Annotated in this window: 60 protein-coding genes and 3 pseudogenes (2 of these 63 only partly in view); 25 read left to right on the top strand and 38 right to left on the bottom strand. The window is 66.7% G+C overall.

Going from position 1 to position 56,284, the window contains the following annotated elements; translation table 11 throughout:
• Positions 1-550 carry the 3' end of a tetratricopeptide repeat protein gene (locus DL991_RS10575; protein ID WP_233598778.1) on the top strand. 1,724 nt of this gene lie to the left of the window's left edge, so the window shows 550 of its 2,274 coding nt (coding positions 1,725-2,274); the start codon falls outside the window, past its left edge; it ends in the stop codon at positions 548-550.
• A 328-nt stretch (positions 551-878) separates the two neighbouring features.
• On the opposite strand, the gene DL991_RS10570 is transcribed toward DL991_RS10575, so the two are convergent.
• The gene (locus DL991_RS10570) at positions 879-2,099 is read right to left on the bottom strand and encodes a hypothetical protein (protein WP_125783603.1); all 1,221 of its coding nucleotides are present in this window, start codon (positions 2,097-2,099) and stop codon (positions 879-881) included.
• Between the two features lie 227 nt (positions 2,100-2,326).
• Here DL991_RS10570 and DL991_RS10565 point away from each other — a divergent pair, with 227 nt between their 5' ends.
• On the top strand, positions 2,327-3,361 hold the full coding sequence (locus DL991_RS10565) for a BTAD domain-containing putative transcriptional regulator (protein ID WP_125783471.1): 1,035 nt from the start codon (positions 2,327-2,329) through the stop codon (positions 3,359-3,361).
• 660 nt (positions 3,362-4,021) lie between these two features.
• On the opposite strand, the gene DL991_RS42605 is transcribed toward DL991_RS10565, so the two are convergent.
• Positions 4,022-4,183 (bottom strand): hypothetical protein, encoded by a 162-nt coding sequence (locus DL991_RS42605; protein ID WP_158634418.1) that lies wholly within the window; start codon positions 4,181-4,183, stop codon positions 4,022-4,024.
• Between the two features lie 423 nt (positions 4,184-4,606).
• On the opposite strand from DL991_RS42605, the gene DL991_RS42600 reads away from it, so the two are divergent.
• On the top strand, positions 4,607-4,774 hold the full coding sequence (locus tag DL991_RS42600) for a hypothetical protein (protein ID WP_158634417.1): 168 nt from the start codon (positions 4,607-4,609) through the stop codon (positions 4,772-4,774).
• A gap of 1,288 nt (positions 4,775-6,062) precedes the next feature.
• Here the strand turns inward: DL991_RS42600 and DL991_RS10560 are convergent.
• The 4 genes from DL991_RS10560 to DL991_RS10545 form a co-directional block, all read right to left on the bottom strand.
• On the bottom strand, positions 6,063-6,371 hold the full coding sequence (locus DL991_RS10560) for a hypothetical protein (RefSeq protein ID WP_125783469.1): 309 nt from the start codon (positions 6,369-6,371) through the stop codon (positions 6,063-6,065).
• A gap of 137 nt (positions 6,372-6,508) precedes the next feature.
• Positions 6,509-7,828, bottom strand: a complete 1,320-nt coding sequence (locus tag DL991_RS10555) for a hypothetical protein (protein ID WP_125783467.1) — start codon at positions 7,826-7,828, stop codon at positions 6,509-6,511.
• 287 nt (positions 7,829-8,115) lie between these two features.
• Positions 8,116-8,436, bottom strand: coding sequence for a helix-turn-helix transcriptional regulator (locus DL991_RS10550; protein ID WP_125783465.1), 321 nt, complete (start codon positions 8,434-8,436; stop codon positions 8,116-8,118).
• Entirely contained in the window at positions 8,433-9,509 is a 1,077-nt protein-coding gene (locus tag DL991_RS10545; protein WP_125783464.1) for a tyrosine-type recombinase/integrase, read from the bottom strand. The genes DL991_RS10550 and DL991_RS10545 overlap by 4 nt, the downstream gene beginning before the upstream one ends.
• A 381-nt stretch (positions 9,510-9,890) precedes the next feature.
• Here DL991_RS10545 and DL991_RS10540 point away from each other — a divergent pair, with 381 nt between their 5' ends.
• From DL991_RS10540 to DL991_RS10530, 3 genes are all read left to right on the top strand, one after another.
• Positions 9,891-10,469 (top strand): hypothetical protein, encoded by a 579-nt coding sequence (locus DL991_RS10540; protein WP_125783462.1) that lies wholly within the window; start codon positions 9,891-9,893, stop codon positions 10,467-10,469.
• 34 nt (positions 10,470-10,503) lie between these two features.
• Complete coding sequence (locus DL991_RS42595; RefSeq protein WP_158634416.1) at positions 10,504-10,842, top strand: hypothetical protein; 339 nt, start codon at positions 10,504-10,506, stop codon at positions 10,840-10,842.
• 982 nt (positions 10,843-11,824) lie between these two features.
• On the top strand, positions 11,825-12,415 hold the full coding sequence (locus tag DL991_RS10530) for a GNAT family N-acetyltransferase (protein WP_125783460.1): 591 nt from the start codon (positions 11,825-11,827) through the stop codon (positions 12,413-12,415).
• A gap of 211 nt (positions 12,416-12,626) precedes the next feature.
• Here the strand turns inward: DL991_RS10530 and DL991_RS10525 are convergent, their stop codons facing one another.
• Positions 12,627-12,866 carry a hypothetical protein gene (locus DL991_RS10525; protein ID WP_125783458.1) on the bottom strand — a complete coding sequence of 80 codons (240 nt, stop codon included), beginning with the start codon at positions 12,864-12,866 and terminating at the stop codon, positions 12,627-12,629.
• 119 nt (positions 12,867-12,985) lie between these two features.
• A complete protein-coding gene (locus tag DL991_RS10520; RefSeq protein WP_158634415.1) occupies positions 12,986-13,753 on the bottom strand; it encodes a GntR family transcriptional regulator in 768 nt (255 codons plus the stop codon).
• A gap of 159 nt (positions 13,754-13,912) precedes the next feature.
• On the opposite strand from DL991_RS10520, the gene DL991_RS10515 reads away from it, so the two are divergent.
• The 3 genes from DL991_RS10515 (at position 13,913) to DL991_RS10505 (ending at position 15,753) form a co-directional block, all read left to right on the top strand.
• Entirely contained in the window at positions 13,913-14,794 is an 882-nt protein-coding gene (locus DL991_RS10515) for an RNA polymerase sigma factor (protein ID WP_125783455.1), read from the top strand.
• Positions 14,795-14,918: 124 nt separating this feature from the next.
• The gene (locus DL991_RS10510) at positions 14,919-15,392 is read left to right on the top strand and encodes a hypothetical protein (RefSeq protein ID WP_125783453.1); all 474 of its coding nucleotides are present in this window, start codon (positions 14,919-14,921) and stop codon (positions 15,390-15,392) included.
• A 4-nt stretch (positions 15,393-15,396) separates the two neighbouring features.
• The gene (locus DL991_RS10505) at positions 15,397-15,753 is read left to right on the top strand and encodes a hypothetical protein (RefSeq protein WP_125783451.1); all 357 of its coding nucleotides are present in this window, start codon (positions 15,397-15,399) and stop codon (positions 15,751-15,753) included.
• Between the two features lie 152 nt (positions 15,754-15,905).
• On the opposite strand, the gene DL991_RS10500 is transcribed toward DL991_RS10505, so the two are convergent.
• The 18 genes from DL991_RS10500 to DL991_RS10415 form a co-directional block, all read right to left on the bottom strand.
• Positions 15,906-16,370 (bottom strand): HIT family protein, encoded by a 465-nt coding sequence (locus DL991_RS10500; protein ID WP_233598777.1) that lies wholly within the window; start codon positions 16,368-16,370, stop codon positions 15,906-15,908.
• A gap of 77 nt (positions 16,371-16,447) precedes the next feature.
• Positions 16,448-17,197 (bottom strand): (d)CMP kinase, encoded by a 750-nt coding sequence (gene cmk / locus DL991_RS10495; protein ID WP_125783448.1) that lies wholly within the window; start codon positions 17,195-17,197, stop codon positions 16,448-16,450.
• 561 nt (positions 17,198-17,758) lie between these two features.
• Positions 17,759-18,736 carry an ABC transporter substrate-binding protein gene (locus DL991_RS10490; RefSeq protein ID WP_125783446.1) on the bottom strand — a complete coding sequence of 326 codons (978 nt, stop codon included), beginning with the start codon at positions 18,734-18,736 and terminating at the stop codon, positions 17,759-17,761.
• 2 nt (positions 18,737-18,738) lie between these two features.
• Entirely contained in the window at positions 18,739-19,023 is a 285-nt protein-coding gene (locus tag DL991_RS10485) for a hypothetical protein (RefSeq protein ID WP_158634414.1), read from the bottom strand.
• Positions 19,020-19,685: a hypothetical protein gene (locus DL991_RS10480; protein WP_233598776.1), complete on the bottom strand. Its 666-nt coding sequence runs from the start codon at positions 19,683-19,685 to the stop codon at positions 19,020-19,022. Before DL991_RS10480 ends, DL991_RS10485 begins: the two co-directional genes overlap by 4 nt.
• Positions 19,686-19,735: 50 nt before the next feature.
• Positions 19,736-20,002 carry a hypothetical protein gene (locus DL991_RS10475; RefSeq protein ID WP_125783442.1) on the bottom strand — a complete coding sequence of 89 codons (267 nt, stop codon included), beginning with the start codon at positions 20,000-20,002 and terminating at the stop codon, positions 19,736-19,738.
• 3 nt (positions 20,003-20,005) lie between these two features.
• Positions 20,006-20,983: a hypothetical protein gene (locus DL991_RS10470; RefSeq protein ID WP_125783441.1), complete on the bottom strand. Its 978-nt coding sequence runs from the start codon at positions 20,981-20,983 to the stop codon at positions 20,006-20,008.
• Complete coding sequence (locus DL991_RS10465) at positions 20,984-21,553, bottom strand: hypothetical protein (protein WP_125783439.1); 570 nt, start codon at positions 21,551-21,553, stop codon at positions 20,984-20,986.
• A 126-nt stretch (positions 21,554-21,679) separates the two neighbouring features.
• On the bottom strand, positions 21,680-21,994 hold the full coding sequence (locus DL991_RS10460; RefSeq protein ID WP_158634413.1) for a helix-turn-helix domain-containing protein: 315 nt from the start codon (positions 21,992-21,994) through the stop codon (positions 21,680-21,682).
• A gap of 109 nt (positions 21,995-22,103) precedes the next feature.
• Positions 22,104-22,751: an HAD hydrolase-like protein gene (locus DL991_RS10455; RefSeq protein ID WP_158634412.1), complete on the bottom strand. Its 648-nt coding sequence runs from the start codon at positions 22,749-22,751 to the stop codon at positions 22,104-22,106.
• Positions 22,745-23,566, bottom strand: a complete 822-nt coding sequence (locus DL991_RS10450; RefSeq protein WP_125783433.1) for a trypsin-like serine protease — start codon at positions 23,564-23,566, stop codon at positions 22,745-22,747. Before DL991_RS10450 ends, DL991_RS10455 begins: the two co-directional genes overlap by 7 nt.
• Positions 23,567-23,722: 156 nt before the next feature.
• Positions 23,723-24,787, bottom strand: coding sequence for a trypsin-like serine protease (locus DL991_RS10445; protein WP_158634411.1), 1,065 nt, complete (start codon positions 24,785-24,787; stop codon positions 23,723-23,725).
• Between the two features lie 242 nt (positions 24,788-25,029).
• Positions 25,030-25,512: a hypothetical protein gene (locus DL991_RS10440; RefSeq protein WP_125783429.1), complete on the bottom strand. Its 483-nt coding sequence runs from the start codon at positions 25,510-25,512 to the stop codon at positions 25,030-25,032.
• Positions 25,509-26,405: an SAM-dependent methyltransferase gene (locus DL991_RS10435; protein ID WP_125783427.1), complete on the bottom strand. Its 897-nt coding sequence runs from the start codon at positions 26,403-26,405 to the stop codon at positions 25,509-25,511. Before DL991_RS10435 ends, DL991_RS10440 begins: the two co-directional genes overlap by 4 nt.
• A complete protein-coding gene (locus DL991_RS10430; protein WP_125783425.1) occupies positions 26,402-27,292 on the bottom strand; it encodes a hypothetical protein in 891 nt (296 codons plus the stop codon). Before DL991_RS10430 ends, DL991_RS10435 begins: the two co-directional genes overlap by 4 nt.
• An 84-nt stretch (positions 27,293-27,376) precedes the next feature.
• Positions 27,377-28,285 carry an ABC transporter substrate-binding protein gene (locus tag DL991_RS10425; protein WP_158634410.1) on the bottom strand — a complete coding sequence of 303 codons (909 nt, stop codon included), beginning with the start codon at positions 28,283-28,285 and terminating at the stop codon, positions 27,377-27,379.
• Positions 28,286-28,461: 176 nt separating this feature from the next.
• Entirely contained in the window at positions 28,462-29,073 is a 612-nt protein-coding gene (locus tag DL991_RS10420; RefSeq protein WP_125783421.1) for a hypothetical protein, read from the bottom strand.
• 90 nt (positions 29,074-29,163) lie between these two features.
• The gene (locus DL991_RS10415) at positions 29,164-30,045 is read right to left on the bottom strand and encodes an SAM-dependent methyltransferase (protein ID WP_255433248.1); all 882 of its coding nucleotides are present in this window, start codon (positions 30,043-30,045) and stop codon (positions 29,164-29,166) included.
• A gap of 783 nt (positions 30,046-30,828) precedes the next feature.
• On the opposite strand from DL991_RS10415, the gene DL991_RS10410 reads away from it, so the two are divergent.
• Both DL991_RS10410 and DL991_RS10405 read left to right on the top strand, forming a co-directional pair.
• On the top strand, positions 30,829-31,320 hold the full coding sequence (locus DL991_RS10410; protein ID WP_125783417.1) for an NUDIX hydrolase: 492 nt from the start codon (positions 30,829-30,831) through the stop codon (positions 31,318-31,320).
• Between the two features lie 27 nt (positions 31,321-31,347).
• On the top strand, positions 31,348-32,571 hold the full coding sequence (locus DL991_RS10405; protein ID WP_125783415.1) for a helix-turn-helix domain-containing protein: 1,224 nt from the start codon (positions 31,348-31,350) through the stop codon (positions 32,569-32,571).
• Positions 32,572-32,795: 224 nt separating this feature from the next.
• Here the strand turns inward: DL991_RS10405 and cutA are convergent, their stop codons facing one another.
• The gene (cutA, locus tag DL991_RS10400) at positions 32,796-33,119 is read right to left on the bottom strand and encodes a divalent-cation tolerance protein CutA (RefSeq protein WP_125783413.1); all 324 of its coding nucleotides are present in this window, start codon (positions 33,117-33,119) and stop codon (positions 32,796-32,798) included.
• 242 nt (positions 33,120-33,361) lie between these two features.
• Between cutA and DL991_RS10395 the strand changes: the two genes are divergently transcribed.
• Positions 33,362-34,003 (top strand): HAD family hydrolase, encoded by a 642-nt coding sequence (locus DL991_RS10395; RefSeq protein WP_125783601.1) that lies wholly within the window; start codon positions 33,362-33,364, stop codon positions 34,001-34,003.
• Here the strand turns inward: DL991_RS10395 and DL991_RS10390 are convergent, their stop codons facing one another.
• The gene (locus DL991_RS10390) at positions 34,004-35,407 is read right to left on the bottom strand and encodes a helix-turn-helix transcriptional regulator (protein ID WP_125783411.1); all 1,404 of its coding nucleotides are present in this window, start codon (positions 35,405-35,407) and stop codon (positions 34,004-34,006) included.
• A gap of 1,540 nt (positions 35,408-36,947) precedes the next feature.
• Between DL991_RS10390 and DL991_RS10385 the strand changes: the two genes are divergently transcribed.
• Positions 36,948-37,328, top strand: coding sequence for a hypothetical protein (locus tag DL991_RS10385; protein ID WP_125783409.1), 381 nt, complete (start codon positions 36,948-36,950; stop codon positions 37,326-37,328).
• Positions 37,329-37,407: 79 nt separating this feature from the next.
• On the opposite strand, the gene DL991_RS10380 is transcribed toward DL991_RS10385, so the two are convergent.
• The gene (locus DL991_RS10380) at positions 37,408-37,677 is read right to left on the bottom strand and encodes a hypothetical protein (RefSeq protein WP_125783407.1); all 270 of its coding nucleotides are present in this window, start codon (positions 37,675-37,677) and stop codon (positions 37,408-37,410) included.
• Positions 37,678-37,689: 12 nt separating this feature from the next.
• Between DL991_RS10380 and DL991_RS10375 the strand changes: the two genes are divergently transcribed.
• From DL991_RS10375 to DL991_RS10365, 3 genes are read left to right on the top strand one after another with little or no spacing between them, the layout of a single operon-like run.
• The gene (locus DL991_RS10375) at positions 37,690-38,070 is read left to right on the top strand and encodes a DUF3558 family protein (RefSeq protein ID WP_125783405.1); all 381 of its coding nucleotides are present in this window, start codon (positions 37,690-37,692) and stop codon (positions 38,068-38,070) included.
• On the top strand, positions 38,067-38,996 hold the full coding sequence (locus DL991_RS10370) for a hypothetical protein (protein ID WP_158634408.1): 930 nt from the start codon (positions 38,067-38,069) through the stop codon (positions 38,994-38,996). Before DL991_RS10375 ends, DL991_RS10370 begins: the two co-directional genes overlap by 4 nt.
• A complete protein-coding gene (locus DL991_RS10365) occupies positions 38,993-39,676 on the top strand; it encodes a Scr1 family TA system antitoxin-like transcriptional regulator (RefSeq protein WP_370306010.1) in 684 nt (227 codons plus the stop codon). The genes DL991_RS10370 and DL991_RS10365 overlap by 4 nt, the downstream gene beginning before the upstream one ends.
• A gap of 38 nt (positions 39,677-39,714) precedes the next feature.
• On the opposite strand, the gene DL991_RS10360 is transcribed toward DL991_RS10365, so the two are convergent.
• Both DL991_RS10360 and DL991_RS10355 read right to left on the bottom strand, forming a co-directional pair.
• Positions 39,715-40,029: a hypothetical protein gene (locus DL991_RS10360; protein WP_125783399.1), complete on the bottom strand. Its 315-nt coding sequence runs from the start codon at positions 40,027-40,029 to the stop codon at positions 39,715-39,717.
• 1,464 nt (positions 40,030-41,493) lie between these two features.
• Positions 41,494-41,958 (bottom strand): hypothetical protein, encoded by a 465-nt coding sequence (locus tag DL991_RS10355; protein ID WP_125783397.1) that lies wholly within the window; start codon positions 41,956-41,958, stop codon positions 41,494-41,496.
• Positions 41,959-42,234: 276 nt separating this feature from the next.
• Between DL991_RS10355 and DL991_RS10350 the strand changes: the two genes are divergently transcribed.
• Positions 42,235-43,497, top strand: coding sequence for a hypothetical protein (locus DL991_RS10350; RefSeq protein WP_125783395.1), 1,263 nt, complete (start codon positions 42,235-42,237; stop codon positions 43,495-43,497).
• A complete protein-coding gene (locus DL991_RS10345) occupies positions 43,490-44,374 on the top strand; it encodes a phosphotransferase (protein WP_125783393.1) in 885 nt (294 codons plus the stop codon). The genes DL991_RS10350 and DL991_RS10345 overlap by 8 nt, the downstream gene beginning before the upstream one ends.
• Before the next feature lie 150 nt (positions 44,375-44,524).
• Here DL991_RS10345 and DL991_RS10340 read toward each other — a convergent pair whose 3' ends face one another.
• A complete protein-coding gene (locus DL991_RS10340; protein WP_125783391.1) occupies positions 44,525-44,842 on the bottom strand; it encodes a hypothetical protein in 318 nt (105 codons plus the stop codon).
• Positions 44,843-44,985: 143 nt separating this feature from the next.
• On the opposite strand from DL991_RS10340, the gene DL991_RS10335 reads away from it, so the two are divergent.
• Positions 44,986-45,186: a hypothetical protein gene (locus DL991_RS10335; RefSeq protein WP_125783389.1), complete on the top strand. Its 201-nt coding sequence runs from the start codon at positions 44,986-44,988 to the stop codon at positions 45,184-45,186.
• Positions 45,187-45,219: 33 nt separating this feature from the next.
• Here DL991_RS10335 and DL991_RS43965 read toward each other — a convergent pair.
• The 4 genes and pseudogenes from DL991_RS43965 to DL991_RS10315 all read right to left on the bottom strand — a co-directional run.
• A pseudogene (locus DL991_RS43965) lies at positions 45,220-45,426 on the bottom strand (hypothetical protein); the annotation flags it as partial.
• A 125-nt stretch (positions 45,427-45,551) separates the two neighbouring features.
• Positions 45,552-46,160: an SMI1/KNR4 family protein gene (locus DL991_RS10325; RefSeq protein WP_125783388.1), complete on the bottom strand. Its 609-nt coding sequence runs from the start codon at positions 46,158-46,160 to the stop codon at positions 45,552-45,554.
• A 99-nt stretch (positions 46,161-46,259) separates the two neighbouring features.
• On the bottom strand, positions 46,260-47,603 hold the full coding sequence (locus DL991_RS10320; protein WP_125783386.1) for a hypothetical protein: 1,344 nt from the start codon (positions 47,601-47,603) through the stop codon (positions 46,260-46,262).
• A gap of 646 nt (positions 47,604-48,249) precedes the next feature.
• Complete coding sequence (locus DL991_RS10315) at positions 48,250-49,497, bottom strand: hypothetical protein (RefSeq protein ID WP_148106360.1); 1,248 nt, start codon at positions 49,495-49,497, stop codon at positions 48,250-48,252.
• A 494-nt stretch (positions 49,498-49,991) separates the two neighbouring features.
• Here DL991_RS10315 and DL991_RS43960 point away from each other — a divergent pair.
• The 3 genes and pseudogenes from DL991_RS43960 to DL991_RS10305 form a co-directional block, all read left to right on the top strand.
• A pseudogene (locus tag DL991_RS43960) lies at positions 49,992-50,285 on the top strand (transposase); the annotation flags it as partial.
• 73 nt (positions 50,286-50,358) lie between these two features.
• Positions 50,359-50,940: a hypothetical protein gene (locus DL991_RS43280; RefSeq protein ID WP_233598773.1), complete on the top strand. Its 582-nt coding sequence runs from the start codon at positions 50,359-50,361 to the stop codon at positions 50,938-50,940.
• Positions 50,941-51,181: 241 nt separating this feature from the next.
• The gene (locus DL991_RS10305) at positions 51,182-51,619 is read left to right on the top strand and encodes an Lsr2 family protein (RefSeq protein WP_125783380.1); all 438 of its coding nucleotides are present in this window, start codon (positions 51,182-51,184) and stop codon (positions 51,617-51,619) included.
• A gap of 338 nt (positions 51,620-51,957) precedes the next feature.
• On the opposite strand, the gene DL991_RS10300 is transcribed toward DL991_RS10305, so the two are convergent.
• Positions 51,958-53,142: a hypothetical protein gene (locus tag DL991_RS10300; RefSeq protein ID WP_125783378.1), complete on the bottom strand. Its 1,185-nt coding sequence runs from the start codon at positions 53,140-53,142 to the stop codon at positions 51,958-51,960.
• Positions 53,143-53,166: 24 nt separating this feature from the next.
• Between DL991_RS10300 and DL991_RS10295 the strand changes: the two genes are divergently transcribed.
• Together DL991_RS10295 and DL991_RS10290 are read left to right on the top strand one after the other, a co-directional pair.
• Positions 53,167-53,361 carry an ATP-binding protein gene (locus DL991_RS10295; RefSeq protein WP_199753906.1) on the top strand — a complete coding sequence of 65 codons (195 nt, stop codon included), beginning with the start codon at positions 53,167-53,169 and terminating at the stop codon, positions 53,359-53,361.
• 344 nt (positions 53,362-53,705) lie between these two features.
• A pseudogene (locus DL991_RS10290) lies at positions 53,706-53,949 on the top strand (transposase); the annotation flags it as partial.
• An 81-nt stretch (positions 53,950-54,030) separates the two neighbouring features.
• Here the strand turns inward: DL991_RS10290 and DL991_RS42905 are convergent.
• Complete coding sequence (locus DL991_RS42905; protein WP_199753916.1) at positions 54,031-54,759, bottom strand: hypothetical protein; 729 nt, start codon at positions 54,757-54,759, stop codon at positions 54,031-54,033.
• 386 nt (positions 54,760-55,145) lie between these two features.
• On the opposite strand from DL991_RS42905, the gene eccCb reads away from it, so the two are divergent.
• Positions 55,146-56,284: the start of a type VII secretion protein EccCb gene (eccCb, locus tag DL991_RS10285; protein ID WP_233598771.1), read on the top strand. The gene runs 2,485 nt beyond the window's last position; 1,139 of the gene's 3,624 nt are visible here — the first part of the coding sequence; its start codon is at positions 55,146-55,148; the stop codon falls past the right edge of the window.

Below are 56,284 nucleotides of genomic sequence, written 5' to 3'. Positions count from 1 at the left end.
CCCGCGCCCCGAAGCAACGGCTCTGGAGCACCTCGGACTGGTGGCACGCACCACCGGCAACCTTGACGGGGCTCTGGACAACTTCGAGCGTGCTCTGGCGATCTGCGAGGACCTCCACGATCCGCGCAGCATTGTTCTGCATACCCGTCGAATCGGTGAAACTCTGTATGACCTCGGCCGACTGGGCGTGGGTATCGGCTACTTGCAGCGCTCGGAAAGGGGCGCAGCCGAAATCGGAGACGTGGTGCTGCGTGCGCGAGCCTTGACACGCCTCACAATTGCTCACCTCGACTTCGGGGACGCCGTCGCGGCGGAGGCATCGGCAGGTGCCGCCATCGAGATACTAAGCGCCGCAGGCTCAGATCATTACCTTGCCGAGGCTTTGCAGGCACGCGCGGAGGTCGCTGCGCATGCAGGCGACCTCCGCCGCGCCGTTCAAGACCTGCGACGGGCACACGAACTCTATGAACGCTCGGGCAGTCCACAGACGCGGCAAATCGAGGCCCAGCTGGACAGTTTGCGAGAATCTCCCCCTATCGAGCCAGACTGAGACCCGGTGCGTGTGCGCTCCGAGAAGGACCACAACATCGCGGCGGGGTGATCGCCAGCGGTAGCGATGACCATGCCGAATCCGCGCACCCACACGATCCACCGCCCTCTGGAGCGCACTGCGGCCGCGCCACAGCCCGGCCATTTACGCAAGGCGTCCCAGCCACGGGCTCGGGCTTTGAGCCGCGACCATGTCGGCGGACAGATCACCAAGTCGACCAGCTCCAGCCACTGGTCGGTGTCTTGCCCGATTCGACCGACCAGGAGGCGATCGCTCAGGCCGCGGCCGCGCGGTCCAGTCGCGGGCGGCCCGCCGGTGGCCACCGTAGTCATGGCTTTCCCAGTCGAGAGAACTGGCTCTCCTCGAGAATAGGAAGGGGCACGGGAGACACAGGAAGGCCCCGGGCCGGTTCGGGGAGCCCGAGGAGTCGGTACATCACGCTACGGAACCGTGCTCCAGCCTCACCCGGACACGAGGTGATCTTTTCTCGGATCAAGGCATACGGGTCCGGGGTGTGGCCGTGCAGCGCATTCTCAATCTGTGGTTCCAGTCGTCGATCCAACAGCAGCGTGTCCGACAAGGAACGGAGAAGATCGGGGATACTACCTGGCGGAACGTCCGGCTCCGAGGCCGCATTCATTAGCACAGGTACATCCATCGCCGCCGCGTACTGAGTCACCGAGCCGTGATCTCCGATCACGACGTCGGCGGCCACCAGGGCAGCACGCCAACCGTCCTCGGGCGGCAGCAGACCCAGCCCACCCTTACGCAGGTCGGCCAACCAGGCGCGCACCTGCCAGCTGCCGTGCACGGACCAGATGTTCGGGTGGAGTGCCGCCACAACCCGGTACCGGGATGCAGGCAGCTCCCACAAGACCCTGGCGAACAGGTCGGGCTCCGCTCCGAACAGCGAGTACTGCGACCAGGTCGAGGACAACACCACCAACGTCCGCCCATCCTCGACGCCTAACGCGTTCCGATACTTGTCTCGGAACGAGACGCTCGCGCACATCCGGTCGTAGCAGGGGTCTCCGGTCACCACCGCCCGACCTGCGGCCTCCGGGCAAGCCTCGCCCAGTCTGCGGGCATCGTCGTCGTGTGAGCAGGCGACCGCTGCTGGTACAACTCGACCATCCCGCATCAGCTTGTCGCGCATCTGCGCGTCCTTGGCCCACGGGTGATACTTCGACCTGCCTCCACCGACGCCGTGCGAGACCACCATTACCTGACCGTTGATTTTGTCGACCTCGGCGTAGCTCGAGGCCAGCACCAAGTCGTATCGGGACCGGAGCACTTGAGACCAGGGCACTACCACACCGCCGAGACCGCGCACATAGTCGCGCACGCCAGGCCACTCGTCCGCGCTGTCTGGGACAGTGAAATGGACCTGTACCCGGTGATCGGACTCCAACAACGGCAGCAGATCCACCAATCGTGTACCGGCGGTCATATGCGGTACAACCACCAGCACTGTCCGAGCCCCGGAAACGGTCACCCACTTATCCGCAGCAGGATTGCCCGCTGCTTTCACCCAACTGGGAGCCTCCATCACAGCCACTTTCCTTTCGCAACGTCGTGTCCATCCGCGTCTCCCGCAACCGGAGACCGTTCACCGGAGACACCACGACTGTGGGGCTGACCAGTGGAAACTCAGCTGGACACAGCACACGCAACTTGGGTGGAAACCGCGGTTGAAGTGGCGCGAAGGAGCTGGTAACCCGACTGCATAGGACTGCCCGACCAGGCAGAATGCTCTGAAGAACGAAGGGGGCGCATGTGGAGTTTCGAATCCTTGGCCCGGTGGAAATGCGCGACGACGCAGGCGAGCTGGTGAAGCTTCAGCCCAAGGTCGCTGCTGCGCTGGTGCTGCTCCTACTCAACCTCGGGCGGCCCGTTCGCAACGCGACACTGACGAACTGGTTGTGGGACGACGACCGCAGCTTGGCCACTCGAAGCCGATACGTCGGTGAGCTACGCAAAGCCCTGCACGCGAACGGCTCCGGCGACGCTGACCTGATCAGCCGCGAAGGAGCCTTGACCCTCACCCTCTCGGACGCTAATCAGGTCGACTACCACCGGTTTACCGTCCGGCACACAGCAGGCGTCGCCGCAGTGAGCCGCGGCGACCACCACACTGCGCTCACTGAGCTCGACGCCGCGCTCATGGAGTGGCGCGACGACCCACTCACAGGACTCAGCCACGCCACCATCGACAAACCACAGCGCCTCCAGGACCAGCAGACAAAGCTCAGTAACATCTGGCGCGACGCACGCGTCCTGCACACCTCCAGCCGTCTCGCACTCCGGCAATATCCCCAGGCTTTGGCCGAGCTCGACGGCCATCTCGAACGGTGGCCTGACTTCGAGCGCTTTCACGTGCAGCGGATAGAAGCCCTCGCCGGCTGCGGCTTCTATAACGACCTTGAGCGTTATCGCGACCAGTTGCGCGCCCGCGGACATCTCACAGGCCATGCCCGAACCTACGCCGAGCGCCTCCTTACCGATCGCGCCGATCCCGTCCCTTCGGCCCCACGCTTCGAAGCTGACTCGACCGATCGCGACGACACCGCCACACAGGCTCACGGTCATGCCGTAATCAGCAAACAGCCTGCAGGCTCGGACCTGACCGGCGACGATCGTAAACGGAGTGCCGTGGCTGGCGGAAATCAGGTCATCATTGGTGGGAAGGCCTCGATCCGTGGCAGCACCGTCGCAGGCGGCGACATCGATCAGTCCGAGACCAGGAATCACGGCAGCCTCTCCGCGATTATTGCTGTCGCTATACGGGCTTGGCGACGTTGGACCCGCTAAGGTCTCGCGAAGTGCGGCGCGGTGGCGACAACGTGTTTGTTGTGGCCAGGCAGAATGATGTTGTGGACGGTGTCGCTGGTGCGCTCGCCGGGCCCCGTGCCGGCTGAGCCGGACATCCGCCAATGGAATCCGGTACAGGTCGGCAGCGTCCGGCCAGGCGTGCAACGGTACAGGCCATAGCCGCCGTCCACGGTCCGCTGCCGGACTGCGCGGTCTATCCCTGCCCGGCCGGTGGCCTCGTGCCAGTCCGTCGTTGCGGAGGTGAAGCAGCGGCGCAGCCCGCCTCGTACCCTGTAGCAGGTGTCGAGGTAGGGCGATAGGTCAGAATGGACAATTCTGTTGGGCAACGACAAACAACCGCAGTTGGCAGAGTCGATGTTGTTGGGTTGCCACCGTGACGAACCTGGCCCACTTGTTGAGTTCTGCCGCAATTCGGTCAAGTGTGACGCCTCATGCGCAGTTTCGTCATGCCGCCCTTTCGGCGTGTGGAGGCCGGAGCAGGTGGCACCTGTGGTCGGGTTGCTGTCCGCTCTCGGCAAAGATCCTGCTGCTGGCACGACCGGCAGCACAGAACCAAGCGTTCAAACGCCCGCCGATGGGCTCGCCGGGCCCGCGACCGTTCTGACCGGCTCCGGTTTCCGTCCCAATGGCTGATCGCGATCAGACGACCGGCCAAGGGAGGCCGTGGCCGGTGATGATCTGGCCGGCGAGGTCGTGGAAGGCGTCGCGGGCGTGTTCGCCAGTGACGCGGCGGCCGAGGAGGCGTTCGGCGAGTTCGTCGACGGGCCAGGTGACCAGTTGGCCGTGGCGGCCGAGCAGCAAACCACGTGTGCCATGCCCAGAGCAACGTTCATGCCCACCGTTTATCACGCCGGTCCGACATTCGGGGGAACACGAAACATCTCGGCGTTGCTGTCCGATGGGTGCGAGCCGGGCGGCGGACGCCTCCAGTGGGCAATTGCGCTTCGCTCTGGTGACAGTCAGATCGTGGACGACCGGGCTCGGCGCTGGTCGATGAGTTCGCCCCGCACTGCCGCTGAGCGATGCTCAGGAATAGTACAGCGAGCCTGGTGACGACCTCGATCTCGCGTCGGTCCTGGCGAACGGTGTGGCCGCCCTCGGCCCCGGCCGCTACGAGACCCTGCTGCGCGCCGGCAGTCTCGACGGGTATCCCGTTCTGACCTTCAGCGCCCGTGGGCCGCCGACGAGGTCGCCCCTGTCGCGCCGTCCGCAGCATACCTGCGGATGCTCGCCACCGGCCTGTGCGACGCCCACGGCTGGACCGTGGCCCGGGCAGTCGTATACCTCGCCGAGCTCTCCGGCGTGCACGGTACCTGGACCCCGCAGGCACTTCTGGCTGCGCTCGGTCAGCACGACACACCGGCGGCAACGCCGACCAACCTGCCGAGCTGAGCGCCAGGCGCGCGCCGGTAGCTCCGTCACGGACCTGGCGCAGAAAACGACCGCACGCGATGTATCGCCAACTGGATCTCGCAGATCGCATTCACCTGCATGGCCGTGTTTGCAAGTAGCGGCATCAACTGTCGACGGGGCAGGCCACCTGGTCGCGCGAGGCCCTCCTCGCGGATCGCGAACGCATTGGGCCAAACCGGCAGTGGCGTCCCTGTAACGCAGGCATCTCCAGCGACGCCTCCGGTGGTGGACCCCGCACCTGCACTCCGATCCGTGTACCGCCCTGACCGGGGACGACGTGAGTCGAGTCGATCGCGGAATCCGCCGATACGCGATAGCGCAGAATCGACACCTCTGATACGTGATCCGGACACGCTGCGGCCGGATCGTCGGCATCACGCAAACGGTGATACTGCGGAATGGGACAGTCTGCTGAAGCAGTACTTGCATGCAGACGCATTGAATTGCGCGGGCGCAACGCGCTTTCGCCAAGATGGCTAATTCGGTATGATTGCGTCTGCGCAACTGAACGGCCGCCGAGTGCTGCAGACACTCGTGCGGCCGCCCAGTCGCACCGACGAGGGCTACCGGTTACCTTCGCGCCCACCTGGCGACTACCCGGAGTCCGATTGCCGCGAGCCTGGCAGCCTTGGCTACCAGGCTCGCGCCGTCGTGCAGGAGCTCCACCGAAGTAGCTCCTACCTCCAAAAACGTCGCCAGAGCCTCGCAGCTCCGCGCGTACCGCTTCTGGACCCGACGGTCCTCGTCGTCGGCACCTCGACTGCCCATCCATCACTCCCGGTTCCCGACCGGACAGGGCCGCCCCGCAGGCTGCGGAGCTAGTCACCCCGCACCGGCGCCGCGCACGGGAATCGCCCGGAGCGGGTCGGCAGAGATGGTCAAGCAGATGGTGCCTGCGGGAAGAATACCGCAAAACTCGACGACCGGACCATTCTGCCGATAGATGCGCGACACTTGTAAATGTCCATTTTGATCGGCCATTTTCCTGTTCTACCCTGCGCAAATGTCACCGAAAGGCCGATTGTTACCAGCTGGTAGGCGTCGGGGCTCCGAGGTGTGGGGACGGTCTCCCTAGCCGGGGCTGGCCACCGCGCGGACATCCGCCGTCGTCGCGACGTCGGTCTCGGCGACCGTCGCTGGCGCTGTACCCACGTGGACGAGTGCGTGCGGTACCGGCCGAGACGTGTGCAGGCCTCTCATGTGAGGGCGGCGGGAACGGAACGCCCACGGGCTGCTTCGTGGGCAGTCGGATCCGCGCACGCAGAACTCAAGCGGCGCTGGGCGGAGGCGAGGTGAAGAACTCGCCGAGATCGTGCTGACGACATCGGGTGCGCCGCTGATAGTTCCGCGGCCAGATCTCGTCTGGCAGCCACGCTGGTGTGCTGGGCGAGCAGGCGGTGGCGTTCTCGCACGCGATCGCCGCCTCCAGTGCGCGCCGGCGGTGCTGCCACACCTCGACGAGAGTCTCCAGGGACACCGCGTCGGAGTACTCCGCGGAGACGATCTGCGCTGCCCAGGCATGGAGAAGAGACTGCACCACGTCGGATGCGGGCTCCGGTGCGGAAGGCCTGGTCATACCTGAGACATCGCTGAACTGACGCGGAGCGCAACAAAGGTGTAAAGCTTCCGTGAGTTCAGCAAAAGTGAGGGTTCCTCGCCGTGAACCCAAGGGTCCGATCCACCCAGGACCAGTGCTCGATCCGTGGGTTCGGTTCAACCCGGCCCGCCGCGTTCGATCTCGGCTTCTAGCAGTTGCCGGGCCGAATTGGCGTAGTGGATGGCGGTCTGCTCGGCGAGGTCGAACACCACCGCGAGGTGAAGTGGGTCAGCGCCGTGGACGATGGCTTCTTCGAGTTGCCGGTCGACGCGGAGGCGGTCAAGGGTGACTTCCTGGCCCCGGAATCCGGCAATGAGCCAGAAGCGGCTGACCTGCCCGAGCGTGAACGCTGTCCTCTGATTGATCAGGACGTGGGGGTTTGCGGTGTTCGGCCAGCGTGTGCGGCGGTAGTCCAACCACTCGACTAAAAGTCGGTGGGTGAGCTCATCGAGAGGCCTGGATCGTCCAGCGATGACCAAGCGACGATCACCGAGGTCGATGTCCTCGAGTTGCAGGGCCCGGATCGCAGAGCTGCGGGCGGCGTGAATCGCGGCGAGGGCGACGAGCAGCCGGTCCGCGGGCCGGCCAGCGCCAGCGACAGACCGCTGGACCTGGTCATCACGCAAGGGCTGGATGACCTTGGCTTGCTGGTTACTGCCCCGGATCCGAGCGGTCGGGTTGCGGAACACGATTCCGTTGTTCTTGCAGAACTGGAACAACGACCGCAACGCAACCAAGGTCAGGTCGCGATCACTCCCATGAAGCGGCTCCAGCACTTCCAGTACGTCCTGGCGAGTCACCTCACGCAGGTGACCGTAACCCGCTGACCAGGCAAGCAGGATCGGGCGGGCGAGCCTGCCGTATTGCCAGACGGTGTAGATCCCGCGAGGCCGACTGCGGGGGCCACCGTCGTGCAGCGTGCGAAGCCAGCGTTCTGTCCCGCAGGCGATTCCCGGTGCGATGTCCTCCAGTTTCCAGCGCAGCCAGTCCTCGAACGCCGGGCGGCGATCGTCATCAAGGATGCCCATCTCGTTCAGGACGTCGGTGGCGCGATCGCAGCTAAGTCTGAGCGGCTGCAAGGCGGAGGACATTGCGGTGTAGGCGATCTTGTCGCCGTCGACGTGTGTGGAGAGCAGGATCGCCAGCGATCGGTCGACCTCGTGGCGGACGCGCTGGGACCAGCCGCGTCGTTCCGCGATCTGGTATGTGAGATGCCGCGCCCAGCGCAGCCAGGGGTTGCTCAGGTCGACGTCCGTGGCCTCGTTGAATCGGGTGTAGTCCCGCTGGAGACCGGTCAGCAGTGCCTGTTGCCCCCAGGTGGGGCGGGTGGCCGGAGCTGGAGTCGGCTTGCCCTGGAGCCCTCTCTTCCGCTGCCCCGGCTGAGGAGAGGCGGCAGCGCCGCGGTTTCTCTTGCTGCGCGTGTACCACTTCTGCATGTCGGTGAAAGACAGTTGATGATGCCGAACCTGATGGACGAAACGGGCGTCCGTCGCGCAGTGCCGAGGGAGGTCGCTTGCCCGGGCCAGGAGACGGGCTTGAGCCCAGCACAATCGGCAATACTGGTCGCGTAACGGCTCGTGGCGACCACATCCGCCGCATATGCCGGGTGCGTGACTGCCGGCGAACAAATAGCAGGCGACGCAAAGACCGTGACGCCAGATCCGGCCCCAGGCCAGGCAGCTCACGCATGTGCTCGCCATCCCCTTGAAGCGACGCTGCTCGATCACAGCGGTGGCAAAGATCGGCCGTCGGGGCGTTTGGGCGTCACCGGCGACGCTCCAGCGGCGGCGGCCTTGGGAGCTTCCTGAAGGCCAGGCTTGCGGACCGTGTCCGGCTCGGGGATCAGCAGCTCGCCGATCTCACAGCCCAGCGCGACGCAGATGACGTCGAGGTCGGAGAGCTTGATACTGGCCGGGTTCCCTGACCACAGACCGGACATCTTCCCGGCTGAGATGACCAGGCCGTGCTCGGCCAGTGTGTTTTGCAGCTCGCTGGCCTTCCAGATCCCGCGGTTCGCGGCGGCCAGCCGCAGGTTCCACTTCATGACAACAGTCCTTCCAAACGTCCAGCCGCACGCTTGTGGCCTGCGGCCCAAGCGTCCTCGATCCGGGTCCGGTGAACGTGGACGTAATTCAGAGTCGACGCTATCCAACTGTGCCCCAGCAGCTCCTGGATGGAGATCAAGTCCAATCCGGACAGATAGAGCTCGCTGGCGCAAAAGTGCCGTAGGACATGCGGAGTGAGCTTGTCCGTCCAGCCCGGCAGGTGCAGGGCCGTGGCTTGTGCCAACCCGGCTCGCAGCGCGTCGTCCCCGACTCGTCTGCAGGTGCCGTCGGCGTGCTTGCGTTCCGAGGGCAGCAGCGGGGCACCCGGCCGGGTGTGGTCGTCGTCGAAGTGCCCCCACACGTCCTCGATGAACCAGCGCAGCGTGCGGTCGGCGCCGTTGATCAGCGGCACCATTCTTTCTCGTGGACCGCTGCCCCGAGAACCCTTGCCGATGCGGACGTGCAGCTTGCCAAACCGGCCCAGGTCCCACTTCACGTCGGCCAGGTCCAGGCAGCACGTCTCGTTCATACGAAGGCCGACCTGCGACATCAACTTGGCGGCGACGAAGTTGCGGGCGGTTGGGGCGAACTTGCGGCAGGTCACCAGCTCCTGGCGCCACCCTGCGAACAGCGTATCGATCTCGGAGTTGGACGGCGGGATCCGCAGCGCGGCCTGCTTGCCACCGCGGGGCTTGTTCATCTCGTCGATCGGGCATTGCACGACCGTGCCGGTCAACGTGTGGATCTCCACCTGGTGCCGTAGCTCCAGAAACGAGAAGTACGTCGTCAACGCCTGAGCCCGTGCTTGCCGGGTGCCCTTCGCCGCGGTGCGCAGGATCTTTCCGAAGTAGGTGTCGGCGTCAGCCGGTTCCATGTCCCACAGGGGTTTTCCGAACCAGGCCCGTACCTGTTCCAGATGGCCGATGTCGGAACTGATTGTGCCGTCGGCGAGCCCGGCTGAGGCGCGGGCGAGCACGAACCCGGCGAGCACATCGGTCTCGAAATCCGCGATCTCGTCCGGGCTGGCCGGCAATCGCCGCTCGCGTAGGTCGCGCACCACCGCCAGCCTCAACCCTTGCCCCTACCTTCAGCTTGAACCACACATCCTCGACATGTTCGAGATCGGCTCACAATTTCTGAAGTTGAGTCAAAACAGGAGGAGACCACCTGAAGGAGTGAGAACGCCCTGGTCCTGGGTGGATCGGACCCTCGGGCTCACAGCGAGGAACCCCGGAACTCGCGGGTTATCCCCTAACCTCGCGTCGGCGCAGGGCATGCTCGGCCCCGTGTTCCGTGACTATGTGTGCGGCGGTCGAACGTCAGGCCGCCTGTCGCAGCGGCTGGTGAAGTCGCGGGCGACACGTCGCTGATCGTGCCAACCTCTAACGGACGGCGATGGCACGATCAGGGGGACGTTGCCGGTCCAGTTCACAGGAAGGCACGCGCCCGTCCGATGAGTCAGCCAGTCGCCGAACGCAGCCCGGTTCCGGGCATCATCGCCGCCGAGTTGCAGACCACCGCGCGTGGCCACGGCGGGGGATGGTCGGGTCAGATCCGGACATGGCCGGGCAAGGTCGTGCCGGGCAACGACCGGCAGGTCACCGCGGCGGTCCTGACGTTGATCGGGAACGCTCGCTGGCCCCGAGATCAGGCACGGGAGCTGACCGCGCTGTTCGCTCCGCTGTATCGGGCGGGCTGGTGCAATGAGGCGATCGTGCGGATGCTGGATTCCGATCCGGACGGAACCCGGCGGCCGCCGTGGCTGGTCGATCACGAGACCCCGACGATCGGGCCGCTGACGATCTATCTCAACCGGCGGCTGCACGCGTGGATCCCGGCCGATCCCGCCGATCCGGACGACACACGCGATATCACCCGCGCACCGGCCGTCCTCCGACCCGCCGGTTGCGGGCACCACGTTCCAGGCGTGGGCCGAACGCATGCACCTCGTCTATGGCGACGCCGAGCGCCGCGCACCGGCCACACTCGCATCTGGGAATGCAGGACCTGTCAGGCGGCGCGGCCGCGGTAAACAGCCGACGCCACTGGAGCGGCGTCGGGAAGCGGTGCGACGACGACAACACGTACTCGGCGCACTGTGGGAGCGAGGCGAACGCGAACGGTACGAGAACGATCCCGCCATCACCGCGGACACCGCGCTCTTACTTGACCCCGGCGTCTACGACGCAGTGCGGATCGCGGCACGCACCGGCCACCGTGCGCATCTCGCGCGGCTTCGCCGTGCGGTCCGGCTCGCTCGTCTCGACGCCGCCGCCCAGCCGGGGCAGAACGTCGACGCGGGCAGGGCCGCGGAGATCCGTCAGCTGGCCGAGACGATCACCCGGCGCGACGGGTCACCCATCCCGCTGGGAAGCCTGGCACTGCTCCTGGCCGACATGGCCTAGCCGCCCGGATCTCGACGGCACGAGCTGCTCCGTCGTGTCCTGGCCGGCTGAAGGTGACGAAGTCCAATCCTGCTCGGCGTGGGTCATGTACTGCTCGGTCACGCTGGGGGCGGCAATCCTGTTCGGTGCCGGGTGTGCGGCCCGATAAGGGGCGAGTCCGCAGGTCAGATCCAGGCGCAACGAGCCGCTGTGCTTTCGCGGGTCAGGGAGCGGCACTTCTGAGGTCGTGGCGTTCACTTGCACAGCAAATGGGTCACGCTGCGTCTTTCACGCACGGAGGCCAGCGACCAAGTGGGTAAATTTGGTGCGGAGATCCCCATTTCGGCGAATATGCCGCGCTATCGTGGGGTCAGCCTCTCGGTCGAGGGGTCTATCGAGGTCGTCAGCTGCTCATTCAGGTGACCTCGGGTCGTGACAGAATCCCAGAAAGGGGACTCGTATGCCCAGGCATTCCCGTAAGAACAGGCCTGACCCGGTCGAGCGGTTCAGCTGGGTCAGGCCTGTCCTGCAGTGCGGAACCATCGTCATGTTCATCGTCCATGAGCTGCGACGCTGGTTCATCTGACCAGGTAGACGCGGGTTTAAGGCCCTGGTCGGGGCTGCGAACCCTGTCCGCTGGTCTCTCGGAACGTCGAGCGTGATCGACTGTCGCGAGTTTTGCGGAAACTAGTTTCTGGTTTAAAACCTGCTCTAGTTTCTAGCGCTAATACTAGCAGACGTGATGAAGAAGACCTCGACGGAAACTATGACTAGTTTCCGTCGAGTTTAATAATCCGGGGTCATAGTTTCACGTATTACTGTGAAACTATGACCCCGGTTCGTCTCAAACGTCACGAGCCGGAAGTCTCCGCGGTCCGGTCCGACGCAACGTGCGTGGCGGTTACCCGTGGAGCTGGCGGACGAAGCGGCTCGACGGCCGGCGCGCCCGCCTTCACCTGACGTCGTTCAGACGTAGGGGCAGGAGCAAGCGCATACTCCGGTCATGCCCGCGCCACGTCGATGCCTACCTGAGGGCGATGGTTTCGCCGTCCGGCCCGCGCTGCGGCACGCGAGATGCCTCAACGGGCACGACCTGGACCTCGCGGGCCGGAGCCGTGGCTGGGACACCATCCGGCGCCTGGCGACCGGTTGCTGCGCGCTGTGCCGTCAGCTGGGCTGGCCGAGGGCGACGTGGGTCGAGGTCGATCTCCGGTTCGCCGACGAAACACCGATGCCGGCGCCTTCGGTGATCCTGGCCGCTGAGCCGCCGACGGTGCCCGGTGGGGTCGAACAGATCATGCTGCGAATGGAGGGCACGACCGTGGCCGATTTGGACGTGCAGGTCTGCCAGACGGACCGCATCGGCGTCATCGAGCAAGTCCGAGTCGACGACCGGTACCTGCGACAAGGGTTCGGGACCGTGCTGGTGACCGCCGCGCTGGCGCGCGGACGGGACTACCGATGGTCGACCACGGCAATCACCGACACCGCGGCGGCGGAAGCGTTCTGGGCAGCACAGCAACTGCCGGACGGCATGACGCTCGGAGATCCAGAACGGTGCACTCACATGCTCGAAGCATCAGAATTCGCTTGATCGAGCACCGTTGCCAACCGGCGCTAACGACAGGCGGAACCGACAACGCTGAGGGTATTGCGCGCCGTGGGAGCCACAGCGGACGTGGGAAGCCAACACGATGGAACCGGCGAGACCGGCCTACGCGCAGTCCCTGCGCCAGCGCCCGCAGTCGACATCCAGATCGGTTGTCGACGTGGACAGCGAGTCGAGGTGTGGATGGCTGCCGTGATCAGCGGGGCACAGGCAGCTGCGCGAGCGCTTTGGTGATTTCGGTGACGAGGTGCTCGGGGTGCACCCCCAGCGCCACCTGCGCGGTCAGCAAGTCCCTCACTTGCAAGGTGTACCGCGGATCCTCCCGGACCACTCCGAGCAGGAACTGCACGGCCGTGACCTGGGTCGCGAGTGGCTGCCCGGGTTCGATCCGCGCGGACGCCCCCGCGAACAGTTCGGCAAGTTCAGCCTCAGTCATGCGGGGAGCCCTTCTGTCACCGTACGGGCAGCCATTGTCACCGCTCCCATATCGCTTACCTGACTGGCAGGGCACGTGTCGGCCCACGACGTCGTCGCGTTCTTGCGCTCTCGACGAGTTCACCGGTCGGGCGTGTCCGTGCGCTCGAGGGCGTACCCGATCTCGTAAAGGTGGCCTGGCAACGCGGTCTCGTTGACCTCGCAGATCCGTCCGTCCGGGCTGCGGGCGATCCGCCGCAGTCGCAGCATCGGTGCACTGGGAGGTAAGGCCCACAGTTCGCGCTCCCGCGCGGACGGCTGGCGGGCGCCGATTCGCTCATCCATCTCAAGCTGTGCCTGCAGATGCTCCTCCATCCGGTAGAGGATCCCGCCCGGCCCGGTCTCGGCTTCCGCGATGACAGGAAGCTCGTCAACCAGCCACGGCGGCAGGTAGCTGAGGGAAACGTGGTGCACCTGGCGGGTGTCGGGGTCGCCCATCACGCGATCGCGGATGACCACCGGCTGACCCGGTGCGGTCCCCAGCAGTACGGCAATATCAGCAGGAGCCGGCGCTGTCCGGACCAACGGATCCCTGACAGCGACCCAGGATTGTGCCGCCAGGTCGAAGAAGTATCCCCGCTCATCCCGGAAGATCTTGCGCTCCCGCACGATCACCTCGCGCACGGGCGCGGCTGTCACCACCGTGCCGCCGCCAACCCCGCGCCTCGTCTCGACCAGGCCCTCCGCGATCAACTCCCGCACCGCGCGCTGGACTGTCTCTTTCGACGCGTCGAACTGGTGGGTGAGCTGGCTGAGCGGCGGCAGCATGTCACCCGGCTGGTACGTGCCGTCGACAATCGAGTCCCGCAGCTCCGCCGCGATCACCTCGTACGTCGGCTTCTTGACCACCACACCAGCCTCTCGACGCCGCCGGAACCAAAGTCCTAGGACTATTGCGCATCCAGGCCCGGCATGCAATTCTCAAAGTCCTAGGACTTTACGTTTGCGCTGGTATCCGGCCGGTACCTCGCACCACGTCGTGTACCACGTCCAGCGGGGGAGTCAGTCGTGTCCACCATCGTGTTGCCCAGCAAGCGGCCGGCCACTGCCCTCCGCGTTCAGCGAACCGCCGGTCGGCGCACGAACCCCCAGAACCACCACCAGGCCGCGGCATCAGTCGTCACGCCCGATGTTCCCGCCGAGGAGCGGAGCGACGCCGACCTGCTGCAGATCGTGCGTCACGGAGATCCCGCCACGAGCGCGGCCGCCTACGGCGCCCTGTACATGCGGCATCGCGCCTCGGCGCACCATCTGGCCGGACAGCTGGCCTGTCCGGACCACGAGGCCCACGACCTGGTCTCCGAGGCGTTCCTACGAGTACTTGACATCATGCAGGGCGGGGACCGTGGCCCGGTGGACGCGAGGTTCCGCGCGTACCTGCTCACCACCCTGCGGCACATCGCCTACGACAGAACACGCCGGGAACGCAGGATCACCTTCACCGCGGACGTCGAGACCACCGCGATCGACACAGGCAACCCGGGCGCGATCACCGAGCCGTTCCAGGACGCCGCACTCGCTGGCCTGGAGCGCCTGCTGGCGGCGCGCGCGTTCGCCCGACTCACCGAGCGGCATCAGGAAGTGCTGTGGCACCTCGACGTCGAGGAACTGACTCCCCTCCAGGTCGCTCCGATGATGGGGCTGACCCCGAACGGAGTATCCGCCCTGGCTTACCGGGCTCGTGAACGCCTGAGGCAGGAATACCTTCAGGCGCACGTGCCCGAGCCTGACGAACGCTCGCAGGGCTGTCTGCAGACGGCGGCAAAGCTGGGCGCATGGGTTCGGGGCGGGCTGCAGAAGCGGGACAGCACGCGGGTCGGTCATCACGTGAGTGCATGCGGAGTCTGCCAGGCGGTGGTCACCGAGCTGTACCAGGAGATTCCCGCTTGAAAGAGGTGGAAAGCACGCCGACCGGGCGCCTGTTCGCGGCAACACGGCGACGCTTGTCCACGACCGGCGCCTTAACGGATGGCGCCACAGGGCGACGCCACGATCACCGGGCAACCATCTGCACGTGCCCGAGACCCTCCCGGCGACCGCCATCGCGCCGCGCGCGGTCGAGAAGCTACGACAAACGGTCAGGGCTCTGGCCATCTCTGTCGATGTCTCACCCGGCGACCCGAGCGGGCGCCGCACCGGCTATCCGACCTCACCGCTATGGCGTTGGCGGGGTTCATCGAGGCCAGCACCGAGTCGTTCCGGCTGCGCACCACCAAATAGCGAGGTCGTCGGCCATTTCCGGCTGGCTGGCATCATGACGGGCACGAATGTGGGAGACCAGGCCGTGTTCCTCGATGACGAACCGGCTCTCAACCTGTCGGAAGGCACGCCGGTCAGGGTGATTGCCGTTCACGGGCCCGACGCCATCGAATTCGAGCATGCTGACGGCCGCGTCCTTACAACACTGTCGTCATCGCTCGGACCTCGCACCGACCACATCACCACGCTGTCAGCCCCAGTGGTTCCTGCAATGAACGCCGGAGTGTGACCACGTGCTGAGCCCGACCCACGTCCTGGCGATTATCAAGGGCGCCGCACGCCCCGATAGGGACATCACGGCGTACTTCGGGAGCGTGCGCGGCATCGCGGGACACCTCGAGGCTGCCCAGAGGCTTGGTCTGGTCGCCGAGCGGGCCGACGATCCGGCCGACCCGGAGGCACCGACGGTGTTCCTTACCGATGCGGGCGAGGAGTTCTTCGTGCAGTTCCGGCTGGCCGAGTTGTCCCAACGCCGGGCCAACTACTGGAACCTGTCGGGCGACGACGAGATCGCCGACCCTGCACGGCACGAGCTGGAGCGACGGTGGCGCGAGCTGCCGACTCCTGCCTCGGGAGAACCTGCGCGCTAGGCAGTCGGAGCAACGCCCGGACAACGCGGTCGCACCGCGGTCAGCGCAGCCTCCGTCCTGCGGTCCGGGGCTGTCCGGAAGCTCGGCCGACGTGCTTGTCCTTCTGCCACAACGATGAGTAGGGGATGTGTGCGCGTCGCAGGGCAGGGGGCTCACCTCGCGTGACCGTCATCGCGCCGCGACGCGAGCCATTCGTCGGGATTGGTTCCTGGCAGGACGTGCCGGATGCCGCCGCGAGGGTCGTGTACGTCGCCTGCGTAGCGGGGGATGAGATGAATGTGCAGGTGGTCGATCGTTCTGCCCGCCGCCTGCCCCTCGTTCACGCCGATGGTGTAGCCGTCGGGCTGGAACTGCCGCTCGATCGCCTGCCGTGCGTGTTTGATCAGGACATACACTTCGGCGTGCTCACTCGCGGTGAGAGCGAAATACGACTCGACGTGTCTTTTCGGCACGACTTCGGCATGCCCCCTGGCGGCCGGGTAGTTGTCCCAGCGCACGTAGATCTCCTGTCCTTCGACCAGGAGGTCATTGACCGTGGAGTCACGAAAACGACAGAAAAGACAACCGGCCGCCACTGGTTCGGTTCCGCTGCCCGTCACCGTCACCGGCTTCCTCACCACATACTCCTCGCCCTTGACGATTATCCGCGGTCTGTTGTCTGCGTCCGCTCGGGTTGTCTGGTCTGAATGTCGAGTCATGTCGGTGATTCGCCCGTCTCATGTCCAGTGTGGATGGCCGTGCTCATGGTCTGGTTCGACGGGTGGGTGGCCGCCGTGGCCGTGTCGACTGCCCGGCTGCGGCAGATCGTCGTCATGCGGCGGATGACCTGCTGGACGGTGAGATCGCTGGTGTCGATCTCGACGGCGTCTGGCGCTGGGATCAGTGGCGCGGTCGTTCTGGTCGTGTCCGCGAGGTCCCGGCGTATGACGTCCTGCAGGACCGTCTCGTAGGTCTGGCCGGGTTCTTGCCGGACACGACGTTCCGCGCGGATGGCAGACGTGGCGGTCAGGTAGAACTTGACGCGGGCTGAGGGGAACATGGCTGTGCCGATATCGCGTCCTTCGATGATGCAACGTGGATGCTGGGCAGCCCACTGGTGGATGAGTGCGGTGACGTGCCGACGCACGCCCAGCATCCGCGCCACTACGGGGACGAGTGCTGTGACAGGGGCGGATCGGAGGACCTGCGGTGTGTACCGGGCGGAGGCTAGGACGCTGCCCGAGTCGCTGGCCGCGAACAGGTCGTCGCACAGGTTCGTGATCGCGTGCGGGTCGTCGACGGTTAGGCGCCGGTGTGCCGCTTCCCAGGCGATGACTCTGAAGGCTTTGCCGCTTTCCAGGTAGTCCAGCTCGAAGGCGTGTGCCAGGGCGAGGCTGGTGGTGGTTTTGCCGGCCGCGGCCGGGCCGTCGACCGCGATCACCGTGGCAGGTGCGGGTTCGTGCATGCTGTTCCTTCTCTGGGACGCCGAATCCGTGTGGCGATGTCAGCGCTGTCCTGTCGTGGGCGCGCGTCGTCGATCCCGCATCCCGATCGTTCGGAGGGTTGCGGTGCAGGCTGGTGAGAGGGGTGTTGCTGGCGTCGCGACCGGTGGGCCAGTCGGCAGTGGGGACCGCGACAGAGTGGTTCTTCTGCAGTGAGCGGACGGTGCAGACGCGCCCGGAAACGTCAACGCGGGTTGACTCTCCCGCCGGTGGGGAATCGTGACTTTCCGCAGGTTGAACGGTTGCGTTCCGGGCACGGAGGCGGGAGATCTGGAGCGCATGTGCCGTGCACGGCTTGAGGCAGCGTTGTCCGGCCGTGGTGCTGATGAGTGTGCTGTCCGGGCGGGTTCCTGGCAGAGGTGGCTGGGGCGGGCGGCCGCCGTCTGGTAGCGCGGGGAGGGTTCGGCAAGGAGGTCGGAGTCGTCGACTCTGCAGCGCTGGAGGACGTCGTTCAGCTCGGTGTCGGCCATCGGCACAGGCCTCCATCGGGTGCATGGTGGTGTCGCGCACCGGCGGGAGCGGCGTCACGGCCTAGAGGCCAGGACGAGGGGTGTGACCCGGTATGGCTCGGCGAGGATGCCGTACCGCTGCATCAGGTTCGGGATGCGTTGGAGCTGAAGTACCGAGGGACCGCTGGTGGGATAGACCGGGATGCCCATGCGGGCGGCGGTGTCCGGGGCGAGGTTGAGGTGGCGCGCGGCGAGGGCGTCGAATGCGGCCCGGTCGTCCTGGAGGTCTCGTGCGGCTCGGTGCAGGGCGCGCTGGAAGGCGGCGACGGCGTCGGGGTGCTTCTTGGTCCAGCCGGTGGTAGCGACGTAGACCGAGGTGGGGTGGATGATGCTGGTGTCGCCGAGGTAGGCGAGTGCGATGAAGCCGTGTGCGCGGACGGCGTCGGTGAGCCACGGTTCCCGCAGCACCACGGCGTCGGCGTCCCGGTTCGCGAGCCGGGATGCCGTGCGCTCGGACATGTCCATGAGCACCCACTCGACCCGGGCGCTGGGGACAGCGTCAGAGTCGTTGTCCAGGCGGGCCTGGGCGAGGAGCCGGTCTTGCGAGCCGGGGGAGGGTGCGCCGATGGTGCGGCCGGCGAGGGCGGCGAGATCGGGGACCGAGCCGTCGCCGCGGACGACGATCGCCGCGGTCCGCTCGCCGAGCCATCCGGCCTCGGCGAGGATCTTCACGTCGAGACCGCGGTAGGCCGACTCGACCACGATGGTGCCGGCGCCGAAGGCGAGGTCGGCGCCGCCGCCGACGAGCGTGTGCACACCGGTGTACTGGTCGTGCTCCGCGATCACGGTGACGGCCAGGCCCTCGTCGGCGAAGTAGCCGCGCTCGACCCCGAGCTGCAGCGGCAGGGCGTCGAGTTCCGACGGAATGATGACGCGGATCGCCAGCGGGTGCTCGGGTGAGAAAGCAGGACCGCAGCCGGTAGCGAGCAGTGCTGTCACGATGACGAGCAGGACTCGGAGGCTGATCGCGATCCGGCGAAACGGGGAGTGCATAGTCAGCGGTCCTTCCGCGGTCGAGGATCGATGGATCGGGACACAGCGTCAGAGCCGCTGCGCGAAGGGGCACCCGTTCTCGGTTGACCGGCCCTGTCCGGCGCTGTGTCGAGCTGCCCCAGCTCCAGCGCCGGGACCGGGTCGTGGATCCTGGTGAACTCGCGCACTGAACGGCGCTCGGCGGCCCCGATGTACCAGGCGAGCAGCCCGCCGAGGACCAGAAGCGCGGCGACGACGGTGGCCAGGAGGATCGCCGCGACCGCGATGATCACCTCGAGCCACGTCACGGTTGCCTGTCGGCGTCGGAAGCTGCGGAGGGCGGCAGGTCTGACTCGCCAGGCTGGTGTGCGAGCGGGACGTCTATCCGGACCGCCTTCTCGACAGGCACAGCCAGCTGTGTCCTCGTCCTTGTGACGACATGACTTCCTGGAGCTTCGCCGATGAACGACTGCCCGGGTGCCGCACGATGCGTGGCGTTCCCGACCGCCGGGAATAGCAAGCGGTGGGCGACGACGGCGTTGACGATCGTGAGGACCAGAGCGAGAACCGGCAGGAGCGTGTACATCACGACGCCGGGGGTCACCTCGATGCGGAAGTGCGGAGTGTCCTCGTAGGACGAGGTGATTCTGGGGACGTAGAAGACGAGGAAAATCGCTACCGCGAATACCGCTCCTGCACACAACGCCGCTTCGACTCCGCGCAGGAGGATGGCGCCTGCCGTCTCCACGTAGCCGGTTCTCACGAGCGATTGTGCCGTCGTCATGGCGATACCCGACAACAGCAACGCGCTGGCCGCGAACGTGGCCATTCCCATAGTGACGATATTGGCGCCGTCACTCGACGTCGGAAGAACCCGCCCCGCGACCTGGATGACCACCACCATGACCAGGCCGACGGCACCGGTACCGAACCCGAGACTGGTGGTGATCTCGCGGACGGTGTCGATCATCGCGGGCGGAAGGCGACGGTAGGGTTCCGCCGGCCACGTAGTCGGGTTGGTCACGGTCGCTGCTTCCAGTTCGTCGAGTGCGACGTCGATTCCGTTGTGGTCCTGGACCACGGGGCACCGAGAGGCCGCCTTGTCTGGCTCGTGGCATGGTCCATCCTGAGTTCGTGGGTGAGCGAACCCTGTGCGCGGACAGTGGTGAAGATCGACGCGATGCCGGTCCCGAACACGCCGGTCTGCTTCTGCGCATCCGTGCGGTACCTGCTGGCCCGCATTCCGTCCTGCATGGGCAGGACCATGATTTCGTGTTGTTGTCCCATGGTCTACTCCGGGCCTTCGGTCCCGGCGGGAAACGCCAGCCTGAAACTGATTCGCTTGTGGCTATTGATCTGCTGCGCGGGTTCGTGGATGAGCACGCTTCCGGGCACGAGCATCGCCGCCGCACGGGGGTTGAGGACGGCGGCGTCGATCTGGGTGGGTGGCCGTCCGTTCGGGGCGGGAAAGTTGGTGGGGGTGTAGTTGCGGGCGAGTTCGCCGACGTGGCTGAACCCGACACCGCCCACGCGGCCGCCGGGTTTCCGTGTCAGCCATGCGCGGCGCCAATCGCGTCGGCCGCGCCGCCACCGGCCGCACAGATAGTCCAGGGCACGAGTGTCGAACGGGAAGTCCCCTGGCACCGGAATTCCGTCGGGGAACAGCATGCGGGGCGCGTACTGCCACAGTTCGTCGAAGTGCTCGACGTAGTTCGGGGGTTCGAAATTGGGTCCGGAGGGATGGCCGAACCAGTCCCCGAGGACCATGGTCGGCAGTTCCGCCTGTGCTCCGTAGGGGCGGAAAGGTTTGACGTCGTGCAGGCGTTGATCGCCGTCCGGGTGCCCGTGAAAGCCGAAGAGATAAAACTTCTGGTCTGGCGAGTCCCGTAAGGACAGTAGGGCGCGGTTGGCGTTGCGTTCGAGGAAGCCGGGGTCACCGTCCCCGCTGTCCCAGGTATGAACGTGGACGATGTTGGCGTCATACAGCAGAGCGGGACCGAGATCGCCCCACTTGTTCGGCAGGCAACCGGGCCGGATCACATAGCTGCGGTCGCGGAACGCGGTGTTCAGCGCGTGCTGCGCTTGCCCGATGCCCTTACCGCCGAAGACCCGCCAGAAATTGCCTTCGCCGATGATCCCGGCGTCGGGGGTGCGGCCGTCCGCGCCCAGCAGTTCCACCAGCCCGTCCATGACGTAGACGGCGGACTGGTCGTGCTCCGCGCCCCCGTGGTCGAAATTCACGTAGGTGATGTCCAGCTCGACGCTCATCTACTCCGCCCCCCTGCCGTGACCCGGCAGGACAGGCAACGCGGCCGGTTCGTCCGGCGCGACGCGGGGGAGCAGGCAGGGTTGGCTGGGAGTGTCCTGGCTGCTGCATGCGCCGAAGAGCAGGCAATGCGCAATGTCACGGGGCTGGCGGCGTCGGGCCTGGCGCTCCAGATCGCCGAGCACCGCGGTGAACGGGAGGGCGTGGACGCCCATGACCAGGGGGATGCTGCGATGCCGGGCGCAGCCGATCAGCGCCCCGCATGAGGAGAAGTGGGCGTTCCAGTGGTTTCCGCGCAGAACGAGCTCGACCTCGAGTTCTTGAAGGTTGTCGTCCAACGCGGCCAGGCGGCGGTCATCGGTGTCGAGCGCACCCTGGAAGCTCGCCGGGTAGCTGAGCACCGCGGTGGTGTGGGTGTCGCGGTTGACGATCGTCCAGCCACGCCACTGGAAGTAGGTCAGAAGCGGGTCGACGGTTCCGTCGTCCGGTGGCGGTAGTTCGTCGTGGCGGGTCGTGAGAATTGGGTCGATGACCGCGCGGATTCGGGTACGTGCGATGTCGAGGATGGTCATGTCCTTCGTCAGTCTGCGGATGCGATGTGCTGTAGCGTGCCGAACATGGGGCCAGGTCAGGTGATCGCCGGTCGTTGTGGAGCTCGGTGCCCTTCTGGCCGGACCGCTACGCATTCATGACGACTATCAATGGTGAGCGCGGTCAGCGCTCTGTTTGGTTTTGTTTTCAATGTAGCTGACGGCCCATTCAAACAATTGTTGTCGCGGCATCTCCAGTGCGTCAGCTAGCTTGACAACGCTGGATACGCTGCTAATGCCGTTGGTGCCACTTTCGAGTTTCGACAGTGTCGAATCTTTCATGCCCGCACGCCGTTGTATCTCTCTTTGTGAGAGGCCGCGCATGCGCCGGACCCGGGTTATCAAGGTGCCAAGCGGCACAGTCAGCCCGGAGTCGAGGTCCGGAAAGCTCACTCTCTGCGGTGCCGTCTTGTTGTGTGTCATGTCAACCTGAAACATCGGAGGGCGGGCTTCGCGCAGAAGATCGCGATCAGCAGGGTCACGGCGAGGACGATCGGCAGATGCCCAGGGCGGGCCGGCGGGTGTCCGGTATTCACGCGGCCTCACCCGTCATCGCGGCGATCGCGGTGGCGGCACCGTCGAGGTCGGGGACCGAGGTGGCCCGAGGGTTCTGGCGAAGGTCGGCGGGCAAGGTTTCGCGGGTGGTGACGAGGATCGCGGCTGCGCAGCCGGCGGCGAGCGCGCCGCGGATGTCGTCGTCGACGCGGTCACCGATGTGCACGATGTCGTGCACGTTGATGCCGTGTGTGGCGGCGATGATCCTCCAGCCGTACGGCTGGGGTTTCCGGGCGCCGAGCTGGAAGCTGGCGAACACACCGTCCAGGTGCTGTCCACAGTGGAGGTCGAGGTCGTCGAGTCGCCGGGGCCCGGCGATACAGGACACGTTGGTCAGCGCGACCACGGAGGCGATCGCGGCCAGCCGGGTCAAGGCGGTGAATGTGTCCGGGTAGGGGGTGAAGCCTCCGGTGTCCCAGGTTTCGGGCCAGGCGTGGTCGGGGATGAGCAGCAGCTCGCGTACTTGCCGGGCGACGCCGGGTGTCAGTTCGGGGGTGACGTGGAGGATGGTGCGGTCGACTTCGGCGGAGTAGGTCGGTGCCCCAGCGATCTCCCGGAGTACGTCGGCGGTGCCGGGCCGGTCGAACTCGCCGAGTGTGTGGCCGACGTCGACGGTGATCAGCACGCGGTCACCGCGCCGGATGTCGTGGCGGTGATCCACGCGAGGTGCGCGGTGACGTCGGTGAGGACCATCGGTAGACCGAAGGAAAGCCCTTCATTTGGTCCACGGCTGATGAGGCCGACTACCTCAAGCATGTCCGCGTCGGACGCGTCCGGCATCGCGAAAACGGGTTGCCCGGAGAAACCCGGTCCGAGCGGGTGGTCCTTCGGTACCGCGGCGCTGAGCTCGCCGTGGCTGAGGCCGAGGAGCATTCCGCTGCGGGGATCGATGATCGTGGTGTCGACCTGGGCGAGGACGCCGTCGCCGTCGTTGCCGCCTGGCCAGCCGAATGTGCGGACGGTCTGCCCCACTTGGGCAGGACTCGTCGCGAGCCGGATCGAGGGCGGGTCGACGGGTTCGGCGAGTTCGACGAGGAGGATGTCACCGACCGCGCCGGAGAGCTTCCCCGGCCGCTGGGGGCGGAACGGGCCAGGTATCGGGGTGTTGATTCGGCGAACGATGCCGGTTCGGACGTCCCGGCCGCCGATCCGGGCGTAGAAGGTCTTCTCGGCCAGCAGTGGCTCGCCGCGTTTGCGGCCGATGTCGCTGAAGATGTGCGCGCACGTCAGGACCCAGCGGTCCGAGATCAGGACACCGCCGCCACACAGGTGGTCCATGACATCGGGGTGAGTCGGAGCGTCGTAGTAGAAGGCGACCGACCAGGGAAGCTCACTGGTGGTGGGGCCGAGGACGGGCTGGCTGACTAGCGCGTCGAAGGACGCTTGGTAGAAGCGGGCACTGTCGCCACCGGGAATGGCGTTCCGGAGAAATTTGAACATGAGAAGTAGTCCTTGATGATGGTTCGGATAGCAGATATCGGCATGAGCCACGGGTGTCGACCGCGGGATGTGCGGCCTTGCCGGGCTGCTGAGATGTGAAACGTGGGAGCGGATCGGTGGCGGCCGTTGCTGGACTGCCACCGACCCGCTGTGGTGCTATCCCGCGAGCGTCAGATCCGACTGCGTGATCCGCGTGTGCGGATCACGCTCGTGGATGGTGCGGACCATCCACGCCAGGAATCGTGGCTCCGCGATCTTGGTGTAGACCGTGGAGCTGACACAGGACTGCGTGTGCGACCGCGACCCGAGTCCAATCAGGACCCAGTCGCGCCCGTACCGCTGCAACGCTCCACCACCGGAGTCGCCGGCACACGCGGTACCGCCGCCCGGGGAAGTGCCCAGGCAGATCTCGCCGCGTCCGATGCCTGCCTCGGCGCAGTCGGCGTTCGGGGCGATCGGGACGTCGAGCTGCCGCAGCCACTGGGGTGCCGGGGCACCCCAGTGGGCCGGGTCCGGATCGGTCATGCCCCACCCGATCATCCGGGCCTGCTGCCAGGCACGCGGGAAACCGAGCTTCGCGGGCTTGACCATCCAACCCGGGACCGGGTGATCCAGCTGGATCAACGCGAGATCCCAGACGTAGCCGTCTCCATCCGGCATACCCCACTCCCAGGGGTCCGGGAGCGAGATCGACGTGACCTTGCGGACCGCGCCGCCGGAGTGCCGGTTGGTCGACCCGATCCGCAGCGTGTACTGCGACGGATCCTGCGGAACCGCCTGTGTACCCACTCCGGCCCGCCGCGGGGGCGGTGCTTGCTGGAACGCCCGCCACGCCACCTCGCCCGCCATGCCGGCGCGTTGCGGCGCGGGAGGCATGACGGACAGGCAATGGGCGGCGGTGAGCACGAACCGCGGATGGATGAGCGCACCGTTGCAGGTGTGCCAATCCTTCACGCCGTTCTTCAGGAGTTGGATCGACCCGGCGCCGGCGTAGGCCTCCGGCGCGCGTTCGCCGCCGACGATCATCGGCGACACATCGTCGCCTCCGGTGTCAACGGTGACCGGGCTGGTGCTGGCGGGTGCGGCCAGGGCCGCACCGTGGTTCCCGCCGTCGGCGGCAGCGACCGGCGCGCCACCGAGACCGGTGGCGACGAACGCCGCCACAACGGCCACGGCGACGCGCAACCCGCCACGGCGGCGGGCTCTCGTACTTGCTTTCACTGTTTCCCTTCTCTCGTGCATTTCGACGCTCACACGGGATGCGCGAGCGCGACTGTGGGCCACCAGGTACACCGGTGGCGGTGCGCGATGATCTGCGTGGCTGATCGACGACGCTCGGCATGCCAGGCTGTTCCGCGCACGGCTCCGTCGAGTACGACAGCCGGTAGGACGGGGACACCGCGGACCTGCACCTGCCTGTCACCGACCGCGCGGGGTTTTCGGTGCCACGCCGCAAACTGCCCTCACGTGAGGGCGTCCTCGGCTGGCTGTGTAGGCACGTCTGCGGGCATCTCACCCACGGGCCGTCCCGCGCCGGCTGTCGGTGGGTGGCCGTGGTCGGCGGCCGCGCCGCGGCGGGCGGCGTCGACGAGATGCTCGTACAACCCTTGCTCGGCACCGCGGGCAGGCGACTCGGCCATCCACGTGACCGGCGTGCCGGCATCGGAACGCACGACGACGAGCCGCACCGCGCAGCGCGATTCCACGTCGACGAAAAGGTGTTCGCGATCCGAGCAGCGGTGCACGATCCGGCGGCCGAGAAGGCCGGACAACCGGGCTCCGGCATCCTCACGATCCAAAGCCGGGTCGTAGTCGACTGGGCTCAGGCGGCGTGGGTGCAGGGCGAGGAGGGTGACGAGGGCACGGTCGACCAGGTCGTCGAGCGCGGCGTCCTGCGCGGGCATGTGGTCGGCGGCGGGCGGGCGCGGCGCGGTCGAGGCGGTCACGATGACGCCTTGGTCGCTATCGCGCACCACACCGGCAGGTCCGGTCCTTGTATGTCCGCGGGCTGCGGTCCGGCCCAATGGGCGATCGGGGCTACTCCGGGGGACTCGAGGTGCCATCCGCTGAACCAGCCCTCGACCTCTTCGCGGTCTCGGAGCGTGAGCTGGGGTTCGGGTGTGGTGGCTAGGTGCTCTGCCAGGGCGTCCAGTGCCGCGGCTTGCTCGGTCCCGGCGGCAGCGTGGCCGAGGGCGCTGACCCCAAGCATGCTGCCGTCGGCGACCTCGTGGTGGTAGGCGCGGATCAGCGCTGCGACGTCATCAGGCCAGTGCGACGGGTCGCCGACCATGGTGAGGCACAAGGGTTTCCCGAGGTCCAGCGACCAGTCCCCAGGCTTGTGGACGTGGTGCAGCGGCCTGTGCACCTCGTGGACCGCCGCGGGGATGGCCGCGGCCCGGGTGTCGTCGCCGTGCAGGATCTGGGCCTTCTCCAGGGCGAGATGCAGGTGCGCGGCGGGAATCTCCTCGCGGGCCACCATCACCGTGGTGGGATCTGCGACGTGGGCTTTCACGATCGTGTGCGGGGTGGTCTGGTTCGGCCCCGACGGCAGTGGCGCGCGCAGTATGACGAACTGGGTGATCTTCTTCCGCGCGGCGTGCGCGATGACCTTGGCCAGAAACTGTTGCTGTGCGCGCAGAGCCCATCGGTAGCCAGGAACAGCAGCGTCGACCATCGTGGCCAGAATTCGATCGGCCTCGAAGATACCCATCTCGGTGATAGTCCGCGGCGGGTCGTCGGCGAGGACGCCGTTGACCCGGGCGACGGTCGGGGCTGCGAGTTCGGTCGCGTGGTGGGGAAGTGTCCCGTGTGGTGGGAGCGAATACGGATCGTGTGTCATGAGGTTCGGGTGCTCCTGTAGGCGGGAACGAGTCCGTGAGACGGGGTGCGGACCGGGCGGACCGCTACCCGCGTGATCAACGCCAAGGATGAGTCCGATGTGGACAGTGGTGAGCTGTGCACTGGTGCGCGGGCGGTTCCGGCGCGGCCGAAGGTCGTGGTGTCCCAGGTGTGGGGGTGGTGGCAGAGAGCGTCGAATTCGGGGGCGGTGCGCAGGATGAGGGGTGTGCGGGTGTGGTGCTCGAATACAGCGCACGCGGCTGGCAGGCCGGTTCCCGCCGGCGTATCTGGGATAAGCGGAGGAACTTGGCTGGCCATGACGCAGCTTCCGGGAGGCAGGACATTCCACAGGCCGGCCAGCAAAGCGTGAGGATCACGGGTGTGTTGCAGCGCGGTGGAGGCCAGCACACAGACCGGTTCGTCCAGGGCGAGCGCACCGATGCCCTGAGCCGAGCGCAGGCACTGCTCGATCCCGGGAGTGGCGGAGAGCCAGTCGACGTCGGGGTCGAGGCTGCAGTTCGTGACGATCCGGGTCCGTACCGCGGTTTCGGCGTCATCCAGCAGATAGAGCACGTGCCAGCCCGCCCCCGCCGGGAGAAGCTCGTGAGCCAGACGCAGCGGCGCGAGATCGGGACTGAAGACGACGGACCGGCGGATCCCCGCATCGAGGGCCTTGTCGACCACTCGGTTCCGGACGCGGTACTCCGCCGCGATCGTCGCCCAGAAACCCGGTAGGGCCCGGCGGAGAAGCGACGCCACGGTGTCGGACTCGGCATGCCCGCGGACTCCCGCCAACGCCGCCCGGATCTCCGCGAGCGACACGAACGGCCCAGGGTGGCCGCGATCGGGCCCTGTGGAGGGGTCGGGTTGGCTGGTGTGCTCAGGCATCGTGGCGTGCTTCCGTGTTCGCAGGATCTGGGTTTAGCGACGCACGTGCGGTGCGTGGCCAGTTCTCGGCATGGACGAGTGCGGTTACGTACCGGGTGGCGGGGGAGGGATGATCAGTTCAGACATCTGGATCGGCTGGCGGAATTTCTTGCCGTAGCGCTGCATCAGGTCCGGGACGCGCTGCAACTCGGTCATGACCGGGTCGCTGCGGTACACCGGCAACTCCATCAGGGCGGCGGTGTCGGCGTCGATCCCTTTCAGGTGCTTGACCGCGACGTCCTCCACCAGCTTCCGGGTCCCGGCTGCTGCCGCCGCGTCCCGCATGGCCCGCTGAAAGCCCGCGATCGCTGCCGGGTTGCCGGCGGCGAAGTCGGTGGTCGAGGCGTACAAGCCGATCGGGAAGCCCTGCGCGGAGCCGGTCGCCGGATCGGCGACGGGGTGCAGACCGTGTTGTTTCTCCGCCGCGGTCGCGAAAGGTTCCGGGAACAACGCGGCCTCGATATCGCCACCTACCACTGCGGCCGCCATGGCCCCGAATTCCAGGTTGGTCCAGGTCACCGAATTCGGGTCGGCGCCGTGGTCGGCCATCAGCGACTTGGTTAGCGTGTCACTCACGCCACCTTCGGCGTTGCGGCCGAGCTTCTTCCCGGCCAGGTCTGGGACCGACTGCACCGGTCCGTACTGGCGCGCGAGGACCCTCATGGTCCGCTCACCGGCGACGGCGGCCTCGGCGACGATCTTCAGCGGGAGCCTGCCGTCAACGGCGTTGACGAAGGCGATGTCGCCCGCATAGGCAATATCTGCGTCGCCGCCGGACAGTTTGGTGATCGCGTCCTGGCCGCTCGAAGCCGGGACCAGCGTGACTGCGATGCCCCGCTGGGCGAAGAGCCCGTGGTCGATCGCGATATGCAGCGGTGCTACGTCTGCCAGCGCCAGAGCCGCGACCTTGACCGGGATACCCGGGCCAGGAGGTGGCTCGTCGCCGCCGAGCAAGCCGCACCCGGCCGTGACGGCGAGAAGAGCGGCACCGGCTGCCACGTGGATGCCGGTACGGACGAGCCTGTGACGCGAGAGAGAGGATCTCATCGGGAGTTCTCCGGGATTGACGAAAGAGCGCCGGGCCGGACACGACCAGGCGGGGAACAGGGGATGACGACTGCGGGGCCGTGTCAGCGGCGCAGGCGCCGTCGGGACGACGTCCGGCGGTGGGGTGCGTCGCCGCGCAGGAGCAGGCCGGCCAGGGACTCCGGGCAGGCGCTGCGCGGTTGCATTTCGGGCTTGTCCAGTTGGTCGCGGTGCAGACCCGCGTCGGCCAGGATCGTCCAGAGTGCCGCGGCCCGGCCGTCCTCCGGGACACAGTTCTGGTGAGCGAGGGTGAGCACGCGATGCCACAAGAAGGTGAACTTCGGATCCGTCAGGACCCAGCCACGGAACAGACCTTTGCGTGCAGCGCGCCCCCGCTGCACCGCCGTCCACGCGACCGTGTACGCGGGCCCCTCGATTTCAGCGAGCATGTCCTCGACACCGAGATTTCGTGACAGGGTCGCGAGGATCGCGCGGCCACACGGCGCGGCCAGGTACTCGACCGCTGTGCCGTCGAGAACCTCGACACGTCCACTGCGGACGCTCACCGCGCCGGCGAGGACGAGCTCAGCGAGAAGTCCGCGCGCTACCGCGGATCTGTCTCGATGGGACTGGCGCGGGACGACGTGATCGCGGTGGTCTTCCTCGGTCGCGGACAGCACTAGCGCCGGAAGGAACGTCGGTCTCTCGTCGTCCACACGCGTCGTGGAATGTGGTGGTTCAAGCAATGTGTCCTCCGTTGGGGACGAGCGGCCGGGTCGGGGCGGCCTTTTCAGGAATACGGGCGCCTAGCAGTACGGCCAGGGTTTTCCCTTGTGCGCCACGGCTCCCACGTTGTAGTCGTCGACGGCGACGTGCTCCAGAATCGGGCCGGGCGGGTACCACTTCGAACACGGAACCAGCGCCGGCGCAGTTGTCAGCGGACTGGGAACGACGAGCGGGAGGCCGCCGAAGAACGTGGCGATCTCCGCTTCCGGGCGGCAAAGCCGCGTACCGAAGCTCTCTTCGAGGGCATCCGCCGCCCTGACGGCCGCCGCGTGGTCGGCGGCGCCGTCGGGGATGCACAGGTGGCTCGCGGCGACGAACGATCCATCGGGAAGCGTGTCGATCTGCCCCGCAGTGACCTCCGCCGGGGTCGTGTCGCTGTCGGACGGCAGAAACGGCAGCGTGGCGCAGTGCAGCAACGCGACCGGTTCGGAGGCGTCCAGCGGAACACTCGAGCTTTCGAACAGCCGGGTCAGCAGGGCCGGGTCGTAGATGTCGTCGTGGATCACACGAACGACAGGCCCACGCTCGTTGGTCCTCGTGTCGAACTCGAGCGCATGGGTCGCGATGTCCAGTTCCGGCTCCACATACACCACGACTGCGTCAGGGGCATCACGGAGAATGAGCTTGTGCAGCGGCGCGGCACTTGTTTCACATTGATCAACGCCGAGCAGTACAAAGTGAGACACCTCAGCGCGGCTGATCAGCATGCGGCACACCCGAACCCGGAACCAGAAATCCTCGGTGAACAGACGCTTTGCGCCCTCGAAACCACCCGGCAGCACCTGAGCGATCTTGTCGGCGGCCTTCCGGTCCTCGACGTAGTTGTCCTTGCCGCCGACCAGCGCGTCGATCACCCGCACACGACTACGCCGCTCGTGACCCGCCAGCTGCTCTGACGGCATCAACCGCGTTGCGGCGACACTGGAGCCCACGTGCAATGTCCTCTCGATTTTGTTGGGGTGATCTTCAGGTCGTGTGGAGCGAACGACCAGGAAGGTCGACCGGGCGGTGGCTGAAGCAACCGGGCGGTCTGGGTGTTTGAGCAGTAGAAATAGCTCTGCGTGTTCGGCGATTCTTCGAGGCGTCAGGCATGGAAACCGCTCTGAGGTGCACGGCCCAATGCTGGGCCGAAGGACTGCCGTCGGCTTCGTGGCTGACTTCCGCCGAGACGGCCAGGCGCTGGTGGCCATGACGTGACGCAGTCCGTCGGCGGCACACCCAATCGCGCGTGCCTTCTGCGTAAGGCGCTCTCCCCGGTCAGGCACGGTTTCGACGCGAAGGGCGATAGAGGTCCTCGCCGGTCATCGCATTTACCGCCATCACCGGGGGCCCTCGACGCGCGGCAGGTCCTGGCGATTGCTCGCGGGCATTGATCAGGTCGCTTGTCTCGGGGACAAGTGAACGCGGCGCTTGGTCCGTGGTCGATCGCAAACCCGCGGCGCCATCTGCCGTCCTGGTTGCTGCGCACGAGTCCGACGATCACTTCGATCGCCTGGCCATGCGTGATGACGACGAGCAAGCGATGCTCTTGTCGCCACCACCGAGTTCTCATACCAGGAACTTTGTCGCAGAGTGATCGGTGGCAACACGGCCCGTGACGGCTACTTGGGTGGCAAGACCGACGCGAACTAGGCGTGAAAGGCATAGATCAGCCGGATCGGCGCCAAGACGCTAGCCTCCGCGACGTGGATCTTCTGCCGTTCGACGACTACGTGCGATCGCTCAACCGGAAACGAATGTCCGCCGGTGTCCTCTACCGCGACGAGAACGACCGGGTATTGATCGTGGAGCCGTCCTACAAAGAGCACTGGGACATCCCAGGCGGCGCCTGCGACGAAGGGGAGCCGCCGTGGCGCACCGCTGCCCGTGAAGTCCGAGAGGAACTGGGCACTGACGATCGGAAACCCGGCGATCTGATCGTCATCGACTACATCTCCGCCGACGACCGCATGCCCGAAGGACTCGCTTTCATATTCGACGGAGGCCTGATCAGCGACGACGACGTTGCGCAGCTCGACATCACCGACCCCGAGATCGTCTCTGTCAACCTGATGCCGCTCGACGCCGCCGCACCCAAGCTGAAGCCGATCCTCGCTCGCCGGGTCGCCGCTGCACTCGACGCCGCCCATTCCGGCCGACTAGTGATTTGCGAAGACGGATACCCCGTCGGGAGTTAGGCTGGACGGCCGGAAACCGGAGGCGCTATGACCGGAGACACACGGACCCCGTTCGCGGAGAACCTCGCCCGGTTCCGCAAAGGGCGGAACCTCTCCCAGGAACAACTGGCCGAAGCCGCCGATGTCGGCATCGACACCGTGGCTCGGATCGAGCAGGGCGTTCGCGCCACGTGTCGCCCGAAGACTCTGAGCAGTCTCGCGACCGCCCTCGGCGTCACGGGCGACGCGCTGCTTGGCGTGGTTCCGCAGCCACACTCCCGCGACGTCGACGTCGCACCGCTTCGGAAAGCCATCACCGCCGACGCCCGCATCCCTGGTCTTGAAGACTTCGCCGAGTCGCGCGAGCTCCTGCCGCTCGCGGAGCTGACGACCAGCGCACACAGCGCCTGGCGCGCTTACGTCGATGGCCACCACAACGAACTTCTCCATGCACTGCCCACCGTGCTCACCGACGCCCGAAGGGTCGTCCGCGATACACACGACGAACAACGGGCAGGTGCGCACCGTGTCCTCTCCACTGCCTACCGTCTCGGCGCCGGAATCGCCGGACGACTCGGCCTCGACGACCTCGCCTACACCGCGGCCACCCGCGCGCTCGACGCCGCCACCGAATCCGATTCCCCCGAAGTCGAAGCCGCGATCTCCCTCCGCTACCTTGCCTGGACTCTCATTCGCCAAGGCCGCGCCGACGAAGCCGAACGCGTCGCCACCGAAGCCGCTGCGGTCATCGAACCCAGAATGCTCGACCGCGACCCCGTCCGGGCCGGCGTCTTCGGCAACCTGCTGTTCAACGCCGCTACAGCCGCGCTCTCATCCGGAAGTGCGGACCGAGCCGAAGACCTCCTGGCGGCAGCACACGCGGCCGCCATCCGCTCACGCGGCGACACCGCGACGGAAGCCGCGATCTTCGGGCCCCGCGTGGCAGCGCTCCAGCGCGTGGACCTCGCTGTCCGCTCCGGAGACCCCGAGCGAGCTCTCCACCTGGCTGGCGAGGTTCCCGAGGTCGAGGGTGGCGACGTTCCTGCGTTTTGGGAGGCGGGCCACCGGCTGTACCTTGCGGCCGCCGCTGCGGAACTGCGCCGCGATCGCGCGGCCTTGGCGTGGCTCGCCGAAGCGAAAGACCTCGCCTCCGATTGGGTGCGCTACCAGCCACTCGGGAAAGCCACGATGAAACGAATCGTCGATCGCGCCACGCGACGCCGTGGCCCGGAGTTTGCCGAGCTCGCCGCTCACTACGACGTAATCGCCTAGGTGTAGGGGGCAGACGCCGTACTTCTACACGAAGACTGGCTGGCCTCGTCCTACCTCCTAGCACGGGAGGTCGAACAAGCGGTGGAGATACTCGGCGACGCGGCGGAGCTGCCTGCCGGCGTCAGTTCGGTACGTCCGGCGCGGGGAACTAAAACGGTGGCGTGCCGCCTGGCCCGCTACTGCGCATGCCCTGCCGTCGCCGACTTGCTCGCTCGCCTGGGGCTCTAGCGGGGTCGGGTCGCGTCCTCGGCCCAGGCCAGATAGTGGGCGGAGCCCCTGACTAGCTCGACGGCTGTCACCTCAGGCTTGTTCCACGGGTGATTCGCGATGATGTGCGCTTCTAACTCGGCGTACCTTCCATCGGTCGTCTTGAACGTCACGTTGAACTCTTCACCTTGGCCAGACTTGCCAAGGTGCCAGAAGAACGAGGTGACCGGTCCGACGACCTGCGCGGTGGCCGCCAGGCAGGCTGCGACGGCTGAGGCCGCGAGCTTCTCGCCGGACTCGCGGTCTGGGGTGGCTGTGGTCACGACAAGGTGATCTGTCATGCCGGCAGCGTAGGGCCACAACCAACTCCGAAGCCCGTGCGCGAACCATCCACTGTTCATCGTGCCGAATCGCGTCTGTACGAGGTGCAGCCTTCGGGATCGGCCGTCCACTGCCGACGTTCGCTAAGGTCGGGGAACTGCGTTGTCGACAACCTGAACGCTTTATGCAGCTCCGGGGCCGTTGCGGTAGAAGCAGGGCCAGGAGGTCCCCAGTGCATGACCAGAGAAAGGGCATGGCCAGCGTGATCCGCTCCGTTGTGTTCGACGTCGGCGAAACGTTGATCAAGGACGATCGGGAGTGGGGGGCGTGGGCCGATTGGCTTGGAGTCCCGCTGAATACCTTGTCCGGCCTGGTGGGAGCGGTTACGGCGGCTGGCTTCAACAACGCTGAGGCGTTCCAGCTCATCCGACCCGGCTTCGATCTTGCTGCCGAGCGGCAGCTACGGGAGCAAGCCGGTGTTGGCGAGCGGATCGAGGAGTCGGATCTCTATCCCGACGTCCGGCGCGCACTCGAAGCCCTGAAGGCTTCGGGCTATTGGCTCGGGATCGCGGGCAACCAAACCGATCGCGCCGCCGAGCTACTCCGGCGACTCACGTTGCCCGTCGATGCCATCGCTACGTCCGGCGAGTGGGGAGTCGCGAAACCAGACGGCGAGTTTTTCCAGAAAGTTGCCGAGCTCGCGCCGGGGGAGCCGCACGAGATTCTCTATGTCGGCGATCATCGGGACAACGACATCGTGCCCGCCCGCGCCGCCGGGTTGCGATCAGCCCTGGTCCGCCGCGGCCCGTGGGGGTACTTGTGGGCCAGCGATCCGATCATCCGCGAGAACGCTGACTGGGTGATCGACTCACTCGCCGAACTTCCTGGCCTGCTCACTTCCTGACTACAGCCCGGAACCGCTTCGGCTCTGCGGCTTCACCAGGCTGGCAGCGAAACCCGCGAACGCATCACGCAACTGTCCGCGTGCGGTGAGCTCGAGGTGATCGACCACGTCGATGACCTGCGAATGTTCACGGACGTGCTCAGGTGCGATGCGCCCGGCCTCCCTGAACGCGCTCAGCACACGTTCGGGCTGATCGGCGAGGTGGAACGCGCGTCCCAGGTCGATGTAGAAATGTGAGCGGCGCTCCGCGGGCATCGTGATCGGTGGCGCCCAGCTGCTAGCCAGTCGCAAGGCGCCGCCGACGTCGCCGAGTTCCACGGCAAGTGACAGCTGATGGATACGCACGGACGGCACGCCGAACACCGTTCCCAGGTGGACGCCCTCATTCACCTGCCGCGCTGCCTGCTTCGCTTCCTCGATGTGGTCGCGCGCTCGCAGTGCGCTCCCAGCCCGCGCGGCCATGACGGCCGCACGCATGTGCAAGGTGCCGTACGTGGCCGCTGCGGTCTCGGACGCGCTGACGCGAATCTTGTTAGCCGCCGCCGTCAGCATGCGGCTACCGGCATCCAGGTCATGGGTTGCGAAGTAGATCTCGCCCCGTACATATGCGGCACTCCCGACGAGCAGTTCGTCTCCGGACTGCGTCGCGGCGGTTCGCATCAGGTCGATGATCCGTGCCGAGAGGTCGTAATACCCGAACTTGTCCGCGATCGCATCAGCTGCCCGATACGTGCGAGCGAGCAGGCCGGCGTAGTGAGGCTTCAGCGTCGGCGGTGCGGAGAGGATCGCTCGGTGCAGTTCAGGCAATAGCTCGTTGACGTCGGCCGCCAGCACGGCATAGCCAGATTGCAGCCGTCGTGCCACGACCGTTTGAACTGCCTCCGTCAGCTCGGAAAGAGGGCGAACAGGTCCGTCCTCGGGCAGATCCCGAGTGTTCAGGACGCGACGAAGCTGCGGTATGTCCGAATGCACCACGCTGGGCGCAGGGCTTCCCGGTCGTGACGAATCGTCTCGCCAGTTGATGACGTTCTTGCCTGCGCTGCTCAACTCGGGGGAACCGTCGGGACGAACAGGTGCAGAAGGGACGTCACCGTCTGTCGGTTCTGCCTCCATCTTGTGGTCAGCGAATGGTTCATGTGTGTTGTCGGTGGGGGGATCAAGGTGTAGGGCGAGTTGCCGGCGGGTGACGCGGAGTTCCGCGGCGAGACGTTGCTGGAGGAAATGCGTGCCGGGTTTATAGGTGCCGTTCTCCCACTGGCGAACCGTCTTCACGTCGATGCTGAGGGCTTCCGCAAGGCTCTCCTGCGTGTGGCCTGCTGCCTTACGATCTGCAACCAGCCCTAGGCGTGGAATCTTCACCAAAGTCCTCTCGACAAGTTCATGACCCGCATCGTCGCTGGTCAACGCTACCAAACTCCCGGTTCGCTTTCGGTTAGCTGGCGGGATCGGCTTGGTTGGAACGCCCGGCTAGGCCGCCCCGAGAAAGTCAGCCCGCGTGTGCCAAATCGCGACGTCGTCCCGCCCACTGCGAATCGGCCCAGCCGGGTGGCATCTCGGCAAGCCGGTCCGGCGCGCCCTGGCGAGAACCCGAATGGTCGCCGGGCTGGTGCACCACGAATACCTATTGGCCCAAGAGAGGCTGCCTGCGGTTGATGCGGAGTTTATGGCAAGGCGCCGCTGAAGAACGAGTGTGTGAGGCCTGTAGGTGCCGGTCTCCCCGTTGCCGACGGTTTTCACGTCAAACCGAGCGCTGAGGGGCAGCTCTCCTGAGTACGGCCTGCTTGCTCACGATCAGTGACCAGTCTCGGCGTGGAATCTTTCGCAAAGTCCACTCAGCTAACCATCTGCACGAATCGTCGCTGGTCATAGCCATCAAACGTCCGGTTTGCGCCCGGTTACGCGTGGGCGGGCGCCCTGGTCGGGGCAGTTGGCGAAGCGCAAGATCATGTTCCTGAAGGAGCTGGATTTCGTTGAGCCGCCGCCGAGCCTGACCGATGCGGGTGCGGCGTCGTGTATCCGACTGCGGCTAGGTCGTCTTGTGAGGGAAGAGTCGTGAAAGTTGTCCGCTGTATTGCACATGTCGCTCCAGTGAGGAGAAAACAAGCGGCGTATGAGTGTTGATGCCACAACAGCGATCTCCACCTCTGACCGGTATTGGATGGTTGCGTCGGGTGCCTCCTTTGCAGGTGGGAGGGATTTACTATCTCGCTGGGGTGTCGGCGGTTCACTCAAGCCTCGTTCATGCGCTTGATCTCGATGTGTGGAGCCAGAGCCAGCTCCTTCTTCCGCTGTGTCTGCCGGCTTCGTTGCGCGCCGATCATGTCTGCGAAGGCCGTCGGGGTGTACCAAGGTTCCGCACACGACGGTCCCCTGTGGACTGTCATTGTTGTTGGGAGAGGCTTTCTGAAGCGGCTACGACGTGGTTTCCGATCGCCTCCGATCACAGCACCACGCCTCCAAGCCCTCGAATCTGGTGGTCTCCAGTCCGGGCAGATCGTTTGTTGCAGGATTTTCAGCAGGATCCGGAGGCGTACAAGCAGGCCCGTTCGCACCGCACCGAGGTCAGACGCTTGGCGGACTTGGTGGCGCGGGCGCCGGTTACTGAGGTTGTCAGTGTTAGGGGCGATGTGCTGTCGCACAGCGGAGATCTGGTCGAGCCCGGCACTGGGAAGGACGTCACGGTGCTTGTCCGCCGTGTGTTGGCTGGCGTTGGCGCTTGTAGAGGGGATTCGGTGTGCGCAGAGGTTTTGTGTGGTCCGGTCAGGTCCGGTTCATGACCTACAACTTATCGGATCATGTCCCCGTAGTCGCCTGCTGCAAGCCGACTGGCATAGCCGAGTTCCACTGTGAGAGTGGCGGTGGGTAGGGGACGGGCATGTCGCCGTCCTACCGGGTTGGGTTGTACTACCGGGCTCGACGGCGACGGCGGCAGGGGAGCTCGGTGATGCCGTGCCGCGACGGTGTGATGGCGCGGATGCCGTGGCAGCGCAGCAGTGTGAACCCGCGGGCCGCGCAGTGGTCGACGATCGGCGAGGCCGTCATCGAGTCGGCCGGTGACGACGCCGTGGATGCTGATTGGTCCGGGCCGGGGGAGAACAGGGCGGTGTTTGTGCGCTGGATGCCGCGCTACGAGCGGTCGCCGGATCGGATGTGGGCCGTCCTGGAATGGCGGGCACACAAGGTTCTCGTGGTCGACATCGCGGTTCTGGTCGGCGTGCCGGAGGCGAAAGTGTGGTCGTGGCTGCGGCGGCATGCGCGTGAGGCAAGGAAAGAACGGGAAGCTGCCGCGCTGACGCGGCGGCCGATGAGTGGGGAGACGACGTGACGGGCACCGAGCTGCGGTTACGGACCGCGACAGCGAACGTGAAACGTGGGGGATGCAACCGCCGGACCCGGTTTCACGATCACGATAAGCTGGCGGCGACCTTGTCCGCGGCTTCGCGAGGCGCCGCACGCGCTCGGCCGAGCATGGTGCTGCTGATCGCGGCAGTCGTGGCCGGATGCGGTCCAGCCCCGGTGAGCCCGCTGCCGCCGTCGCCGACGACAACCCGGACGATCGGGCTGACGACCCAGGTGCCGCCGTATGCGGGAGCGCCCGCCGTGCGTGACCCGCTGCCGCTCACCGTGCTGTCCGGCCATCCGCGCACAAGCGCCCTCGCTCCGGCCCAGGTCATGCAGATCCGGGGATCGAGGCCACCGGCAAATCCGACCGCACCGAACCGAACGGGCCGACCTGCCTGTGGGAGAACCCGGTGACCGCGCGGACGGTCAGAGTGGCCTTCGCGACGACACACCGGCAGGGCCTCAGCGCGATCTATCCGTCCCCGGGCCCAGACGAGGGCTGGGTGTGGCGGGTGTGGCGGGAGCTGACGGTGGGTGGGTACCCGGCTGTGGCCACGACACAGGATCCGCAGTGGTACTGCACCGTCACGGTCGGCCTGGCCGACGACGCCGCAGTGGGGGTTTCGCTGGTCGGCCGCGTCGGCGACACCCACGACGTGTGCGCGGCGACCGGCCCGGTCGCCGAGCTGGTCGTCGCCATGCTGAAGAAGGGAGCCGGCCGGTGACGGAGAGGGCGTCATCTGGAGGTGTATGGCGCGACCGGACGGGGCGGCGGCCGACGGTGGTGGCAGACCACGTCGGGTGGTGGTTCGACGGTGAGGGGCGCTGGCGGCGATTGCTGCGTGGGGGATCGGGCGCGGTGTGGCTGGCCGTCGCCGCGCCGCGCCCTGACGGTGGCCACGACATCGCCCTTGACCTCGTTGCCGGACGGCCTGGCAGCGAACCCGAGGTCGACGTCATCGACCCCGCCATACTTGTCAATCAGGGATCCACGTTGAGCCAGAAACTCCTCGCGGCTGGTCCGGTGGCGCGGGTCCGTGCCGGTGACTTGTGGGAGGCGCTTCTCGGCGCGATCTTCCGATGCACCATGCCGCTCGAGGACGCGCGCACCGTCTACCGGGACACCTCCAAGGCACTCGGGCGGGGCTACGACAGCCCCCTGGGCCGGGAGTGGCTGTTTCCCGGGCCTGCCACCGTTCTCGAGCTCTCGGCGGACGTGTTGGAGGTGCACGGTCTGGGCGTGGTCCGCGATCGGCTGCGGACCGCGGCGTGGATCATCCGGGCTCTGGAGCCCGAGTGGTGGACTGTGCCGTGGGACGGGTTGCGCACCGTTCTGGCGCCGGTGTCGCGGATCGGGTCACTGGTCGCCGACGCGGCGGTCGCCGACCTGTCCGGAGATTTCCGTTTCCTCTCGCCCAGCGACTTCCTGGTCAGGAAATGTGTCCATGCGCTGGATCCCGCGACGTCCTGGCCGGACGACGCCGCGGACTTCGGCGTCAGGTGGCAGGAGATGACCGGCATCCAACGATCGGCGTGGACCAAACTCGTTCTCGCCGGGGAGACCGCGACCGTGACTTCGTGTCGTGACACGCGTCCACGCGGACGCACAGCGGCTGGACACCTCTGTACTGAGACCGGACTTAAGACGTGAACGGAAGACGACATACCACTGTGGACAGACTTGACAGCGTCCGTGCCCCCGCATTGGCCCGTTGCGTCGCAGAGGAGGCTGCGGTGACGATCCGCTGCTACAGCGGGCCGAACCTGCCTGAAATGCTGATGACACCGACGGTCGCCCGGCTCATGTGGGAATGGCGTGCCGGTTATCAACCGGCACTCGCCGCGGTGGGCGCGGAACTGTCACCCCGTCGTCGCGCTGTCCTGAAACGGGCTTCGCCGCCACGCCTGGTGTTCGTGGTGGGCGAGGAGACGCTGACGAGGTTCGAGGCGCGCAACCCTGATCCGGACACCGCGGCGGAGCAGTTGAGAAGTCTTCGTGATGACGCGTGCGACCGACATGTCAGCGTCCTGCTCCATCCGTTGACCGCGCCCGCGCTGCCGTGGCCGGCTGGCCGGTTCACGGTCACCACCGGAGCGGACGGGCGGCATACGGCCTTTGTCGAGACGCTGGGACCGAGCGGGCTTCTGATCGTCCGGGATCCGGAGCACATCGAGGTGTACCTGACGATATTCGCCGCACTGCGCCGCGACAGCGTGAGCGAGGACGCCAGTCTCGTCCGGATCGCCGAGACGCTCCCAGCACGCCAGACGGCGGCCGCCACGGTATCCGGTGACCGGCCGGGTACGCCGATGCGCACCGTCCGAGGGTGAGACAGGTTCGTCGCCCGGGGCGTCACTGCTGCCGGCGCTTAGCTGGTGGGGCGCAGTGCGTGTCGGCCGGTGGCGTGATCGATGTTGCTCAGGTCTGTGAGCAGGACGCTGAGTTCGCGCGGGAGCTGGCACCGGGCTCGGCGGCGCCACTGCGGGCGAGGACATGCTGCGCAGTCGCCGTTGGTGTCGATCTGGTGTTGGTCCAGCAGCGCGCGCAGCGCGCCGGTCAGAATCGGAACTCCCTGAGCCAGTTGTTGCAGGGAGGCGGAGTCGGCCTGGAGTGCGGCGCGGTCGTAGCTGTCGAGACGTGTCGTCACCTCGTCGGTGAACGCCTGCGTGAGGACGTAGGTCACGAGTTCTCCTTACGTGGATGCCGATGTCGTCGCCGGCATCGGACACAACGGCACTGCCGGGTGCGTATCTACGGTGGTGGAGCGTTGCGCGGGAACGACCGTCTCGCAGTCATGCGGGTCTGCTGCCGTGTTGACCGGAAGATCGCAGCCCGTCACTGCGGTGGGGGCGCATTCTCCGATCCGGTCGGGTTCCCGGCGGCCTGGTGGCTGGTGGGGAAGCTCGGTGACCGTGGCGGTGGTCATGGTGCGCCACCGTGCTCCGAAAGCGACGGGAAAGGTCGTTTGGGAGAGCCTGGAGTACTGGTAGGGCGGGACTTTGCCGGTGATCGTGTGCCCGTCGATGACGGCCGTGACGAGAGTGCCGATCCACGGCAGGGCCGGAGCGGTTCTGGTCGGGCTCACGAGGGCGGGCCGGGTTCTGGGCTGGTTGGGGGCACGTGTTTGGGGCCTTTCGTGGGCAGCTGGCGAAGCTTCTTGAGTACGCGTTCCATGACGGTGTGGTCGGGGATCGGCAGCGGGCGGTATACCGGTCGTGCGGTGGCGAACGGGGCCGCTGGCCGTGCAAGCTGCAAGGGCGGCGGGCGGTGGGGGAGCAGGTCGGCGGCGAGCACGGCGACCGCGGGCAGTCTGTGCCGGGGAACCGTGGGGGCCAGCATCAGTACGCTCTCCCGGGCGAGGTCCAGATATCCAGCCAGCGGCAGGTAGGCGGTCGGCGGGTCACTGTGGCGGGCGCGGGCGGCGACGGTTGTTTCGCTTTTCCGGCAGTGACAGCGGCAGACGCAGTGTCGTCGGGTCAGGCGCACGGTCCAGGCGGTGACGTCGCGCTCCGGTTCGGTGTCCGCTGGCCCCCAGGTGTGCTGGTCGCGGGCGCAGTCGCCGCAGCGGGCGGGATCCGGGTGCATGGCACGGCGGCTTATCGGCTCGGCAGGGCGTGAAGGTGCGGGACGTCGGGTTCGAGGATGGTGCGGTGGACCCGAAGGGTCCGGTCCCGGTCCCGGTCCCGGTCCGTGAAGGGAGCGGTCCGGGACGGCGGTGTCGTGATCATCGGGGATCGTCCTGGCCTGATGCGGCGCGGCGGGCATCGAGGACCTGCGATCGCCACATGACGAACCCGTGGCCACATTGGTACGCGGCCCGCTCCCAGGCCCAGGTGTCGCAGCAATGACCTCCGACAGCGAAGGGCACACCGGGCTCGACGACGAGCACGGAATCAGCGGGTGGGACAGCGGTCTGGTGTGGCACAGAGATCAGCTCCTCGAAGGACCGTGATGGAGAAGGGCATGGGGGTGGGTGCTCCGCGCCGGGGCGGGAACGCGCCGGACAGCGGCGGCCGCCTGCGCTGCCCGGCGGCGGGGGCTGTCACGGGGCAGCGAGCTGGTCACGGCGAGTACGGCGCGGAGCACCTGGTCGTGGTGACTATCGGGGTCGGGAGGTCGCCCACGGCGCCGTGGGCGAGCCGGGATCTCACCCGCTCGTTTCCGGCGTTGAGTAGAGGGAGGGTTGGGCGGTTGCTGGTGCGACCGGTCGTTCCTCGGCTGCGAGGGGGAGGGTGTCGAGGATCCGGTCGACGGCGCTTCGCGAGCCGGGGGAGCTGTCGCGCAGGTGACGCCACCGCACCCCGCGGACCTCCGGGGCCCGCATGCGCAGATCCGTGCGGGTGGCGACGGTGGCCATCACCAGCGTCCCTGCCTGCACGACTCCGTGCGCTGTCTGGCTGGTGGCCCCGAGGTGGTGCACCGGGGTGCGGGGGAAACCCCAATCCGACAGAAGCCACGTGGCGGCGTGCTCGATCGAACCTTGCGGTACGTGGGGGACCGAGGGCAATTGCCATTCCGGTTCCTGGAATGGCGGTGTCAGGGTGCATTGCAGGACGTCATCCTGATGAATAATGGCCACCATGAGGCAGGTGTCAGTGCTGTCGGAGGTCACGCTGTTCCTCGCGTTGTCGTCTATTTCCGGATCGGAGGCCGGAGGCGGCCGTAATCCGTTGGTGCCGGGCAGATAGCCGGTGCGTGCCCGGTGTCTCTGCCGTGCTGTGAGCGTGCCTCGCCGGTGCCTGTCGCGGAACCCCGTCGTGTTGCAGCCACTTGCAGCGCGCTGCAATTCGCGTTGCAGCGCTATTGCAGTCCACGATGCTGGACGGCACAGTGGAGCGGGATAGGGAGGGCGGGGACAATGAATTTCCGGTGGACGGCGCAATCGGCGATGGCTCTGAAATCGGCGCTGAACCTGAACCTGGTGTCTTTTGCCGAGCATCTTGGGCTGAGCCCCAGTACCGTCAACCACTGGAGCGCACCTGGATCGTCGGTCACCCCGGGCAGGGAGGCGCAGGAGTTGCTGACCGTCGCGCTGGACCAGGCTTCCGGCGAGGTTCGGAACCGGTTCTGGGCCACGGTGGCAGCCGGAACCGGCGACCCGGCCGGCGACCCCGAGCGGCTCGACCTCGGCGGGCAGATCCGGGACGGAGCGAAGCTGTCGATGACGCTGGCCGACGAGGCCGCCCAGCTGGCCTCCAGCGACGAACAGCTGAGCTACCTGCGCGACGAGCTGTGCAGGATCGCCGTCGCCTATGTCCACACGCCACTGTCCACGGTGGTCGACGACCTTCGCGACGCGCAGAAGACCCTGGCGGCCATCACCCAGACCGCGCACCGGCCGCGCAGCGCGCAGGAAGCGACTGTCCTGTCCGGAGTGCTGTGTCTGCTCCTCGCGCACGCGAGCCAGAACGCGGGCGACCAGAAAGCGGCGCTGCAGCAGCTGCGGTCGGCGAGCACCTTCGCGAACGTCGCGGGCAGTGACGCGCTGCGGGCCTGGACGCTGGGCTCCGCGGCACTGATGCTCGAGTGGTCCTCGCGGCCCGGGGAGGCCGCCTCACGGGCCCGAGAAGGACTCCTGTACCCGGTCAGCGCGCAATCGCACCAGCGGCTGCTGGCGATCATCGCCAGGTCGGCCGCGCGAGCCGGGGACGCCCCGGCCGCGCGCGACGCACTCGCCCGGCTCGGCGACCTGGACCCGACACCCGCAGCCCGTGACGACGTCGTCGACTTCGGCGGGCTGCTCAGTTTCCCGGTGACGAAGCTGACCTACTACCAGGGCGGGGCCCTGACGCTGCTCGGCGACTATGACCTCGCCGAACGCCACTCCGTGACCGCGATCGACGGCTACGAGACCGGCCCCCTGGAAGACCGCTCGTACGGTGACGAGGCACTGTCCCGGCTGGACGTGACCCGCGCCCGGCTCGGCCAGGGCGACGTCACCGGCGCTCTCGCAGCCGCAGAGCCCGTCCTCACCCTGGACGACCAGCTCCGGATCCGGCAGATCGACACCGCCATCGGGGGCCTGCGCGCGGACGCACACGCCCTCGCCGGACGTCGTCACCGCGACGCCGCCGAGCTCACCGACCGCCTCACCGGCTACCTGACTGCGGCCCGGCAGGCGCCACGAGCACTACCATCGGCTCGTGCCTGATCTCCCGGACACCGCCGCCCTGGTCCTCGCCTGCCGCGAAGCGGGCCTCGACCCCGGTGACGCGGTCCTGCTGCGGCGGCACGCCACCACCGTCTACCGCATCCCCCGCCCCGGCCCCGATCAGGAAGTGATCGCCAAGGTCGCCCCGCGCGCCGCCCGTGCCCGCGCGGAGCGCGCTATCCACCTGACCCGCTGGCTACGCGCCCACGACTTCCCGTGCACCGAACCAGCCGAGATCAGCCAGCCGATCGACGCCGGCGCCTTCGTCGTCACCTTCTGGAAGCACTACGACCAAACCCAGCGGGGCCTGCCCGGCGCCCGGCACCTCGGCGCGCTGCTCCGGCGGCTGCACGCCCTGCCATCACCGCCCATCGACCTGCCCGCGGCCGCGCCGCTGCGGCACTTCGCCGACCTCGTGACCTCCTCGAACACCTTGCCCGACGACGACAAAACGTGGCTGGTGGCCGAACGCCACCGTCTGCTCACCGAGTACTCCGAACTCGACTTCCCCCTCGGCACCGGCATGCTCCACGGCGACGCCTACCCCGGCAACACCCTCTGGGACGGTGACACACCGCTCCTCGGCGACTGGGACGAACCCGCCTTCGGCCCCCGCGAACTCGACCTCGCACCCACCCTGCAAGGCGGCATCCGATTCGGACGCAGCACCACCGAACTCGACGCCTTCACCACCGCCTACGGCCACGACCCCCGCGACTGGCCCGGCCTCGCCACGCTCACCGGCCTCCGGGACCTGCACACCCTCGGCTCCTTCATCCGCCACGCCCAGCACGGCGACACCAACGCTGTGAGCGAACTCGACATCCGAATCGCGTCCCTGCGCCGACGAGACAACTCCTCCTGGCGCGCCGCATGACCCGACAGCAACGATGAACGCCGTCCACGTCAGCATCGCCCAAAACCCGCCGCTCCATGACAGCGACGACAAGGTCTTCACCACCCGGGACGCCGTCATCGTGCTCGATGGCGCCAGCGCCCACGCCGCCGTCCCAGTCAGCCCCTCCATTTATGCCGACACTCTGGCAGGCATTTGCACCACCACCACCTCGACCGCGACGCCGACATCGACCTTGCCGGGGCGCTCGCCGACGCAATCACCGCCACCACGATCCAGCTGAACCTGACCGCTGGTAGGTCCCCGTCCAGCACGGTGACCATCCTGCGCCGCCGCGACGAGCACGTCGACGTGCTCACGCTCGGCGACAACCTGGTGGTGCTGCCCGGCCGGACGATCACCGATCCACGCCTCGATCACCTCGACATTCCCGAACGTCGCCAGTACAAGCAGCGCCTCGCCGACGGCACGGGATTCGACGACACCCACCGCGGACGCTGGTCACACTCCAGCGGAAGCAAGCGGCACGCCGCAACCGGCCCGGCGGCTACTGGATCGCCGAAACCGACCCGGCCGCCGCCTACCAGGCCATCCGCGCCACCATCCCCGTCGAGCAGATCCCGTGGGCGATCGTGGCGACCGACGGCGCCTACACACCCATGCAGCACCTGGGCATCACCGACTGGCCTACCATCAGCGCGATGACGGCGGCAGATCTGCACGACATCCTGAGCCGCTGCCATACCTGGGAAGACGACGCCGATCCCGTCGCGCGGGCGCTGCCGCGCGCGAAACGCCACGACGACAAAACCCTCGCCGCAGTGCGCATCTAGCCACGGGCGGCACTACGTCATACCCCGACTCCGTCATGGTGATTCCGCAATGACCTGTGGTGCGACACCAAAACTGAGGGTTCCCAGAGCGCTATCACCGGTTCCGTCGCTCGCCGCCCAGAGTTCAACGAGGACACTCTCACCTGACTCCGCGATTCCCAGGAAGTAGCGGCCGCGACCGAGTTCGCCGATCGGGAAGAGGTTACTGCCGAGATGGACACCCCAGCCGCCGAATCTGTCCGTCTCTGACTCGACGTCTCCAGGGGTTCAGCTCGAGGGGCTCTCGCGTGCGCGAGATGCCACCCTCGCTGCGGTTGACCCGCAGGCCGCCACACTCGGCGAGAAATCGTTCAGCGGCTGGGGGATTACGTCCAGGTCAATGCTCCGTCGTCGCGGATGGCCGGCGCTCCTGGGCCAGTCTGGGACTCGGCGGCGGCGCGGTGGCGATCGAGGCGTCCGGCGGTGTCGGTCAGCATCGCGGCGATGCTGGCCCAGGGGGTGCGGTGGGCGCCTGCTTGTGCCATCCAGTCCATCACGCAGCCGTGGTGGTTGCCGGGGCGCAGGTCGAGGGCGAGGATGGCGCCGTCGACACCGCGGCAGATGGGGATCAGTGCGGTGCAGTATCCGAAGGTGGCGTCGCCGGCGGAGCGTAGGTGGTGTCCGTCGGGGCGGCAGCAGTCCTCGTCGGGATAGCGGCTCAGGCTGGCCCATTCCTCCCGGACACGTGCCACCGGTAGTGGCATGTGTACCTCTGGGAAGGTGAAAGCGGTGCGGTAGTCGCGTTGGTCGTCGACACCGTCCATCAGGCCCCACCACCGCAGCAGGTCACCGGGAAGCGCCTGCCCTACCGCTTTCTGCGTCGCGTGGATGTCCTCGGCGGGCGCCGGGGGCCGGAGTGTGGCGGCGGTGACTGGCGCATGGATGTGCAGCCAGGCCGTGATCCGCTCCCAGGCCGCGTCGATGCCGCCGTTCACGCCCGCACGCTCCCTTGCGATCGTCGATGGGTGTGGTGGCCCCGCTGGGAGGCGATCGTCCCGGCGGGCCACCACGGTTGCCGTCAGTCCCGGTACTGGCTAGGGATTGATCGGGATGAAGAATCGTTCCTGATCGTTCGGGTCAAGCTCCGGGTCCTTGCCCAGGTCCAGGATGCGGTCGTTCTCCTGCCAGCCGAACAGCCGCCGGCCTGCTTCCTGGTTCTGCTCGCTGTTGACCCACCGTACCGTGTAGTCCAGCGCGTACTGGAGGCCTTCGTACTCGTGCCGTGCGGAGCCTTCGTAGCTGGACGCGAAGGCGTACTCGTCACAGTCGAAGGGCCCTCCGGTCGGCGGTTTTGGCGGCATCTTCACCGTGTCGCAGAAGTTCGTCGACACCCTGCGGTTGCGGACGGCGCGGGCTCTGGAATCCTCGCTGCGGGCGCTGGCCAGCCGGTGCAGCGTGTCCCCAGGTGCGGGCGAGCCGCCGAGGAGCCGTTTGCCCTGCTTCGGTGGCACGGTCGCGTCGGGGTTGGCGCGGGCCTCGTCGATGTGCACGGCGTGCCCGGCCACCCCTGGGTCGCTCTTGCCGTAGGACATGCCCGGCACGGCGCGGTCGAAGATGCTGCCCTGCTTGTCCCGCAGGTAGAACGCGCTGTCGAACCGCAGCCCACCCTCGGGGCTGACCGACGTCAGGTCGATGTCGCGTTTCGGGGTGAACTCGTACTCGAACTTGAACACACCTTGAGCCAGCTGCTCACCGAACTCCGCGCCCGGCTGGAACCCATCGGAGAGCAGGTCGAAGTGGGAGTTCGGGTCGACGCGCCATTCCGGGATGGTCGCCTTGCGGGTAGAGAACTTGCCCGGGTAGCACGCGCGATCGTTGGGTATCCCGAAATCGACCCTGTACTCGCCCGCGCATTTGATGGTTGCCTGCATCGTGGCGTTGGGCTGGGAGAACGCACCCTGGGTGTAGAGGATGGTGGTCACCAGCCGGAAGTCGGCGAAACGTTGCGTGGCGTTCTCAGGGTGAGGCCCGATCTTGCCGTAGCCGACCACGACACTCGTCGCGCCGATCGCGCCGATAACCTGGCAACCTCGCGGTCCGCACTTCAAGTCCACCGCCCAGACCAGATCGATCTGGCAGTACGAGAACCGGTTCTTGATCCACCCCGCATCCTGGCCAGCGGTACCGGCCTTATCCAGACAGTCCGCGTGGGTCATGTACTGATACGGATCCTCCGGCTTGCGTCCGGCAGGAAACCGGGCACTGTCCACCACATACGGCGGATCGGCCGCCGCGATCCGCGGGTTCCCCCGCGGCGGCACTTGACCCGCCGCGGCACTCGGCTGGATGCCGAGCGCGTCCAGATTTCCGTCACGCTCCAGCGTCTTCCGTACGATGTCCGGATTCCGCACCAGCGCCGGATCGCGGATGACGTACATTTCCGATCGGTATGTCACGGCCTCGTCCGCCTGTGCGGGCACCGAACCCAACAACAGCGCAACGACAGATGCCAACAGTAAAAAGGCATGTCTGAGACGTATCACAATCGTTGATCCTCCCCAGGTGTCACCAGTCAGCAGTCGCGTATGGGCTGCCGGGACTCAAGACTGTCGAACCGTACGTCTGTTCGACGACCGCCGATCGAGTGACACTAGTTCCAGGCATTTCGAAAAGGCACGATATGCAGACGTCGAGTGCGAACAACCTGAGGTCCACAGGAAGAATCCCTGGTACGGAATCCGATTCAAAGGGGTTTCTCAGCTGGAAAATGCTGACACGGCGATGCTGCGTGAGCGACGACGATTTGCTTCAAGGAACCTTGAGCGGGCAAGGAAGTCCTCGGTGTGCGCCTGGTGATCGGACGCATTCCGCAAAAGACTTTGAACAGCTATCGCGAATGCGTGTTGGCGAACGTGTCGGGCGACCTGCACGCGTCACGGAGGTATTCGTAGTCGTGGGCTACTTTCACACCGCTCTCAGGCAGTCTGCGAGCGACGATCAGTGGCGGCCGCCACGACTCTCCGTCTGCCATTTCCTAGACCCGCTGACCGACAGCTTGACACGAGGTGGACGCCGCAGTGCCGCTCAGCTTGTAGGTGCCTCGGGATCGGTGGATGCACTGTTGTGAGGAGCGGCGCTGATCTGACCGGTATGCGGGTGGTCGTGGAGGGCCGGTGCCGCTGGTGTGGTCTCGATGGCTTGTCGGTCCTGGGCGGTGATGTTGAGTGCGCGAAGGATGTCGTTGGGGGAGGTGAGCAGGTGTGGCTGATGGTCGAGAGTGAGTTGCTGGGCCGCGGTGAGCTGGTGCACGGCGACCACGTTGTCGACCTTCACGATCAGCAGTGCGCCGATCCTCAGTACCGCGTCGGGAGTGGGCTGCAAGGCGGTCAGGACGGGTCCCAGGTTCTGCATCATGGTGGAGGTGATGGTCGCGTCCTGGGTCAGGACCAGGCGGGCGTCGAGCGCGTGTGCGGCGGATACCGCCGCGTCCCGTGCCGACGGTGAGCTGATGACTTTGGCCCATAGGCGCCGAAACCACGATCCAAGGACGGGTTCGTCCTTGTCGACGATCTCGGCGCCGGCCAGAGCGAGCAGGTTCGTGACGGCCGTCTCGACCTGTTCGTGGACACGTTCGTTCGCGAGGTAGATCGTCACCGGTAGGTCGGTGCGGGAGGCGGCTTCGTCCGGAGCGGCTTGCCGGGGCACTCTGATCCAGCCTCGGGACGTGTGCTCCTTCCCGTGGACGGCGACGGGACGGAACCCGGCGGGGTCGACGGCCTTGCGGCGCACCACGTCGTCGTACAGCCACTCGGAGATCACCAGGATCGGCGCGTTCGAGAAGCTGGCCCGTGTGACGCCCTCCAGGCGCGGAGCATCCAATAGCCGGAACGCCTCGAAGACCACCGCGCCGTGCGCGCCGTCCTCATCGAAGACAACCTGCCCGCCGTGTAAGGCGATTGTCAGGTCGATGCGCTGCTCGGGTGGGTGCACGGCGTTGCGTCGGGTCAGGGCGGCCGTGAGGGCCTCGGGTACCACGTTGACGAGGACGGCAGGTGGTGTCCCGGCGGGAAGAACGACGAGAGCCCCGTCGCCTCTGTCTTCGATGTAATTGTTCTCTGAGGACAGGCCAGCGGCGTCGAATGCCTGCCGCAGGACGTCGAAGAGGCCCTGGCGGAGGGAAAGCCGATCCCTCCAGCTCCGGTGGGGCGCGGCGAAGCGCTCAAGGCCGGTGACGAGGACAAGGCGGTTTTCGGCCTCGGGTCGGCTGGTATGCATGGCGGCCTTCCTGGTGGTGCGTCTCGGGCACGTTGGTCGCTTCGTCGCCCCGGACATCGTCGCTCCGTCGTCAGCCATCCTGCGACAGGTCCTGGTGTGCTGCCTAGGCCCCGATCCGCCGGTTCGGCCACTTGCTACGGCCACGGTGATCAACTTGTTCCGCACGCATGTGGGGCTGTACGGCGCGTCGATGTGTGTGAACGCGCCAGGTAGGCCATGCCCAGTTCGTCTGCGTGCGAAGGAACGACATCATGATTTCCCCAGCTGCCCCTGTGTTCGGGCGGCGCCGTATGGAGCCCCGGGACGTCCGCCCATCTGATGGCGCTGACACCTGGAAGGTCAGACCTTGCGGGTCGCCGGATAGTCGGCTCATCGTTCGCCCTGCTGGTCGCAGCGCGCGTTCGCGGCTGATCGGGGAACGCCGGTATGCCTAGGTATTGGGCCGGGATCGACTGGTCGGAGAACCTGAACGATGTCGCGGTGGTCGACGGCGACGGTGCCGTGGTGACCCGGGCACGGGTCAGGGAAACTCCGGACGGGGTGTACGGGACGTGCTGCGGCTGCTGGCCGGCCTGTCGACCAGTCGCCGCCATTCCCGCCGCCACGTGCCGGTGGCGATCGAGTCCGCGTCCAGCCTGCTGGCCGAAGGGCTCATGCGCGCGGGCCAGCCGGTGCACCCGATTCATCCGTCGATGGCCGCCCGCTATCGCACCCGCCTGTCACCAGCGAAAGCCAAGTCCGACAAGGGTGACGCGGCGATGCTGGCGAACATCCTGCGCGTCGACGGCCACCTGCACCGGCAGGTGCCGGACAACTCGCCCCTGGCGAAGTCAATCGGCGTGCTGGCCCGCGGGCACGCCCGGTCCCGCCGCAACCTCGACTTCCGCGCCTCCCCGGCTGTGATCCCTCCTGCGCGACGTGCACCCGGCCGCGCTGACCGCGTGGGCGGACCTGCCACACGGGTTCCGGCGTGCGGAAACCCGTGCGGTCCTGGCCGCCGGACCGACACCGCGCCGCGCCGGCAAGTTGGACGCCATCATGCTGTGCCGGATCCTGACCGACGCGGGCCGGGCACGACTGCGGATGGACCGGGCGCTGCACCTGCAGGCGTGCTTCGCCGAACCAGTGGTTCGGCGGCCATGGGAGGTCGAGGACGTGATGGGCACGCTGGTGCTCGCCGAGCTGGACATGCTCAGCGCCGCCTGCGATCGCGTCGTCGTCCTCGCGGAGGGAACTCGACACCGCGTTCACCGCCCACCCGCACGCCGAGATCTACCGGTCGTTTCCCGGATGCGGTCCGGGCTGGCGAGCAGGCAGTATGGGGGAGGAGTAATGCGCGTTTTATTCCTGAGTCCCTCCGGCCTGTCAGCCACTGTCATTCATCGCGTCGGCGTGATCGACGTCGTAGGGCCAAGCTACGGCGACAGACTGTGGCTCACTCCAGACCAGCAGCTCGCCGAAGTGTCGGCAGAGGGTCGACGCTGTACGTACCTGGGTTGAGGTTGCGACTGGTCAGGACCTTGACTCTGGGCACCGTGTCTACGACGTAGAGGAAGTCGGTGCGGGGCTGACGTTCATCGAGCCACCTCATGATGATGGTACGGAGTACTTCCCGTTCACTGCTATTGCGTTCCGGCACGACAATGTGTGTCAAACCGCGACCCTGGTGACTGTGCGGTTAGGCTCCGGGGAAGATCATGGCGCGTAGGGGCGCTGATCGACTTGATGAAAGGCTGTACGGATGGCGCAGAAGGTTAGTGTCGAGATTATCGATGATCTCGACGGCGGTGAAGCGACGCAGACGGTGCCCTTCGGGCTCGACGGCGTGCAGTACGAGATCGATCTCTCCGACGAGAACGCTCAGGCGCTGCGCGATGAGCTCGAGCGTTTCGTTAAGGCGGGTACCCGCACCGGTGGGCGGAAGCTACGGGTCGCGGCCGGCCAGCCTACGGCGAGCGGCCGCGCGACGACGTCGACGGATCGTGAGCGCAACCAGCAGGTCCGTGCCTGGGCGTCAGAGAACGGGTACGCGATCGCTGAACGCGGACGAATCCCGTACGACATCTACGAAGCGTTCGACGCCGCGCCGTCCGAAGACGGTGAACCGGATCCGGTGGACGAAGCTCCGACGAAGCCGGCTCGCAAGCGGGCACCGCGGAAGAAGAAGGCTCAGAGCTAGCAGCCCGCCGGCCGCACTGATCCGGCGACATGCGCAATGTGCACGTTGCCGGATCAGAGCAGGTGCCGAGCCGTTGCCGTGTTCGTCGAGCCAAGTTCTGCCAAGCAGGTTGCGTTATCCCTGTAGGCATGGGACGTCGTGTGTTCCGCTCCGCTTGGTACCCGTCAGCCTCGTCACGGAATCCGAACTTGGAGGAACAGCATTCTGGTTCGCCGAGGCGGGCATCGCGAATGAAGAGCACGACGAGAATCCAACTGATGCATACTCGCCCGGTGAAACAAGGCCAGAGAAACCCTTTTTTATTGAGGCTTGGGCCTGGCGGGCGGGTTCATGTCGTGTCATCCGGGTCGTGTGGGTGCTGGCTTCTGTTCGTCAAAGGCGGTTGTTTGCGCGGTGCGTGCTGCTCCTTCGGCGAGGATATGCCCGGCCTTGAGCGTGGCGCTGGCGCCTGGCGCGTCGAGCCAGCCTGGATCGAGGTCTTCCGCCCAGTTGACGATGTCGTAGGCGATCGTGAGGGCGCGATCACGGTCGTCGCGCATGAGCGCGTCGGCGAGTTGCAGATAGGCGCCGGATTGTGTGCCCGCGTGGTCGGCGGCCAGGGCGCTGATCTGGTGTATGACCTGCCGGCCGTGCTGTGGGTAGAGGGCGGCAAGGCAGGCAAGGACGTACTGCGTCGCTGGTGGCTCAGCGTCCCACCGGGCGAGCAGAGCGGGCAGTTCGTTACCGATGCTCTGGTGAACGTCCTGTGTCCACGGGGCTGCCCCGGGTCGACGGTTTTCGGCCGCGGCACGGTCGGCATCGCCGAGAAGGCTGTCCGCCCACCGGTCTGACGCGAAGAGCAGGACGAGGAACAAGTCGAGCCGTCGTGATGCCGGTAGGGCGCCGGCGGCCGCCAATCCGACGATGAACGGCATGGCGGGGGCCGTTGCCGAGTAGCAGGTTCCTTGGTGCAGCAGGTCATCGCCGAAGAGTTCGTCCAGGACTTCCACCCAGTCGTCAGAGTTGCGTGCTAGGGCCCGAATCAGTCCCGGTACATCCTCGGCCGAGCCGTGTGCATGCTCGAGGTGAGTCCAATGGATCGCGTCCAGCCCGGTCAAGTCGACTGTGGCCGATGAGTCCGAGTCGGGGGTCAGCGCCAGTGGGGTGGCGGGCGGTGCCGGTGTGAGGATCACGGTGGGAATTGGTGGCCGAGTTCCGGGGTTGGTCTGCACGATTGGTGCTTCGGTTCGGTAGAACTGCAGCATGCTGGGATCGCAACGGCTTCCGCCGTGGGGGTATCCGCCGTGCTGCCGGGCAAGTGCCGCGGCCTGTCGGCCGACAGCGTCGATGGTGCGATGGCCGGCTGTGTCGGCTGGATAGGGCCCTTCGTCGAACGCGGTGACGAGCCAGCCGTTCCCGTGTCCGGACCGGGCGGTCACGAGGGCGAACCCGTGCGTCGCCAACGCGGTGACGAGCCCTTGTGCATGCGCCTGATCTGGCACCACGAAGCCGTGGGTGCCCGCTATCGCCGACCAACCTGCCATCGAGTGCTGTCCTTCCTGGAGTGGATGTCGGTAAGACTGCCGCATCCGTTGGGCGCGACGCGTTCCGCGTTCAGTGAATGGGCCAGCACCGTCACCGACCCTCTGCTCTGCGCGGCGACTGTCGATCGCTTGACGTTCGACGCGTCCATCGTCGAGACCGGCGCCGAGTCGTTCCGGCTGCGGACCACCACATGCCGCCGCGTCCCGCGCGCCAGTTGACAACCGGCTCGTCGACCATCCCGGCTGGCTGACATCATGACGGGCATGAACATGGGAGTAACCCTCTGGGCCGTCGCGCCGGCGGAGAAGAGCGGCCAATTCGTCCTCGTCGACCAGGCAGGGGAAAGGTATCGCGAGAATGGAGCCATCGTGCGGTGGTGCTCCGACGTCGCAGCGCAGTGTGAGGCCACGCAGCTGAGCGCTCTGATGGACAAAACCACAGCGCCCTGCCACACCAGCCTGGCCGGTTAAACAAACCGCGTTCAGAACGGCGCGTCGCGCCAGGTCACCTCCACCGGCCGTCCGGCAGGATGGAATCGTTCTCGTGTCGATCTCGACCCGATCACCTCGCCGCCTACGCCGGGATGCGCCGTTCACCCGACGCTCCGGCAGCAGCATCCACGGCGAACACCCGGCCAGGACCGGCACCGCAAGCTCAAACGCGCGTTCTTCCTAGCCGCTTTCGCCGCACTGTCCGCCCCCACCAGCCGGGCCTGCTGCGACCGCAAACGTGCCGACGGCAAGCAGCGCAACGCCGCCCTCATCTACCTCGCCCGACGACGTCGCGCGGTGCTCTTCGCGATGCTCTCGCAACGAGACCCTCTATCAGGGCCCGAACCCCAACGGCTTGACAAGTTCCGCAGGGACACCCAGTTGCCGCAAGCAGGACTACTTCACGTTCCAGTGCGCCTGCGCCGGGTGTTTCCCGGATGCTGCCCACTGCAGGGCCTCGACCTCGGGCGGGATCTCGGTCAGGCCGTTCATCGTGTTCAAGGAGATCACCTCCAGCATCGGGCAACCGGCGAACGAGGGCAGCCCGGTGACCTGCCTGAGTTCGAACAGGGACAGATACCGCAGCGTCGCGATCCGTCCGACCGCCGAGACGTCACTCAAGCCACGAATCTGCCACAACCGCAGGGCCTCCAGCGAACCGAGCTCCGGCAAGGCGTCGAGATCCTTGGTGCTGCCTCCGATTAGGTTGAACGCGGCCAACTGCTGCAGCGGTCTTAGCACGGCAAGGTCGGACAGTGTGATCGACCGGAACTGCAGGGCCCGCAACCCGGTCATCGTCCCGACGACCTCGATGTCCTTCGTAAACCGGGTCAGGTCCAGCAGTCGCAGGTTCGTAAGGTGCTCGATCGCCCGCAGACTGAACCGCTTCTTGGTCTTCCCCAGCTCCAGCGACACCAGATCATCCGGCAGGTGCCGCAACCCATCGAGACTTTCCACCAGGTAGTGTGCGCCCTCAAAATGCCGGATATGCGGGAAATATCGCAGATACTCGAAGTCAGTGAAGCTGTCCTGGTGGGCAGGTCTTGCAGTTCGATGGCTTGGTGAGCTGGCGTCCAGGACATGTAGTACCTCTGCAAGATCGATGCTGTTTCTGTCGAACAGCACACGGAGAGCGCGGACCTGCCCGCTGGACCGGCGCCCATCACCGAGGCCCCGCGCAAGGCGCGCCGTACGCATGACTGCCTGCCTGCTGCGCCCGGCCGTTCCAGCTGGCGAAAGCGACCGCAACGGCTGCGTCAAGCTTCGTACGTGAACGAGGTGTTTGCACGGGCGGCGCGGCCTGTGATCTAGCGTCGCACCATCACGAGCTCGGGGGCACACCGGTTTCGGTACGGAGTTGATCGCGAGTAGCGAGTAGCAACGTTAACCGCCCGACGACGATATCGTTTGGCCTCATGTTGCCTGGACCAGAGTTGCCGGTCGAACGTGCGCCGTCGCCGCGGCCAGTGCTGCCGCCGATCTCGCGATGGAAGATCGTTATCGGGGCAGTTGTGGTGCTGGTGCTGATCACCGGGGCGGTGGTTGCCTTGTGGTGGGCAGCCACTCGCGGCCTTACCGGTTCAGCCCTGGTCACCGCGAGACTGGACGCATTGAAGGTCGGACTGAGCCTCGGCGTCGGCAGTGGCGGCGTGTTCGCCCTCTACCTCACTTGGCGACGGCAGCGCGCCATCGAGGCAGAGCTGGATAACCGTGAACGTACGCTCCTGCACCAGCTGCAAGTGGCTGCCGATGCCAACTCCGACGCGACCGAACGGCGTGTCACCGAGTTGTACACGAAGGCGGTTGAGCAGCTTGGTGCGGACAAGGCCGCAGTTCGGCTGGGCGGGCTGTACGCCCTGGAGAGGTTAGCCCAGGACAACCCCAAGCACCGGCAGACTGTGTTCAACGTGCTCTGCGCCTACTTGCGCATGCCCTACCGGCTTCCCGGCGTGCCACCCGCTGATGACGACGACCAGCATCGGCACGACGCTCACCGCGAGCGCGTGCAGGAGCGCGAGGTTCGGCTCGCCGCCCAACGCATCCTCGCCCAGCACCTCACCCCGCGGGACACCGACCGATTCTGGGACGGCATCGACCTCGACCTTACCGGCGCCAATCTCATCGACATCGACTTCCAGGCTTGCCGGATCAGCCTAGCTAGGTTCGACGGGGCGACTTTCACCGGCGTCGCCCGGTTCGACCGGGCGACTTTCACCGGCCTTGTCTCGTTTGACAGAGCGGTCTTCACCGGCGACGCCCATTTCGGCGGAGCGACCGCTGATGGCAAGGCGTCGTTCAACAAAGTCATCTTCACTGGCGACGCCCATTTCGACGGAGCGGCTTTCGCCGGCGATCCCTCGTTCGATGGGGTGACCGGCCTGAGGGGTGACGTTTCGTTGGTTGCCGGACTCAGCCTTGCCGAGCTGCTGGATCTGGGCGATCCGTACGAGTTCAACCCAGCTGACGGCTGGGTTGCCCGGTCGCGCCGGGATCGATTGCGGGTCAGGTTCGGTTGGCAGCCTGACGGAACTCCGGTCGAGCTCGATCTCAAGGAATCGACCGAGGACGGCATGGGGCCGCACGGCCTGCTGATCGGGGCCGCCGGTTCCGGTAGGTCAGAGCTGCTTCGCACGCTCGTGCTGGCGCTGGC

It is taken from the genome of Amycolatopsis sp. WAC 01375, assembly GCF_003947325.1.
GTDB lineage: Bacteria > Actinomycetota > Actinomycetes > Mycobacteriales > Pseudonocardiaceae > Amycolatopsis.
The sequence above is the reverse complement of the archived record's forward strand: the minus strand, read 5'-3'. Positions and strand labels throughout refer to the sequence as shown.

Excerpts from the sequence above, each read along its gene's own strand:
- DL991_RS10570 (WP_125783603.1), bottom strand. The coding sequence starts at position 2,099 with ATGGAGGCTCCCAGTTGGGTGAAAGCAGCGGGCAATCCTGCTGCGGAT.
- DL991_RS42600 (WP_158634417.1), top strand. The coding sequence starts at position 4,607 with ATGCTCGCCACCGGCCTGTGCGACGCCCACGGCTGGACCGTGGCCCGG.
- DL991_RS10560 (WP_125783469.1), bottom strand. The coding sequence starts at position 6,371 with ATGACCAGGCCTTCCGCACCGGAGCCCGCATCCGACGTGGTGCAGTCT.
- DL991_RS10555 (WP_125783467.1), bottom strand. The coding sequence starts at position 7,828 with ATGCAGAAGTGGTACACGCGCAGCAAGAGAAACCGCGGCGCTGCCGCC.
- DL991_RS10550 (WP_125783465.1), bottom strand. The coding sequence starts at position 8,436 with ATGAAGTGGAACCTGCGGCTGGCCGCCGCGAACCGCGGGATCTGGAAG.
- DL991_RS10540 (WP_125783462.1), top strand. The coding sequence starts at position 9,891 with ATGAGTCAGCCAGTCGCCGAACGCAGCCCGGTTCCGGGCATCATCGCC.
- DL991_RS10530 (WP_125783460.1), top strand. The coding sequence starts at position 11,825 with ATGCCCGCGCCACGTCGATGCCTACCTGAGGGCGATGGTTTCGCCGTC.
- DL991_RS10525 (WP_125783458.1), bottom strand. The coding sequence starts at position 12,866 with ATGACTGAGGCTGAACTTGCCGAACTGTTCGCGGGGGCGTCCGCGCGG.
- cmk (WP_125783448.1), bottom strand. The coding sequence starts at position 17,197 with ATGCACGAACCCGCACCTGCCACGGTGATCGCGGTCGACGGCCCGGCC.
- DL991_RS10490 (WP_125783446.1), bottom strand. The coding sequence starts at position 18,736 with ATGCACTCCCCGTTTCGCCGGATCGCGATCAGCCTCCGAGTCCTGCTC.
- DL991_RS10480 (WP_233598776.1), bottom strand. The coding sequence starts at position 19,685 with ATGATCGACACCGTCCGCGAGATCACCACCAGTCTCGGGTTCGGTACC.
- DL991_RS10475 (WP_125783442.1), bottom strand. The coding sequence starts at position 20,002 with ATGGGACAACAACACGAAATCATGGTCCTGCCCATGCAGGACGGAATG.
- DL991_RS10470 (WP_125783441.1), bottom strand. The coding sequence starts at position 20,983 with ATGAGCGTCGAGCTGGACATCACCTACGTGAATTTCGACCACGGGGGC.
- DL991_RS10465 (WP_125783439.1), bottom strand. The coding sequence starts at position 21,553 with ATGACCATCCTCGACATCGCACGTACCCGAATCCGCGCGGTCATCGAC.
- DL991_RS10460 (WP_158634413.1), bottom strand. The coding sequence starts at position 21,994 with ATGACACACAACAAGACGGCACCGCAGAGAGTGAGCTTTCCGGACCTC.
- DL991_RS10450 (WP_125783433.1), bottom strand. The coding sequence starts at position 23,566 with ATGTTCAAATTTCTCCGGAACGCCATTCCCGGTGGCGACAGTGCCCGC.
- DL991_RS10435 (WP_125783427.1), bottom strand. The coding sequence starts at position 26,405 with ATGACACACGATCCGTATTCGCTCCCACCACACGGGACACTTCCCCAC.
- DL991_RS10430 (WP_125783425.1), bottom strand. The coding sequence starts at position 27,292 with ATGCCTGAGCACACCAGCCAACCCGACCCCTCCACAGGGCCCGATCGC.
- DL991_RS10415 (WP_255433248.1), bottom strand. The coding sequence starts at position 30,045 with ATGCCGTCAGAGCAGCTGGCGGGTCACGAGCGGCGTAGTCGTGTGCGG.
- DL991_RS10405 (WP_125783415.1), top strand. The coding sequence starts at position 31,348 with ATGACCGGAGACACACGGACCCCGTTCGCGGAGAACCTCGCCCGGTTC.
- cutA (WP_125783413.1), bottom strand. The coding sequence starts at position 33,119 with ATGACAGATCACCTTGTCGTGACCACAGCCACCCCAGACCGCGAGTCC.
- DL991_RS10385 (WP_125783409.1), top strand. The coding sequence starts at position 36,948 with ATGCCGTGCCGCGACGGTGTGATGGCGCGGATGCCGTGGCAGCGCAGC.
- DL991_RS10380 (WP_125783407.1), bottom strand. The coding sequence starts at position 37,677 with ATGACCTGGGCCGGAGCGAGGGCGCTTGTGCGCGGATGGCCGGACAGC.
- DL991_RS10350 (WP_125783395.1), top strand. The coding sequence starts at position 42,235 with ATGGCTCTGAAATCGGCGCTGAACCTGAACCTGGTGTCTTTTGCCGAG.
- DL991_RS10320 (WP_125783386.1), bottom strand. The coding sequence starts at position 47,603 with ATGTACGTCATCCGCGATCCGGCGCTGGTGCGGAATCCGGACATCGTA.
- DL991_RS10315 (WP_148106360.1), bottom strand. The coding sequence starts at position 49,497 with ATGTCCGGGGCGACGAAGCGACCAACGTGCCCGAGACGCACCACCAGG.
- DL991_RS10305 (WP_125783380.1), top strand. The coding sequence starts at position 51,182 with ATGGCGCAGAAGGTTAGTGTCGAGATTATCGATGATCTCGACGGCGGT.
- DL991_RS10300 (WP_125783378.1), bottom strand. The coding sequence starts at position 53,142 with ATGGCAGGTTGGTCGGCGATAGCGGGCACCCACGGCTTCGTGGTGCCA.
- DL991_RS10295 (WP_199753906.1), top strand. The coding sequence starts at position 53,167 with ATGTCGGTAAGACTGCCGCATCCGTTGGGCGCGACGCGTTCCGCGTTC.